Origin of the sequence: Marinomonas foliarum (assembly GCF_016906065.1) — a bacterium.
Lineage (GTDB): Bacteria > Pseudomonadota > Gammaproteobacteria > Pseudomonadales > Marinomonadaceae > Marinomonas > Marinomonas foliarum.
Window position 1 is genome coordinate 3,542,684 of the sequence record NZ_CP070273.1, and the last position, 57,671, is coordinate 3,600,354.

The window sequence follows — 57,671 nt, forward strand, 5'->3', positions numbered from 1 at the left end:
TTGGATGCAGGTTTAGAAGTGAATGCTGGACATGACTTGGATTTGAACAATGTTCAGGCCTTATGTGAGCAAGGTCGAATCATGGAAGTGTCAATTGGCCATGCGTTAACTGTGGAAGCGTTAAATATGGGCTGGGATAGCGTTGTAAAAGCGTATCTCGCTAAGCTAGCTTAAATACTAGTAATTAGAGATCAGTCAATGCAAAGTGGAAAAAGAGCACGCTGCGATACGTGTGGTTTTTTAGCTGATCAGTGTATTTGTCAGTGGATACCAGCGCTTTCTACACGATTAAAAATCTTGGTACTACAAGACCCTAAAGAAGCGCAACATGCTAAGAACACTGTGTCATTTTTGTCTTTAGGCCTGCCGTCAGTGGAATGTATTTCGACAGCCAATCATGATGCGATGATTCAGGTCTTTAGGCAAATAGATCCGGCCAAATGGCGTTTAGTGTTTCCATCGGATTCTGCTGAGTCTATTGAATCTATAAGCGCTGACACGGCTTCTGAAATTGAGGGTTTGATTTTACTTGATGCCACTTGGCGTAAAGCGAAGAGGCTATATTTTACAGAGCCCTTATTGCATGCTTTTGGTGCTGTCTGTTTTTCGCAGCCGCCAGAAGGGCAGTACAGTATTCGCAAATCACCCAGTGCAGAATCGTTATCGACTCTTGAAGCCTGTGCTTATGCGATAGAGCAAGTCACTGGTGAAAATATGCAACCACTAAGAGAGTTTATGGTGGCCGCTCAAGAATGGCAGTGGCGCAGGCAGCCTTTGAGTCACCGGCACCTTGATTAGTGGTTATTCCGTTATTAGAAAAAAGAGATTTGAAATTATTATGAGCAAACAAACTGAAATTGAAGCAGCGGTATTGCGTCGTCTTTTGAAGCACCTTGATGACAATAAATCTGTGCAAAATATTGATTTAATGAACTTGGCAGGATTTTGTCGCAACTGTCTGAGTAAATGGTATATGGCTGAAGCAGAACAGCAAGGAGTCGATGTTAACTATGATGAAGCTCGCGAATTCGTCTATGGCGAACCATATGATACTTGGAAAGCTAGGTATCAGCCAGAAGCGACTGCAGAGCAGCTAGCTGCATTTAATGCAAAGTCAAAGTCTGAGAAGTAATTTACCATTGAAAAAACGATTCCAATCGTTTTTTTTACTTTCGGGGCACGGCAGAAGATGTTTGTGTGTGCTCCTGATCGTGTGTTTTGTGCCGCATTTGTGGCTATACGCTGACGTATCGGATAAATATCGTAAGCTGGCTAAGCAAGCTGCGACTGTTTATGGTGCAGATGCAGAAAAACGCATACTAGCATGGCGCAAGTTGATAGATGAGTCTCAATCATTACCCATAGTAGAACAGCTAGCGGTGGTGAATAATTTTTTTAATCAAATGGATTTTGTTGATGATATGACTCTATGGGGCAAGGAAGACTATTGGGCTACGCCAATTGAGTTTTTAGGGATGCAAGCAGGGGACTGCGAAGATTTTACTATTGCTAAATATTTCACCTTAAGAGAGCTTGGTGTGCCTGATGATAAACTACGACTTGTGTATGTAAAAGCATTGAAGCTAAACCAACATCATATGGTATTGGCGTATTATCATAAGCCAACATCTGTTCCAGTCTTGCTTGATAATCTAGATAAAGAATTAAAACCCGCGACAAAGCGCAATGACCTCTTGCCTATTTATTCATTTAATGCAGAGAACATGTGGCTATCGAAAGAAAAAGGACGCGGTGTATTGGTCGGAGGCTCATCTAGGTTGAGCTTGTGGACAGAATTAAATAATCGTTTTAATACGATGACAAATTAGGAGAACGTGGATGACCCTGTTCCGTCAATTAATGATAACAATAATCGTCATTTTTTCGTTGATGCTTGCTGTCGTAATGGGTATCAATTTTAACACCACGAAAGGCTATTTGATCGGACAGCTGACATCGACTACGCAAGATTCGGCTACCTCTCTGAGTATGTCAGTCTCAGACTTTATGGCCTTGGAAGATTATGCATCTGTTGGAAGTAGTATCAACGCAGTATTTGATAGCGGTTATTTTTCTGAAGTGCGTATCCATGTTTATGCTACAGAGCAAGACATCGTCCGCTCGAATGAAACAAAAATTGATGGTGTTCCAAGTTGGTTTATTCAACTGATTGATTTTAAAGTGCCGGTTGCTAAAGCCGTTATTTCAAACGGTTGGAATGAGCTTGGGCAGGTATACATTACGGGCAGTGCAGGTTATGGCTATCATCAGCTTTGGTTGGCATCTCGAGATTTACTAATCTCATTTTTTGTCATTGGGGCAATAACGTTAATTGTTGGTAGTTTTGCTTTGCGTTACTTGTTCCGCCCTTTGGTTGAGCTTGAAAAGCAAGCTGAAGCGATACAGCAACGTCGTTTTTTGAAAATGACGAATGTCCCCAAAACTCGCGAACTAAAATCAGTTGTTTTATCAATGAACCGTATGGCAGAAAAATTAGAGAAAGAATTTGCCTCTGAGGTGGAAACGGCTCAATGGCTGCAAGCGAAAGCGTTTAAAGATCCGGTAAGTGGACTGGGAAACCGTAACTTCTTTGAAAGTCAGATTAAATCTCACTTTGTTGGAAGAGAGCGTGGAGTCGATGGACTGATATTTGTGAGTTTGGCCGACTTGGCAAAATTGAATAACGAGAGAGGCTATGAATCTGCGGATATGTTTATTCAATCAGCAGCGGATGTGCTTTCTAAAAAAGTGGCGACAATTTCGTCATTTAGTACGCTTGCCCGTTTGTCTGGTGCAGATTTTGTTTTGTTAATCCCTAATATTGACCATAGCCAGCTAAAGCAAATTGTCGAAGATATTATGACGGACTTGCTGGAATTAAATGTCGCTAGTATTAGTTATTCAAGCTATGTCGCAAATATTGGTGCTATCTCTGTTGATGGGCAAGTAGATCGTGCAGGAGCTATGTCGCAAGCGGACAGTGCCCTACGCGAAGCGAAGCGAGCTGGTGCAAACATGACTAAGGTATTGGATTCCAATATTGGTCAGAGATTGTCATTGAGTAGGGCAGATTGGAAAGACGTTTTAGAATTAACCATTAAACGCGAATCATTTAAGCTGCAAAAGCAAAAAGTGGTGATGTTGGATTCTTCATCAGACGATGTTTTAACTACTTCTCATGAAGAAGTGTTTATGGGGCTGGAGCATGCTGGTAAGGAATACCATGCAGGTTATTTCATTGGTTTAGCTGAGCAATTTGATCTAGGTGAAAAAATAGACACAGTTATTGTTTCACAAGTTATTCACTACATTCAATCAAGAAACTTAACTGTGCCTCTAACTGTGAATCTATCAATGTCATCGTTCTCTAAAGCATCATTTATTGATTGGCTAGATCGAACGCTAGGCTTACTGAGTGCTGATGTGAAGAATAAGTTGATGTTTGAAATATCTGAGCAGAGTGTGTTGCTAGAGGAATCTCAAGCCAATGTGTTGGCTCAAATACTAAAAAAACATCATGTATCGTTCGGTATTGATAATGTAGGCAAGCAATTTTCCGCTTTCCAATATCTACAAACGTTAATGCCCGATTACGTGAAAGTGGATTCTTCTTATACACGTATGGCGGCGGGCAAGGAGTCTGAGTCTTTCTTTATGCATACCCTGTGTAAGATGTTCAATAGTTTAAATATTGAAGTGATAGCTACTGGTGTAGAGAGTGAAAGACAGCTAATGGCATTGAAGCGATTTGATGTGGTTGGTGCTCAAGGCTTCTATATTGGGCGCTCTCAAGATATGTAAAATAGCTTGTTTGTGTTGTGGCCTAGTTGAAGGTTGCCAGTTAGATTAGCGAGTCATCTTCTCTTCCGCCAATGTGTTCATTGTCTGCCATTAAACCTTCATCATGTCCGCTATGAACACCACGGACCCATTTCCTACCAAGTAATTTTTTCTGTGCGGCTAAGGGTAGCTCGGTAAATTGTATTAGGCGCTTTTCGGTAAGAAGGTCAACTAAATCTTCTAAAATTCGCATCATCTCTCCATCAGAGCTAGAGAGTATTTCTTGGGTACTGGTACTTGCTGATGTGAACTTTTTTTCTAGTATGCTGGCTACAGTTGGATCATTAGGGGCGACTAATAGTTTGTAATCATCTGACTGTGATGTGGCAACATCTACAATCACTCCATCTGCATTGAGTTTTGCGTATAGCATATTTATTTCCTTCTAATATCTCAATTTATGGCAAGGCGGTTTGTTCTCTTCCCATATTACTTAATAAACACTATTCTAGACCATAGTTCTGATCATTTTATTATTGGTTTTCAAGCCATGTTTTGGTTTTTAAAGGAGAATATAGAGTATGTCTGACACTGGTCGTTCAGAGCAGGACTCTTCGCCACCTGATTCTTATGAGGAAAATGCAATCATTAATGATGGTGATGAAGGGGTGACAGAAGCAACGAATCAAGCTACTCCTGAAGAAACTGCGGACCAATGGCGCGTTAAAAGTGCTTCGTTAGAATACCCGAATCCGTTATTAGACTGCTTGGTTCTTCTTAGTAAGTATTTTTATAACCCTTATACCGCTGACGGTATTGCTGCTGGACTCCCAATAACTGAAAACGCAATGACGCCAGAGCTTTTTCAACGTGCGGCGCAGCGGATTGGTCTGAGCTCTCGTTTTGTTAAACGCTCACTACTAAAAATTCCTGAAATGGTGCTTCCTGTTGTCCTTTTATTGAAGGACAAGCAAGCCTGCGTTCTATTGGAATTGGATAAAGAGGCAGGCACCGCTAAAATATTTCGACCTGAGTCAGGTGAAGGGGAAGTAACCTTACCAATTGAACAGCTTGCTGAGTCTTTTTCTGGTTACTGCTTTTTTGTACGTCCTTTGTATCAATTTGATAAGCGTTCAGAGAAAAGGGATGACGAGGAAAACAAAAAAGGTCATTGGTTCTGGGGGACTGTAACTGGCTCGTGGCGCATTTATCGAGACGTTTTTATCGCCTCCTTGTTGATTAATATCTTTGCTGTCGCCAGTCCTCTTTTCGTGATGAACGTATACGATCGTGTTGTACCTAACAACGCATTCGATACACTTTGGGTCTTAGCTATTGGTGCAGCGGTTGTCTATTTATTTGATTTCTTATTGCGTATGTTGCGCGCTTATTTTATCGATATTGCTGGGAAAAAATCAGACATATTGATTTCAGCTTCTATTTTTTCCAAGGTTAATAACATCACAATGGCGTCTCGCCCTAAATCGGTAGGGGCGTTTGCAAAAAACCTCCAAGAATTTGAGAGTATTCGAGATTTCATTACATCAGCATCAATCACTACCTTGGTTGATATTCCCTTTATGTTTCTTATTATTGGTGTGATATGGCTGATTGGCGGTCCTGTTGGCTATATCCCCATTGTGACCATTGCCTTGATTGTGCTGTATAGCGTGATTATCCAAGTTCCTCTGCGTCGCTCGATTGAAGAAAGTCAAAAAACAGCATCTCAGAAAAATGCGGTATTGATCGAAAGTCTTTATAACGCCGAGAGCGTAAAGCTTAATAACGCAGAAGGTGTAATGCAAAAGCAATGGGAGAGCGCTGTTGGTAATATTGCTGATTGGGGAGTGAAAACTCGTCAATTATCACAGTCCTCTTCTTCTTTTGCCATGGTCGCACAGCAGTTAACAACCGTTATTATTGTTATTGTTGGTGTTTATCAGATAGCTGAGGGGAATATGAGCATGGGGGCTTTAGTAGCCTCTGTAATGTTGACCGGAAGGGCACTTGGTCCCATGGCGCAAGTAGCTAGTTTAGCGACTCGATATAATCAAGCTAAGTCAGCATTTACTTCATTGAGTGAAATCATGGCCTCTCCCGTTGAAAACCCTGAAGATGTTAAGTTTGTGCATCGCCCGATTTTTAAAGGTGAATTTCAGTTTGAGGCCGTTAATTTTGGCTACCCTGATCAAGAACAGGCAGCGGTAAGTGAAATTAATATTAATATTAGACAAGGAGAAAAGGTCGCCATTATTGGGCGTATTGGGTCAGGTAAGTCGACTCTTGGTAAGTTGATGACGGGCCTTTATACGCCAAATAGTGGAGCAATAAGAATAGACGGTGTGGACCTTCGACAGGTGAATCCTACTGACTTACGCCGTAATGTTGGTGCTGTATCTCAAGACGTTAATTTGTTTTACGGCTCGATCAAGGACAATATTGTCATGGGGGTGCCATATATGGAGGACGACGCCGTTATTCGAGCCGCTGATTTGTCTGGCGTATCTGAGTTTGCTAATCGTAAACCAAGTGGCCTAGACAGTAATGTTGGTGAGCGAGGAGCTTTGCTATCTGGTGGTCAACGCCAAAGTATTGCAATAGCACGTGCGTTGCTTTTTGATCCACCAATCCTTATTTTGGACGAGCCAACTGCTTCGATGGACAACACGACAGAGTCTCGAATGAAGCGAAGACTAATGGAAGGGTTAAAAGATAAAACGCTTATATTGATTACACATAAGGCCTCTATGCTAGATATGGTTGATCGAATTATTGTTATGGATAATGGTCGCTTGATTGCTGATGGTCCAAAAGCTCAGGTGCATGAAGCGCTTCGCCAAGGTAAATTAAAGGTCAGTTAATAATGAGTAAAAAAACACCAATATCTCAGAATGATTTAGAGTATTTAACTAACCGAAATGCCGCTTTGATGCTGAGGACTCCTCGTGGAGGTCGCATTATTTTATGGGTAATATTTATATTTATAACTGTCGCATTAGTGTGGGCAAACTATACCGCGTTGGATGAAGTTACCGTTGGTGAGGGAAGAGTGATCCCCTCTAGTCAGGTTCAACAGATCCAAAACCTTGAAGGCGGTATTTTAAAAGAAATTAATGTCAAAGTAGGGCAGGTTGTCGACAACGGTCAGGTCTTAATGACAATTGAAAACACCGAGGCGCTATCTTCACTGAGAGAGCAACAAGCTGAATCGGTTAATTTACGAGTGCGTGCAACTCGCCTTCAAGCAGAGTCTTACGGCGTTAAGCCTGAATTTGATCCTGACATCATGAAAGAAAACCCACAAGTGGTTAATCGAGAGCTTGATTTATACAATAATCGCCTTGAATCGCTCCGTACTAATCAGTCTAGTTTTCAGCAACAGATTGAGCAACGCAGACAAGAAATTGTTGAATTACAGGCGAAACTGGGAAACTTGAAGCAAAGTTATGCTTTTTCCAAAGAAGAGCTGGCTTTAACTCGTCCTGCTTTTGAGCAAGGGGCTGTGTCTAGAGTTGAGTTACTGCAACTTGAGCGACAAGTGAATCAGTTACAAGGTGATTTAGAAGCTACGCAATTAGCCATTCCAAGAGCAGGTTCAGCCTTAAAAGAAGCACAAAGTAAATTAGATGAAGCTGAAGCGAAATTCCGAGCGGATGCACAAGAAGATCTAACGGGCGTAAGAAGTAAGTTGGACCAGTTGCGTGAAAGTAACGTATCACTTGCAGACAAAGTGTCTAGAACGCAAGTTAGGTCACCAGTAAAAGGCATAGTAAAACAAATTCAAATTAATACGGTAGGCGGTGTTGTAAAGCCTGGGATGAGTTTGCTCGAAATCGTCCCTATAGAAGATTCGCTATTAATTGAAGCCAAAGTGCGACCTGAAAACATTGGTTTTATCCAGCCTGATCTAAATGCGATTGTTAAGCTTTCAGCCTATGATTTTGCTATTTTTGGTGGCTTGCCTGGAGTTGTTGAGAATATCAGTGCCGATACAATTTTGGATGAAGAGGGCAACAGTTTTTATCTGGTTAGGGTGAGAACAGACAAGAGCTATCTAGGTACTCAGCAGGCTCAACTGCCAATTATTCCTGGTATGCAAGCGACGGTGGATATTATTACGGGTAAGAAAACACTACTTGATTATTTGTTGAAACCAATTCTAAAAGCTAAACAGAACGCACTTCGTGAGCGCTAATTACAAAAATAACAGCAAGCGTTATATTCGGTAACAAATGTTAACAGACTGTCATTGTTAGCTGGTTAGAATAGCAAGATCGTACTCGATAGGATGAGATTTATTTTGAAAATTTTGTGTTGGAATACAGATGACGCAGTATGGATGCATTGGAGTCAAGTAGTCACAGTCGGAATTTCATTATTTCGAGTTGAGACACTAGAAGAGATGAGTCAAGCGTTAACTGCAACACCCTCTGAATACGAGTATTGCTTTATGTATTTAGGAAATGAATCTTTTTCCAAAGATGTCGAAGATGTTGCAAAATTTTGTTTAAAATTTCCCAATCAAAAAAAAGTGGTTTTCCCTAACCAACTTAGCCAAAGTGCGGCGCTGAGATTATTTTCAGTAGGCGTAAATGGGCAATGTGCGCCTTATATTGGTAAGGAGCAATTATCACTGGTGTTGTCTGTCATTGACTCTGGTGAAATTTGGGGGGGGAGGGCCTTTATACAGCAATTAATTCAACAATCCGCGCTGCCTGAAATAACCTCTAATAATGCGTTAGAGCATTTATCTGATCGGGAGTTGAGTGTGGCTATATGTATTTCGAGAGGCCTTTCAAACAAGCAGATTGCTTTAGAGTTAGAAATTACCGAGCGTACAGTGAAAGCACACCTTACTTCAACATTTAAGAAAACCAATACAAAAGACCGCTTAGCTTTGGCGCTTTTGATACAAACACAAAACTTGGTGCATTGAACTGTTTTTAAATGTTTTTTGCGCCAATTTGGTTCGTTTATAACTTTTTTATTTCTTCAAGCACAGAGTTTAAGGGTGTTTTCCCGCTCTTGTAGTGTTTTCCCGCTATTTTCTCTCTTTATTTATCTACTTTTTGTGTGTCGTAATGGCGCATATATTGCAGTTTTTAAACGTAACCTTACGTTTTTAAAGAGAATGCACCATGTCCGCTCCCCCCGAAAAAGAGTTGACCGTAATGTTGGTTGATAATGAGCCTGCAAGAGCCGCTATTGTAGAGCAAGCTATGATTGACAGTGGCTATCGTGTCATTAGACGGTTAGAGAATGCTAAAAACCTGACGGAAGCAGTGGCAGAATTCCAACCAGATATGGTTATTATAGATATTGAATCGCCGGACCGAGACATGTTGGAAAATATGTCTCGCCTTACTCAAGATAATCCTCGTCCTATTGTTATGTTTGCTGAAGAAGGTGACTCTAGGCACGTCGAAGCGGCTATTCGAGCAGGAGTGAGCGCTTATGTTGTAGACGGTGTTAACAGCGGTAGTGTAAAAGCCTTGCTACAAGTTGCCATTGCAAGGTTTCGAGAATTTCAGGCATTACGGTCAGAATTAGAATCCGTAAAAAGCCAGCTTGAAGACCGGAAGCTTATCGATAAAGCAAAAGGACTGATAATGAAACATCAGCAATGTGATGAGCCTGCTGCTTATAAAGCGTTAAGAAAACTCGCGATGGATCGTAGTCAGCGTATGACTGATGTAGCTCGAAATATCATATCTGTGATGGAATTAATGGGAGGTTCTAAATGAACCTGATACAGCCAAATAATGTTATTCAAAATAGCGAGCCTGTTCGTATCGGTTTTATCCCACTTATCGATTGTGCGCCTTTTGTTGTCGCTCAAGAGAAGGGCTTTTTTACCAGTGAGGGTGTTAATGCTGTGCTTTCGAAAGAAGCATCTTGGGCGAGCATTCGCGATAAAGTGGCGTTCAATTTGTTAGATGGTGCGCACATGCTGTCATCTATGCCGATCGCCGCTAGCTTAGGAATAGGCAGTATAAAAACGGCCATGCAAACCAGTTTTACTGTAAGTCATAATGGTAACGGCATCACTATTGGAAATGCCCTGTACGACCAGCTTCAACATTTTTCTGACTCTTCTTTAGATATTCGAACAGGCATTGCCTTAAAAAGGCTAATAGATAGTCGAGGTGATAATGTCGCGCCACTGCGTTTTGCGATGGTCTATCCCTATTCATCTCATAATTATCAGTTACGGGATTGGTTTAGCCGTGCTGGTATCAATCCAGATAAAGACGTTCAGATAGTGGTCATTCCTCCGGTGAAAATGGTTGATAATCTAAGGCGCGGCGACATAGATGGTTATTGTGTTGGTGAGCCATGGAACAGCCTAGCGGTTGAGCAAAGTGTTGGCCATATGTTGGTTACTGGGTATGAAATATGGGGTAGCACTCCAGAGAAAGTGTTTGGAGTGAACACTATTTGGGCTGAACAGAATCAAGCGCAACATCTTGCAATTATTCGAGCTTTAGAAAAAGCATGCTTATGGGTAGATGAAGCTGAAAACCAAGCAGAACTACTTAGAATCTTGAGTCATCCAGATTATTTAAACTGTACTGTACAGCAGTTGGTATATGGGTTTGGCTCTATTAAGCCAAAGAGTCAGTTTGATTGGCCAATGGAAGCGTTTCAACGCTTTTCTGGTAGCGACATTAATAAGCCGCTACCGAGTTATGCTCTATGGATCATGGCTCAGATGCATCGTTGGCAACAGTTAGGCAATAATGTTTCCAAGCTTAACCAGTTAGCTGAGCAGATTTATCGTAAAGATCTTTATTATAACGCGCTTGGCTTGGTCGAAGACAAAAACACTGTAGAGTGGCGGCTGCCAGAGGCTGAAGAAGCTGCTTGGCTTTCTTTGGTGGAACATGGAAAGGTCCGTTTACATCCAGAGGGGATCTTAAAGGGGTTTGAGACATTTGCGTAAATCGCATCTGATGGTGTGATGTTTTAGTGCGCTGTGCAAGATAATTGGGCATAAATAAAGGTTCTCAATGTGTCGATATTAAAAAAGCTGGGTTATAAAATTCAAAAAATCATATAAATCAGTCGTTTGTTTTACTTGGCACATTGCGTGCTTTATAAATCACATAGAGATAAAGTATTTTGAAAAAATGGTGAAATTGGCAACGATCGTTAATTGTCACCCACATTACTGAATGTCCAAAGTCGGACTTTCTTTGAATGGCAAAGGCGCCTGCAAACACATTTTTATTGTGATTTGCATGCGCCTTTTTTTGTTTTTCTACTTTTTTAAATGTATTTAGATGCGGAGTATGACAATGAACCTAAGATTTTTGAAAGCCTTAGTTCCCCTTCCTAAAATGGGGTTTTCTGTACTGATGGGGTCTGCGCTTTTATCTGGCGTTGCCCATGCAGAGCTAGATTACGCCGAAAAAGAAGAGCTCAAATTTGGTTTTATAAAACTAACGGATATGGCGCCATTAGCGATTGCTTATGAGAAGGGCTATTTCGAAGACGAAGGTTTGTACGTCACTTTGGAAGCACAAGCAAATTGGAAAGTTTTGTTAGACCGAGTGATTGATGGCCAGTTGGATGGTGCTCATATGTTAGCAGGTCAGCCACTTGGTGCCACCATTGGGTACGGAACGAAAGCTCATATAGTGACGGCTTTGAGTATGGATTTGAATGGTAACGGTATTACGGTTTCCAATGATGTTTGGGATGAAATGAAGAAAAACATTCCAAATGGCGCAGACGGGAAGCCAGTTCATCCGATCAGCGCCAGTGCATTAAAACCTGTGATTGATGGTTACAAAGCACAAGGTAAGCCATTCAAGATGGGCATGGTGTTCCCTGTTTCCACTCATAATTATGAGCTGCGTTATTGGCTTGCTGCTGGTGGCATTCATCCGGGGTATTACGCACCAGCGCGAGGTGATACCAGTGGCCAAATTAACGCTGAGGCTTTGTTGTCTGTGACACCGCCACCACAAATGCCAGCCACCATGGAAGCGGGAACGATTTCCGGCTATTGCGTTGGCGAACCTTGGAACCAACAGGCCGTGTTTAAAGGAATCGGTGTGCCAGTCATCACTGATTATGAAATCTGGAAGAATAACCCTGAGAAAGTATTTGGTGTCAGCAGTGACTGGGCAGAAGAATATCCGAATACTCATATTCGTGTTGTTAAAGCCATGATTCGCGCAGCGAAATGGTTAGATGAAAACAACAACGCTAATCGTCCTGAAGCCGTAAAAATACTCTCTCGTAGCCAATATGTTGGTGCCGATTACGATGTTATTGCTAACAGTATGACTGGCACATTTGAGTATGAAAAAGGCGACAAGCGTGAAATTCCCGATTTCAACGTCTTTTTCCGTCATCACGCCACTTACCCCTATTACAGTGATGCTATTTGGTATCTCACTCAAATGCGTCGTTGGGGGCAGATCGCTGAGCCTAAATCTGACGAATGGTTCATGAAGATCGCCAAAGATGTCTATCGTCCTGATATTTATGCGCAAGCGGCACAATCTTTAATTGAGGATGGTGTTATGTCTGCTGATGAGTTTCCAGATTTTGATAAAGAAGACGGCTTTAAACCACCTCAAAGCGACTTTATCGACGGCGTCATGTACGACGGTAAGCACCCAAACGATTATCTGAAGCGATTTAAGATTGGTCTAAAAGGCGATGATCAGGTCTAAACCAAACAAGATTAAGTGAGAAAAAGATGATGATATCAAACATAACTATGGCTTCTTTAAAGGAAAAGATCAGCGCTTTTTCTGTTAAGGGAATCCTGCTGCCCGTCTTTGGCATTCTTGTGTTTATCTTGTTATGGCAAGTTGGAGCAAGTCGAGTTCATACCTCTTTGGGAGAGTTTCCTGGTCCAGTTGTGGTGTATGAGCAATGGAATAGTCTCGTTGCAGAACACCAGAATGAACGTGTTAAGGCGGATAAGTTTTACGTCCGTCAAGAAGAGCGTATTGCAGAGCGTCAGGCTAAAGATCCTAGTTATGCTGGCATTATCCGGGATTACACTGGTAAGCCGACTTTCTTTGATCAAATATTTACCAGCTTGTACACCGTTCTAGCAGGGTTTGGTCTGGCCAGCCTTATTGCTATTCCTGTAGGGATTTTGATTGGCTTGAATCGTTCTGTTTACAGTGCACTAAACCCAGTTATTCAGGTATTTAAACCGGTTTCTCCGTTAGCTTGGTTGCCCTTGGTCACCATGGTAGTGAGTGCGAGTTACGTGTCCGATGATCCTATGTTCTCGAAATCTTTTCTGACGTCTATGTTCACGGTCACCTTGTGTTGCATGTGGCCAACCCTGATTAACACCGCGGTGGGTGTTGCGGCAGTCGAGAAGGACCTGCTTAACGTATCGAAAGTCTTGCGCCTTGGTTGGGTGACGCATGTGATGAAGATCGTCATCCCTTCAGCCATCCCTTTGATGTTCACCGGCCTGCGTTTGTCATTGGGTATCGCTTGGATGGTGTTGATTGCAGCGGAAATGTTGGCGCAAAACCCAGGGTTAGGGAAGTTTGTTTGGGATGAGTTCCAAAATGGCAGCTCGAACTCGTTGGGTCGAATTATGGTGGCGGTTCTGATGATTGGCTTTATTGGATATTTGTTGGACCGAGTGATGTTGGCATTCCAGCGCTTCGCATCTTGGGATAAGACACAGGTGCTTCGCTAAGAAGCGATAGTTCGAAAATAGATTAACTTAGAATGCGCTAATAGGAGAATACGATGACAACACATTTAGACATCAGCCATGTTTCTATTGAGTTTCCTACACCAAAAGGGCCTTTTAAAGCCCTTGATAATGTCAGCCTGAAAATACAGAAAGGCGAGTTTGTTTCTCTTATTGGACATTCTGGCTGTGGTAAATCGACTGTCCTTAATATCGTTGCTGGTTTGTATGACGCAACAGAAGGCGGCATTTTATTGGATGGTCGTGAAGTAAAAGGGCCGGGTCCAGAACGTGCGGTGGTTTTTCAAAACCATTCTTTACTGCCTTGGTTAACCTCTTATCAGAATGTCGAATTGGCAGTGAAACAGGTTTTTCGCAAAACTAAATCGAAGAAAGAAATGCATGACTGGATCATGCATAACTTAGAGTTAGTACACATGACGCACGCAGCGGACAAACGCCCAGATGAAATCTCTGGCGGTATGAAACAGCGTGTTGGTATTGCCAGAGCCTTGGCGATGGAGCCTAGTGTTTTACTGATGGATGAGCCTTTCGGAGCATTAGATGCTTTGACTCGGGCACACCTTCAAGATTCGTTGATGGAGATTCAAAAAGATCTCAACAACACTGTGATTATGATCACTCACGATGTAGACGAAGCTGTGTTGCTGTCGGATCGTATTGTGATGATGACTAATGGCCCAGCAGCAACAGTAGGGGAAATTCTGCATGTTGATCTTGAGCGTCCTCGTGAACGTCTGGCTTTAGCGAATGACCCAAGGTACGTGGATTATCGGACCCAAGTGTTGACCTTCTTATATGAAAAACAACGCAAAGTTGAACCTATTCAGCCTGCTGTGAAAACTAAAAAAACGGCCATTAACGCCAAGGTTGCTAATGCCTAGTCTTATTTCTCAGTCGGAGAAACGCCGTCTCGTCATTGTTGGTGCAGGGATGGCTGGCAGCAAGCTTGCGCACGATTTCGAAAAGGCGCATGGCGATGAGTACCAAATAGTTTTGATTGGTGAGGAATCCAGAGTTGGCTACAACAGAATCATGCTGTCTTCTTTGTTGGCGAATGATATTTCTGATACCGAAATGCCATTAGTCGATACACAGAAGATGCAAGAAAATGGCGTTGATATTGTGTCCAATGATCCCGCTATTAAGGTGGACTCGAAAAATAAAACGATCTTATTAGCCAGTGGAAAAAGCATTATATACGACCAATTAGTGCTAGCGACAGGCTCTCGGGCAAGTGTGTTGCCAATCCATGGTTCGTCTGCCCCCAATGTTATGGGTTTTCGTACTTGGAGTGATGTGGATGTCATGACCCAATTAGATGATCGTCGATCTGTTTGTATTATAGGTGGTGGCTTGTTAGGCCTAGAAGCCGCAGTGGGTTTGGTGAAACGTGGTCACAAGGTTGTGGTGTTTCATCGTTCTAGTTGGTTGTTAAATCGCCAGCTAGACGAAGAATCAGCTGAGCTTTTGCTTAATAGACTTGAGCAAATGGGTATTGAGTTTCGTCTTGGTGAGTCACCAGAGTCCTTTTTGCAAACGGATGACGGTCGAGTGTCCCATGTGGTTTGTAAGAAGGGTGAGAAGTTAAGTGTCGATCTAGTCGTAATGGCAGCGGGAATTTCGCCGGAAATCGCTTTAGCCAAGTCTGCTGGATTAAAAACAGATAGAGCTATTTTAGTTAATGAGCAAATGCAGACTTCCCATGTAGATGTTTTTGCATTGGGAGAATGTTGTGAATTTGATCGACAAACCTTTGGTTTAGTTGCGCCTATTTGGACACAAATTAACGTCTTGATGAAGGTATTGGTCGGGAAAGAGGCTGCGTTTGTGGTAGAGCCTACACCGACTAAGTTGAAGGTGTCTGGCGTGAACCTTTTTTCAATCGGTAAGATTCAACCCTCAGAAGAAGACAGCTGCATCCTTTTCAAAGATGTTAGTGCAAATCATTACCGCAAACTGGTAGTCAACGGTGGCTTACTGGTTGGCGCAATTCTATATGGCAACGTCGCCGATGGGAGCTGGTATTTCCAGCTTATTCAAAATAAGACCAATGTCTCTAATATGCTGGATTTACTGGTATTTGGCGAAGCGTATTGCTGTCCTCAAGTGGCCTGAATTAAGCCGTTTAGGCGTTGCTAGCCGTTAGGCATGTTACTTCAATAAGAGTTATTGCAAGGGGAATAAAATGACGTCAACAGTGTCTTTTCTTAATACTAAACCTCATCTAGTGGTAATCGGTAATGGTATGGTTGGCCACCATTTTGTCGAGCAAATGATTGACCAAGGTGGCCATGACACATTCCAAATTACGGTGTTTGGTGAAGAGTCGTACTTAGCCTATGACCGTGTGCATCTAAGTGAATATTTTACTGGCAAAGGTGCGGCTGATTTGGCCATGACAGATGGTACTTTATATAGTGAACATGGTGTGCGTTATTTTACCAACAGCTTGGTGACCGAGATCGATCGTGAGGCGAAGCAGTTAATACTGAAAGATGGTAAGTCATTGTCCTATGACAAGCTTGTACTGGCGACGGGGTCTTACCCTTTTGTTCCACCTATTCCTGGTCATAAACGTGATAACACCTTTGTTTATCGCACTCTTGATGATCTTGACGCGATTAGAGCTTGTGCGAAACAAGTAACAAGAGGCACGGTTGTCGGTGGTGGTTTATTGGGGTTGGAAGCGGCTAATGCGCTTAAAAATCTTGGTTTGGAAACCAGTGTTGTGGAATTTGCGCCACGCTTAATGCCGGTTCAATTAGATGAAAAGGGCGGCGCGGTTCTTAAAGAAATGATCGAAGGCTTAGATGTGAAGGTGTACACCGACACAGCGACTAAAGAGATTATTGAAGGAGAATCTGCTTTTCACCGGATGAACTTTGCTGATGGCTCTCACCTTGAAACCGATCTGATTTTGTTCTCTGCAGGTATTCGTCCGCAGGATGCGTTAGCGCATCAATCCGGTTTAAGCGTGGGTGAGCGTGGCGGCATTAGTGTGAACAATCATTGCCAAACCAGTGATGAGGATATTTATGCCATTGGCGAATGTGCGCTGTGGAATAATCGTATTTTTGGTTTGGTCGCACCGGGTTATGCAATGGCAAAATCTGCAGCAGGGCATCTTATGGGTGATGCGGGTGTGACTTTCACTGGCGCAGACATGAGTACGAAACTGAAATTACTGGGCTGCGATGTGGGTTCAGTTGGTGATGCACATGCTCAGTCTCAAGGTTGCAAAGTTTTTGTCTATCAAGATGAAATAAGTCAGAGCTATCGAAAAATGGTGGTGTCTGAGGACGGCAAAAAGCTCCTAGGAGCTGTCTTGGTGGGCGACAATAGTTATTACGATACCTTGTTGCAATATTATCTCAATGCCATTGATTTACCGGAGCAAGCACAAGCGCTTATTTTGCCCGCTATGGGTGATGTACCAGTTGGCTTAGGTGTGGATGCTTTGCCAGCGACCGCATCAATTTGTAGCTGCCATAACGTGTCCAAGCAAGATATTAACGATGCTGTTTGTAGTGGTGCTTTGTCCGTTAGTGATGTGAAAGGCACTACGAAAGCAGGAACGGGTTGTGGTGGTTGTGCGGCGTTATTGAAAAAAGTCGTCGACAATGAATTGTTAGCCTTGGGTGTTGAGGTCAGCACAGACATTTGTGAGCACTTTGCTTACACACGCCAAGATTTATACAACCTAGTCAAAATCGGCGAAATCAAAACTTTTAATGAGCTATTAAAAACGCATGGTAAAGGTCACGGCTGTGAAATTTGTAAACCCGCTGTTGGTTCTATTTTAGCGAGTGTGTGGAACGACTACGTGTTGAAAAAAGAACACATCAGCTTGCAAGACACGAATGATCGCTTCCTTGCCAATATGCAAAAAGACGGGACTTACTCCATTGTGCCGCGAATTCCCGGTGGTGAAATAACTCCTGATAGATTAATCGTATTGGGCGAAGTAGCAAAAGAGTACGGCTTATACACCAAGGTAACTGGAGGCCAACGTATCGATTTATTTGGTGCTACTCTGCCGCAATTGCCTGAGATTTGGGAAAAGTTAATTGCAGCGGGTTTTGAAACCGGTCAAGCCTATGGAAAATCCTTGCGTACTGTGAAGTCCTGCGTCGGTAGCACTTGGTGCCGTTATGGAGTGAATGACAGCATGAAGATGGCGATTGATCTGGAGAATCGTTACAAGGGGTTGCGCTCGCCTCATAAAATCAAATTTGCGGTTTCTGGTTGTACACGAGAATGCGCGGAAGCTCAGAGCAAAGACATTGGTGTGATCGCCACAGAAGGCGGTTGGAATTTATACGTTTGTGGAAATGGTGGCATGAAACCGCGTCACGGAGATTTGTTTGCCAAAGATTTGGACGATGAAACCTTGGTGAAATACATTGACCGCGTATTGATGTTTTACACCAAAACCGCTGATCGCTTGCAGCGTACTTCTGTTTGGATGGACGGTCTAGAAGGCGGATTGGACTATCTTAAAGAGGTGGTGATTAACGACAAGCTAGGGTTGTGCGGTGAGCTTGAAGCGAGTATGCAGCACGTTGTAAATACCTTCCAGTGCGAATGGAAAACCACGTTAGAAGATCCTGAAGCGCTAAAAACCTTCCGCCAATTTGTGAATTATGAAGGAAGTGATAGTAACGTAGTTTTTGTTGAAGAGCGTGATCAAATGCGCCCAGCAACCGAATCAGAAAAACAGCAATTAATTGCGAAGGTAGGCTAATACGATGACGACGCCATGGAAATTAATTTGTGAACAAGAAGATCTAATAGAAGGAGCTGGTGTTGCTGCTATGTTGAATGGTGAGCAAGTGGCTATCTTCTATATTCCTGAATCGGATAGTAAAGTATTTGTGCTTGGAAATTGGGACCCTGTTGGAAAGGCGAATGTACTATCCCGTGGTTTGATAGCGCATTTACAGGAGCAGTGGGTGGTGGCTAGCCCTTTGTACAAGCAACACTTTGCATTGGCATCGGGCGAATGCCTTGAAGAAAATGTTCAGGTGCCCCATTGGCCAGCTAAATTAGAAGGCGGTCATGTGTTTGTTGCGGCACACTAATTAAGAATTGGTGCACCAAAATGGTCTCTTTGCACTGTTTAAGCGCTTCGTAAAGTCGGTATTTTATAGTTCCTATGAAGTGAACCAATTGCCAGGCTAGTAAAGCTCGGCAATGACACAACTGAATGTGTTTTTAAAAGTTGGCTTATTAATTGCTTTATAAAGATCACTGATGCACCGTAAACCGACGATGGCTTACACATAAAGCATACAGATATTACAAAAGGCAACGAGGCCCAATCACTTTTTCCTAAAAGTGATTGGGCCTTTTTTTGTCTTTAAAAAAGTAAACGTGTGAGGAGTTTCCATGACGGCAACGATGATGACAGCAACAAGTGGTAAAACGACTTGTCCATATTGCGGTGTTGGATGTGGCGTAAATCTGACTCTTCCATATTCGGCAAATGAAGCGGTTCCACCAGTGTCTGGTGACTTGGAGCATCCGGCTAATTTTGGGCGTTTATGTGTGAAAGGCAGCAGTCTTGCGCAAACGATCCAATCGGATGATCGCTTATTAACGCCTATGGTTGGTGGTCATCCTGTTGCTTGGGAATCGGCTATTAAAACAGTAAGCGCGAAAATTGCTCAAGTCGTAAAAGATCATGGCCCTGACGCTTTTGCTTTTTATCTTTCAGGACAAATCCTGACGGAAGATTATTACGTGGCAAATAAACTGGCCAAAGGTTTTATCGGCACCGCCAACGTGGATACCAATTCTCGTCTGTGCATGGCGTCTGCCGTGGTCGGCTACAAACGCGCCTTTGGCTCAGACACTGTGCCTTGTAATTATGAAGATCTAGAGCTCTGCGATTTATTGATTATGGTTGGGTCGAATGCCGCATGGACACATCCGATTTTATATCAACGTATTGCCGCAGCGAAAAAACAGCGCCCTAACATGAAGGTGGTGGTAATTGATCCAAGAGAAACAGCGACTTGTGATATTTCAGACTTGCATTTGGCGATTAAGCCTGGAAGTGACGCGGCGATTTTTTCCTTCTTATTAAGCGATTCCGTTCAGGCTGGCATTTTGGATCAGGGCTTTGTTACGAATCATACCAATGGATTTAAGGCTGCTTTAGCGCAAGCGAATGAGTCGACACCGAGTTTATCTTTGACGGCAGATTTTTGTGGGGTCAGTGAGCAAGATTTAGCAAGTTTAGTTGACTGGTGGCGTGACACGGCAAAGACTATCACCTTTTATTCTCAAGGGGTGAATCAGTCTTCCTCTGGCGTTGATAAATGCAATGCGATTATTAATTGTCATTTGGCCACTGGGCGTATTGGCAAAGAAGGCGCTGGACCTTTTTCTATTACGGGTCAACCTAATGCGATGGGCGGGCGAGAAGTTGGCGGCTTGGCCAATCAATTGGCTGCTCATATGGACTTTGCCACACCGGGTGCACAGGATTTGGTGCAGCGTTTTTGGCAAGCGCCGAATATGGCAACAAAGGACGGTTTAAAAGCCGTCGACTTATTTCAAGCCATGGAGGAAGGCAAGGTCAAAGTTGTGTGGATTATGTCGACTAATCCCATGGTGAGTTTACCTGATACCGCTCAAGTCCGACGCGCGCTGGAAAAGTGCGAGCTGGTGATTGTCAGCGATTGCAAGGCACATACGGATACAACCGTCATGGCGGATGTTCTATTTCCTGCGACGGGCTGGAGTGAAAAAGACGGTACGGTGACGAATTCAGAGCGCCGTATTTCTCGCCAACGAGGTTTATTACCTGCACCAGGTGAAGCCAAGCATGATTGGTGGGCAATCTGTGAAGTCGCCAAAAGCCTTGGTTTTCAGTCAGCGTTTTCCTATCAAAGTATTCATGAAATCTTTGCAGAGCATGCCGCTTTGTCGGCCTTTGAAAATAATGGCAGACGTGATTTTGATATTGGTCATTTTAGCCAGATAAGTAAGGCTGAATATGACGCACTTATTCCAGTGCAATGGCCTGTGCCAGAAGGTCGACCTGAAGGCACCAAGCGCATGTTTGAAGATGGGCGTTTTTTTACCCCCGACGGTCGAGCACGATTTATTGGTATTACACCAAGTTTTCCAAAGAGCCGAGCTTCACAAGAATGGCCTTTCACCTTAAATACCGGACGAGTACGCGATCAGTGGCACACTATGACGAGGACAGGAGATGCTGCGTCTTTAGCTAAGCATACAGCGCAACCCTATGTAGAGATTCATCCCAAAGATGCGAAACGTCTTGCTATTAAAGATAAAGCCTTAGTGCGTCTTACTTCACCGTACGGAGAGGCTTTGCTAAAAGCTAAAGTGAGTCGAGCGGTTGCGCTTGGCAATGTGTTTGCTCCTATTCACTGGACGCAACAATTTGCCAATGCGTCTGTGGTATCAAACCTTATCCCGCAGGTGGTTGATCCTTTGTCAGGGCAGCCAGAATCTAAACATGCTCAGGTACGGCTAGAAGCGGTAGGTGGTATTTGCTATGGCTTGATTATCTCAGCTGTGCCGCTTGTCTTATCGGATTGTTTGTATTGGTGCCAAGTACCTTCTGAGCAAGGTTATCACTACGAAGTAGTTTGGCCTAGCGGACAAACGCAAGCTTCGCTTAAGTTAATAGATGTAGGGCAGAGTCAAGATCTAGCTGAAAAAGCAGAATGGCTGGAGTATTCAAATCCAATCACACAGCAAATTCGATTGGCCAAGTTGGTTGATCAAAAACTTACCTTGCTTATATATTCGCATCCGCAGCCAGAATCACTCGTGGCCGATTGGTTAATCTCTAAGTTGGCAATAAATACGTCGCTGTCAGCACAAGATCGTTTGGCAATTTTGGTGGGCATTCCAGCAAACCTTGAAGATAAAGGTGACATTGTTTGTTCTTGTTATCAAATCGGTAGCAAGCAAATTGAAAAGGCTGTTACGTCAGGTGTTTGTTCCGTGGATGGATTGGGAGCCAGGTTGAAATGTGGTACCAATTGCGGCTCTTGTCTCCCTGAATTAAAACGTTTTATTCCCACTGTGGCGGAGTTATCAGTATGACTGACAGAGCAAGTATTAGTACAGCCATCAGAATGGGCAGCGACTTCACGCAATACGTGAAAATCTTAGGGCGGGGAAAGAAGGGGGCACGAAGTTTAACAGTGGAAGAAGCTGAACAAGCAATGAGCTTGATGCTGTCAGGCAAGGTTGCGCCAGAACAGTCAGGTGCATTTTGGATGTTGATTCGAATTCGTGAAGAGACTGTAGAGGAAACTGTTGGTTTTACCAAGGCGACTAGAGACTATTTATCGAAAAAAGAAGCATTGGGAATTAAAGTTGATTTGGATTGGCCGGCTTACGCAGGTAAGCGCAATGAGTTGCCTTGGTTTTTACTAGCGGCGCTTGCACTCGCTAATACAGGGATCAAAATTGTGATGCATGGACATACATTTGAAGGGGAAAATCGAATGTATGTAGATCATGCTATTAATCAATTGGGATTAGCTGTTTGTCATTCCAGAACTCAGGTAACACAAGAGCTTGAAGTTAGGTGTTTTGCTTATATGCCGTTGGCTGAAGTAGATAAACTGTTAGGCGGCATGATGGATCTTAAGTACGTATTGGGTTTACGTTCGCCAGTGAATACCGTGGTGCGTATGATGAATCCTTTTTCTGCTGATCACAGTGTTCATGGAGTATTTCATCGTGGCTATGATCAGCTGCATCTTTCTGCTTGTGAGCAATTGGCCGATGCGTCAGTGTTGGTATTTCGTGGTGGTAATGGCGAAGCGGAAGTGAACCCTGAGCGAGATGTTACCTTGGGTAAGTGGCAAAATGGCGTTGCCAGTTGGTCAGATTGGCCAAAAGCTGAAAAAGAACATAAGCGCTTAAAAGACAATTTGGATTTGTCACGATTAACGGATCATTGGCGAGGAGATCAACTTGATCAATTTGGTGAGCAAGCTGTACGGCAAACCATTGCGTCAGTTGCTGGACTTCTTTATGGTGTGACTTCCCATGAAGAGTGTCTTGTTTTAGCTGATGAAATTTGGGCCAAACGAGATAAAAGGTATTTTGATACTGTTTTGTAGAAGAGAAAGTAGTATGGCGTTTATATCTTTATCAGCAGCAGTGCTTGCTGGCGGAAAAGCAGAGCGAATGTCTCGTCAAGATAAAGGTTTGTTACTTTACCAAAATGAACCTATGGCCTTGTTAGTTGGTCGGGCTTTGCAGCAGGTAGCGGAGTTTGTGTTTATTAATGCAAATCGAAATGTCGAACAATACGCTGAACTTGGTTATGAGGTGATAGTTGATAATCAAAATTATCAAGGAAAAGGGCCTTTATCGGGTTTAATGTCTTGTTTAGCCATTGCTACAACATCGCATTTATTGGTTTCTCCTTGCGATACACCACGTATTAGTGGAGCGGCATTTGCAAGGTTAAAAGAGGCGAGTGTATCTGTACCTGATCGTATTCATTATTTATATGGCATTTCAGGAGCACATCCTTTGCATGCGATTTTACCTGTTGCAGAAACACGGGTGTCGTTGAAGGCATTTCTTAATACTAAAAACCGCTACAGTGTGATGGCTTTTTATGACTATTTTGGTTGTGATACCGTCATGTGGGATAGGCCCGAGCAACTCTTAAATGTGAACACACCTCAGGATCTAGCGTGACTATTTAAGTGACTCAATGTCCAAGTGGTAGGACTCGCCATCCTCTTGGTGTTCTAGTTTTACAAGTAGGTAATCCAATGAAGGGGCAAACCAGAACGAGGTTTTTTTACCTTTTTCAAGATTATCGGTGCGGATGATCTTAATGGCTGAAAGGCGGCCAAGGTTAGTATTAACAGTCTCCATTTTATCGCGTTTGAAACTCCAGCTTTTTATGTAGCCGCCATCCGCTATTTGATAGTCAAAGTCGCTCTTGCCAAGTTTTAGGTCTTGTCGAACTTGTAACTGTATCGACAGCTTGTCGAGTGTGCCTGGGCTAATTGAAAGATTCCATGGCTTGTTTTTAACGTCATTGCGAACAAGGTTGTTTTCCCAGTCGAAAGTAAGAGTTGCGCTTCTTTTTTTTCCTAAGGCTGAGCTTTTATATTGGTATTTAGTTGGAACAATTTGCTGGTCTTTAACCTTAAAAACAGACGATTCATTTAGAGATGCGATTAGGCTATCAGCCGTAAAAGTGAATTTCCAAGAATTATTGTCTTGTTTTATTAAAGTCTGTTTGCCTTCTACTTTTAGGCTGATGCCTTTTTTCCATACAGTGCTATAGACGGCAGAGTAGGGCTTTAGAAAGGTTTCTATGGGGGGAGGTGTAATTTCTGTTGTCGAAGAAAAAGAAAGCATGGGAATACTCATAAAAATAGCCATCAACAACATTGGAATTTTACGAGCTCTCATACTTTCTCCTACATCATGTTAGTGCTTTGTGATAAAGAATACCGCTTTCAGGCAGTCGATTCTTATCAAAAAAAGCCTTTCCGTCTTGGAATGTTAGTCTTTCTTCACTGAACCATTTAACAGCCAGCGGGTAAATAATGTGTTCCAAGGCGTGGACTTTATTCGCTAAGGTCTCAGCTGTCTCTGCTTTGGTAATTTCTGTGCGTGCTTGTAATACAACGGCACCAGCATCCAATTCTGGGCTAACAAAGTGAACTGATACACCGTGTTCTTTTTCATTTGCATCAATTGCACGTTGGTGTGTATCTAATCCTTTGAACTTCGGTAGTAATGATGGGTGAATGTTTAACATTCTACCGTCATAATGTTTCGCAAATGCTTCAGTTAAAATACGCATAAAGCCAGCAAGAACAACCAGTTTTGGCTGATATTGATCAATTAGAGCTTGCAACTCTGTATCGAACTCTTCTCTACTGCTGAATGATTTATGGCTAAGAGTATGAGTGGGAATGCCTGCATTCTTAGCTCGTTCTAGGCCATAAGCATCGGCTTTATTACTAATAACAGCGCAGATTTTGGTATTAAGTTGCCCTTGCAAGCTTTGATCAATCAAAGCTTGCAAGTTGCTGCCGCTGCCAGAAATTAAGACAACGATTGGAAAACTCATGCCTGCGACTCTAGATCAGAGATCAAGACATCTTTACCACCGTTGCGTGGACAAATCTCACCGATAATCCAAGCGTTTTCGCCTTCAGCTTTTAGAATGGCAAGTGCTTCGTCTGCTTTTTCTTCGTCAATAGACAATATCATGCCGACGCCGCAGTTTAGAACACGGTACATTTCTTCTTGCTCAACATTTCCTTGTTCTTGTAACCAATCGAACACGGCAGGGCGTTTCCAGCTTGCTGCATTGATACGAGCCGCTGCATCTTCAGGAAGAACGCGAGGAATGTTTTCAAGTAAGCCACCCCCGGTGATGTGAGCTAGCGCATTTACAGAGATAGATTCCATCAACTTAAGGATAGACTTCACATAAATGCGAGTCGGTACCATAAGCGCATCTTTTAAAGCAACACCATCGATGTCTTGGTGTAGGTCTGCTTTGCTGACTTCAAGAATCTTACGAATAAGTGAGTAGCCATTAGAGTGTGGACCAGATGAACCTAAAGCAATGAGCTTGTCGCCAGCTTTTACATTGCTGCCGTCAATGATGCTTTCTTCTTCAACTACGCCAACACAGAATCCAGCTAGATCGTAATCGCCATCGTGGTACATGCCTGGCATTTCAGCTGTTTCGCCGCCAACAAGTGCACAGCCTGCTTGTAGGCAGCCTTCGCCAATACCAGTCACAACGTTTGCAGCAACATCAACGTCTAGCTTGCCTGTAGCGTAGTAATCTAGGAATAATAGCGGCTCAGCACCGGCTACTACTAGATCGTTAACACACATTGCAACTAGGTCTATGCCGATTGTATCGTGCTGATTAAGGTCCATTGCTAGACGAAGCTTAGTGCCAACACCATCGGTGCCAGAAACAAGAATGGGATTTTTGTATTTCGTTGGGAGGCGAGTCAAGGCGCCAAATCCACCCAAGCCACCCATTACTTCAGGGCGACGAGTTTTTTTGCTTACGCCTTTGATGCGTTCAACAAGTTGATTTCCGGCGTTGATATCTACGCCTGCGTCTTTATAACTAATGGATGGTTTATCCGACTTGGTCATTGCCTATGCCTTATCATGGTACGAGGAAAAAAATGCATTTTAGCATAGTGGCGCATTAGGGCTATGGTTCTTTGCAATTAAGACAGTAGAATAGGCAAATAAACGAAGGAAGGGTTATGAATTCTCGTATATTTTTACTACTTATTAGTGTTTTTTGTATTTCGTCAGCTAATGCGGTTCCTGTACAGGGGCTTTATAGTGCTGAAATTAATTTACCAGTGACACAATCTGAGTCTCAAATGCTCAATGAAGCGTTTAGTTTGGCTGCTGAGAGTGTGTTGATTAAAGTGTCGGGAGATAAAGACGCTATATCTGGTGATTTGCTTGCGCAGGCTAAAAAACAAGCCTCAACTTGGGTGGCACAGCATTCTATTGCTTCCTTAAGTGAACTCTTGCCATTTGATGGTGGCTTTGTTCCAGGCAAAAAAATTAAGGTGGCTTTTTACCAAGAGTCTATTGATGGTTTTTTATCTCAGAATAATCTACCTGTATGGGGAGATAATCGACCTTCGGTATTGGTATGGTTGGTGACAGAGAAAAATGGTGTAAGAGCCCTTTCTGGGTCAAGAGCGCCATCAGAGGCTTTGAGTCAATTCGCTCAGTCAGCCAGCGCGATAGGGGTTCCTATCTATGCACCTTTATTTGATGATGTGGATCAGAAAAATCTATCTGTGTCTGATGTGTGGGGCTTTTTTGAAGATAGCATACAAGCAGCAAGTAGGCGTTATCAGACAGACTCAGTTGTGGCGTTAAAAGTAAGTGACTTTGCAGGACAGATTGAAGGTAACGCTTTGGTGCTGTTGAAAAATGGTGAGGCTGAGCGATTTTCATTACAGGGTGAAACACTAAATGATGTTGTCGATCAGGCCGGTACGCGACTAGCTAAAGTTTTTTCATCTCGTTATGCCTCTGTTCGTAATGGTGGGTCTGCAAGCAAATTGAATATTCAGGTCGTTGGTGTGACAAACTACGACATCATGAATAAAGTGCAATCCTATTTGGAAAGTATTGGTTTGGTGCGTGATATAAGCTTGGTTCAGGTAGAGGGTGAAAAAGTCGAGTTTTCTGTAGTCATAGATGGCGATAAGCAGAAACTATTCAATAGTATTTCGTTGAGTCGATTACTTATAAATGCCCCGTTAAATGCGTTAGATCCTGATGCGAACAGAGTTGTGTCTTATCAATATGGTGGAGTGAATTAAATGATAGATCCATTGGATGAAGGTGTTACAGCGCGGGATTTCTCAGCGCGACCCGTGGAAGAGCAAAATGATTTTTTGTCTCAAACGTGGTGTAACCACTGTATGGAAGTTGACTTGGGGATGGTCAACCCTAAGGAATTTGAGTCGAAAGATCGAGTTTGGATCGAAGGTGAATGTATTAAGTGCGGTCAATCAACGATTACTGAAATTGTTGAGGATGACGAAGAGTAGAACTGACGTTATCGGAGAGTTGGCCCATAAAAAAACCGCGTTATATAGAATATAGCGCGGTTTTTTTGTATCGACCTAATGAATTATTTTTCAGCAGGGTAATCGCGTTCAGGTTGGCCAACATACAACTGACGAGGGCGGCCAATTTTGTATGGACCACTGATCATCTCGTTCCAATGAGAGATCCAGCCGATAGTACGGGACATAGCAAAAATCACAGTAAACATACTGGTTGGGATACCAATTGCTTTCATGATGATGCCTGAGTAGAAGTCAACGTTAGGGTAAAGTTTACGCTCAACGAAGTAAGGGTCCTCTAGGGCAATTTGTTCAAGGCGTTTTGCAATTTTCAGTAATGGGTCATTAGACTGGCCTAATTCTTCCAATACCTGGTCGCAAGTTTCACGCATTACTTTGGCGCGTGGATCAAAGTTTTTATAGACACGATGACCAAAGCCCATTAGTCGGAACGGGTCGTTTTTATCTTTTGCTTTTGCGATGTATTCATCAATGTTTTCAACATCACCAATTTCTTCAAGCATAGTCAGTACAGCTTCGTTGGCACCACCATGAGCAGGTCCCCAAAGTGTTGCAATGCCAGCGGCAATGCAAGCGAATGGGTTTGCGCCTGATGAGCCCGCTAAGCGCACTGTTGATGTGGACGCGTTTTGTTCGTGGTCTGCATGAAGAATAAAGATTCTATCCATTGCTTTAGCAAAAACTGGGTTAACAACATAATCTTCACAAGGATTTGCAAACATCATGTATAAGAAATTTTCTGCATAAGATAGATCGTTACGTGGGTACATAACTGGTTGATCTTTAGAGTACTTGTAGCAGATAGACGCCAACGTAGGCATTTTAGATATAAGGCGGAATGCCGCAATTTCACGATGCTTCGGATTGTTGATATCCATGTGGTCTTGGTAGAAAGCTGACAAAGCACCAACTAGGCCACACATAATAGCCATAGGGTGAGCGTCATTTCTAAAGCCTTCGATGAACTTGTGCATTGATTGGTTCACCATAGTGTGTTTGCCAACCGTTTTTTCAAATTCTGCTTTTTGGGCTTTATCAGGAAGTTCTCCATAAAGTAACAAATAGCATGTTTCTAGATAGTCTGAATGCTCTGCAAGTTGGGCAATTGGGTAGCCGCGATGCAAAAGTATTCCTGCGTCTCCGTCTATATAGGTAATAGAGGATTCACATGAGCCGGTAGACATAAAGCCTGGATCGTAGGTGAATACACCGTTAGCACCTAAGCTGCGAACGTCTACAACGTCTGTGCCTAAAGTACCTGAAAGAACAGGAAGTTCGATAGCTTTATCGATCCCATCCACTTTGAGTAGCGCTTTTTTATCAGCCATTTATGGTCTCCTTCGTATTCCGGTTCTGAGCTAAAAGGTCGTATATTGACACCGTCTAGTCCAGAAGGTGCGGAAAAAATACTGTTTCTAGGCTATAAAAGTCAATCTTGTTCACTTGCACTCTATTTACATACTGGTGTGTTATTTTGTAATTATCTGACATAACGGTGAGGTTTGTTAAGAAGTGAATTATATGTAATTCGATTTAAGTTATTGAATAATATGGAAAATAAATTATTTTTCATGTGTGATTTTTATGTAATTTTATACCATTATTGTTTGGAGTTATGTCTACATTCATTTGCTGAATGGTGACCATTGAAAACCTCTTGTTCAGTCTATTTGTCTTAGTATTTTTCGCTGGTCTATAATTGCGCCTCAGACGATTTCATTGATTTGCTGATGCTAATGGATAAAAGAAAGTCGCTTTTAAACATTTGTTGGCAAATCGATGAGATTTTCAAAGTAGGCCTATGACGTGTCAATGTTACTCTGATTAAGATGTAAAAGAAGGCGCGTATAGACATTGGGTCGTGATTGACCATTCAATCGATAAAAATGGTGTAAATAGTCGTGAATAAAAAAAGACCAGTCAACCTTGATATTTCAACAATATCAATGCCCGTCACTGCAATTGTGTCTATTCTTCATCGTATAACAGGAATTATCCTTTTTGTGGGGTTAGCTTTCTTGTTTTATGCGTTCGATCTTTCTCTAGAATCTCAGGAAGGTTTTGATCAGGTAGTCAACGCTTTGCAAACTAACTTCTTGGTGAAGTTTGTTATCTGGGGTGTTGTTTCTGCATTGATGTACCATTTCGTAGCAGGTGTTAAGCACTTGTTTATGGATATGGGTTGCTTTGAAGAATTAGAAAGTGGACGTAGTGCTGCTATCGCAAACATTGTGATTGCTGTGGTTCTTATTGTGTTAGCAGGAGTTTGGATATGGTAACTCAAATCACAAGTTTTGGTCGTTCAGGCCTATATGACTGGATGATGCAGCGTGTATCTGCCGTTGTATTGTCATTGTACACCGTTTTCATTATCGGTTATTTGCTGCTTAATCCTGATCTTACATACGATCAGTGGAGTGCTCTGTTTGAAGCAACATGGATGCGCATCTTTAGTTTGATGGTGCTTCTATCTATTGGTATGCATTCTTGGATTGGTTTATGGTCTATTTCAACTGACTATATTAAAGCAACCGGTGCTCGTTTCTTTTTTCAATCTCTATGCGGTCTTGTAATGTTTATTTACATCGTATGGGGTGTTCAGGTTCTTTGGGGGCTATAAGTAATGGCAAATATTCGTACTATTTCTTTTGATGCCATTGTTATCGGTGGCGGTGGCGCAGGTATGCGTGCTGCGCTTCAGTTAACTGAGTCTGGTTTAAATACGGCATGTGTTACTAAAGTATTCCCAACTCGCTCACACACTGTATCTGCTCAAGGCGGTATCACGTGTGCAATTGCAAGTGATGACCCAAATGATGATTGGCGCTGGCACATGTATGACACCGTAAAAGGGTCAGATTACATCGGTGACCAAGACGCTATTGAATACATGTGCTCTGTGGGGCCGCAGGCTGTTTTTGAACTTGAGCACATGGGGTTACCATTCTCTCGTACTGAGCAAGGTCGTATTTATCAGCGTCCATTTGGTGGCCAGTCTAAAGATTTTGGTAAAGGCGGGCAGGCCGCTCGTACCTGTGCTGCAGCTGACCGTACGGGTCACGCTTTGCTTCACACTCTTTATCAGGGCAACCTTAAAGGTGGTACTACTTTCCTTAATGAGTGGTATGCAACTGATTTAGTTAAAAATAACGAAGATGCTGTTGTTGGTGTTATCGCTATCTGTATTGAAACAGGCGAAACTGTTTACCTAAAAGCGAAGGCGACTGTTATTGCAACAGGTGGTGCTGGTCGTATCTTCCAGTCAACGACTAATGCACACATCAATACTGGTGATGGTGTTGGTATGGCATTGCGTGCTGGTTTCCCTATGCAAGATATGGAAATGTGGCAGTTCCACCCAACAGGCATTTACGGTGCAGGTACGCTTGTAACGGAAGGTTGCCGTGGTGAAGGTGGTTACCTAATTAATAAAGACGGCGAGCGTTTCATGGAGCGTTATGCGCCAAACGCGAAAGACCTTGCAGGTCGTGACGTGGTGGCTCGTTCAATGGTTCTTGAGATTCTTGAAGGCCGTGGTTGTGGTCCTGATGGTGATCACGTATTACTTAAACTTGATCACTTGGGTGAAGAGACTCTAAACAAGCGTTTGCCAGGCATCCTTGAGCTTTCTCGTACCTTTGCTCACGTCGATCCAGTGAAAGAACCTATTCCTGTTATCCCTACTTGTCACTACATGATGGGTGGTATTCCAACAAACATCGGTGGTCAGGCGCTTAAGCAAAATGATGCCGGCGAAGACATCATTATTGATGGTCTTTATGCATGTGGCGAAGCGGCTTGTGTATCTGTTCACGGTGCTAACCGTCTTGGCGGTAACTCGTTGTTAGACCTTGTTGTTTTTGGTCGTGCAGTTGGTTTGCATGTTAAAAAATCTCTAGATGAAGGTTTTGAGTCACAGGATGCTGATGACACAAATGTAGAGAAGGCAATGTCTCGCTTGAATCGTTTGAATGGTTCAAATGGCGGTGAAAGTGTTGCTGCGGTGCGTGCTGATCTACAGCGTGTTATGCAACTTTACTTTGGTGTCTTCCGTGATGGTGAGGCTATGCAGACAGGCTTGGCTCAGCTTAAAGAAATTCGTACACGTGTTGAGAATCTACATCTTGAAGATAAGAGTCAGGCATTTAATACCGCACGTATTGAAGCGCTTGAACTTGAGAACCTTTTGGAAGTAGCTGAAGCAACAGCTATTCCAGCGGAATTCCGTAAAGAGAGTCGAGGTGCTCATGCGCGTAATGACTTTACCGAACGTGATGATGAAAACTGGTTGAAACACTCTTTATTTCATCCAGTAGGTAAGAACGTGACTAAGCGTGAAGTAAACTTCGCTCCAAAAACCATGGAAGCTTTTCCACCTAAGATCCGTTCATACTAAGGAGTTATATCAATGTTGGTTAGTATTTATCGTTATAATCCTGAAGTGGATGATGCTCCTTACATGCAGGACTATCAAATCGAGTTGCCAGAAGGCAAAGACCTAATGGTGCTCGATGTGCTGAACTTGTTGAAAGCGCAAGATCCTAGCATCTCTTACCGTCGGTCATGCCGTGAAGGTGTGTGTGGTTCTGATGGTATGAATATGTCTGGTAAGAATGGCTTGGCTTGTATTACGCCAGTATCCGAAGCTGTTAAGAAAGGTAAGCTTGTGCTTCGTCCTTTGCCTGGCTTGCCTGTTGTTCGCGATCTTGTTGTGGATATGGGACAATTCTATAAACAGTATGAAAAGATTCGTCCTTTCTTGATTAATGATGAGCCTGCACCTGCAATAGAGCGCTTGCAAAGCCCTGAAGAGCGTGAAAAGCTTGATGGCCTTTACGAATGTATTTTATGTGCTTGTTGTTCAACAGCATGTCCATCTTTCTGGTGGAATCCAGATAAGTTTGTTGGTCCGTCTGGTTTGCTACAAGCGTACCGCTTCTTGGCTGATAGCCGAGATACAGCGACGCAGGAGCGTCTTAGTGATCTAGATGACCCATTTAGTGTCTTCCGTTGCCACGGTATCATGAACTGTGTAAACGTTTGTCCTAAAGGGTTAAATCCTACTAAGGCAATTGGTAATATTCGTTCTATGCTGTTACAAAGAGCGACCTGATAGTTATTAGTGTGGTTATCCAGTGTTATTTGGACTGACTGCGCGCAATCGGCGGCTTGAAGGTTTGTTCAATGCCGCCATTTTTGCATATTCTAATGTAGAGAATGCAACGAAAAGAATTTAAAATTCGACCTTTGCGAACATGGATGTACTAAGAAAAACCGCTAACTTAGTAATTATGGAATTAGGATGTGGCATTTTTTTGAATGTGATGTTCTTAGTGGTTTAGTATTGAACGTAGAAGGGCGAAAGTAGCTGGAAATAAACAAAAAATCGAGGCTTTAATAGCCTTACGGGCCTGATAAAATGATCGATCTTATTATAGATTGAGACCGGGACCCCGGTAGCTGGCTCGAACATAAGGGTGATCGAGAATGCACGAAAGTTTAATGGAGTTGCTGTGGAGCACCTCTCATTTTTCAGGTGGAAACTTGGAATATGTTGAAGGGTTGTTTGAAAGCTACCTCGTCGATCCGAACTCAGTGTCGGAGGAATGGCGTAAATGTTTTGATCAATTGCCTCGTGTAAGCGAAGCACAATCAACTGATCTTCCTCATTCCGTGATTCAAGAGCAGTTTCTACAGATTGGTAAGAACAAATTTCGCTCAATGCCTGCTTCTACAGGTCAGGTAGCAAGTTCTGATCATGAACAGAAACAAATCAATGTTCTGCAGTTGATTAACGCTTACCGCGTTCGTGGACATCAACACGCAACACTTGATCCACTTGGATTGCAAAAACGTGAGAAAGTCGCTGACCTAGATATTGGTTATCACCAACTAACTGGTGCAGATCTAGATACCACATTTAATGTAGGTTCTTTATTCTTTAATAAAGATGCACTTAAGTTAAGTGAGATCGTATCTGAGCTTGAAAAAACCTATTGCGGAAGCATTGGTTATGAATTTATGCACATTGTTGATACGCAAGAAAAGGCGTGGCTTCAACAACGTGTCGAATCTGTCCGTTCACATCCTGAATACTCTCAAGAGACCCGCGAAAACTTACTCGAGCGTTTGACTGCCGCTGAAGGTTTAGAGAAGTATCTTGCTAGCCGTTACCCAGGTGCAAAACGTTTTGGCCTTGAGGGTGGCGAAAGTTTGATCCCTATGGTGAATGAGCTGATCCAACGTTCTGGCGCACTTGGTGCGAAAGAAGTGGTGATCGGTATGGCTCACCGTGGTCGTCTCAACGTATTGGTGAACACACTAGGTAAAAACCCGAAAGACTTGTTTGACGAGTTTGAAGGTAAGAAATTGGTTAATACGTCTGGTGACGTTAAGTACCACCAAGGTTTCTCTTCTAATGTGATGACGGCTGGTGGGGAAGTTCATATTGCCTTGTCATTTAACCCATCACACTTAGAAATCGTTTCTCCTGTTGTTGAAGGCTCTGTTCGCGCTCGCCAAGATCGCCGTAAAGATACAACGGGTAAGACAGTTGTTCCTATCTCTATTCATGGTGATGCAGCATTTGCAGGCCAAGGCGTGGTTATGGAGACATTCCAGATGTCTCAAACTCGCGCTTACCGAACAGGTGGTACGGTACATATTGTTATTAATAATCAGGTTGGTTTTACCACTAACCGTCAGGAAGACTCGCGTTCTACTGAATATGCGACTGATGTTGCTAAAATCATTCAGGCGCCAATTTTCCATGTTAATGGCGATGACCCAGAAGCTGTATTGTTTGTTACTCAGCTAGCGTTAGATTACCGCTACGAGTTTGGTCGTGATGTTGTGATCGACATGGTTTGTTACCGTCGTCGTGGTCATAATGAAACAGATGAGCCGTCTGGTACTCAGCCATTGATGTACAGTATTATTAGTAATTTGAAAACAACGCGTACCCTTTACTCTGAGCGTTTGATCGCTGAGTCTGTTGTGACACAAGAAAAGTCAGATCAGATGGTAAGTGAAAATCGTGAAGATTTAGACAACGCTCGTCATGTTGCTAAGAGTCTTGTTCTTGAATCTCAGACTGGTTCATTTGTTGATTGGAAGCCTTATCTTGGCGTCGAATGGACGGATGCGGGCGATACAACTTATCCATTGGCTAAATTGCAGGAAGTCGCTAAGAAACTAACGACGGTTCCAGATGGTGTTGTGATTCAGCGTCAAGTTCAGAAGATTTACCAAGACCGCGATAAAATGACAGCAGGTGCTCTTCCTCTGAACTGGGGTTACGCAGAAACATTAGCGTTTGCAACCTTGCTTGAGCAGGATTATCCGATCCGTATTACTGGTCAAGATTCTGGTCGTGGTACTTTCTCGCATCGTCATGCGGTAATACATAGTCAAAAAGATGGCAGCACTTATATTCCACTGAAACATTTGTCAGAAGATCAGCCTACATTGGATCTTTATGACTCTTATCTTTCAGAAGAAGCAGTATTGGCGTTTGAATACGGTTATGCCAGCACATCTCCTAAAGGCTTGGTTATTTGGGAGGCACAATTTGGTGACTTCGCAAACGGTGCGCAGGTTGTAATTGACCAGTTTATTACCAGTGGTGAGCACAAATGGGGCCGCCTATGTGGTTTGACCATGTTGTTGCCGCACGGTTATGAAGGTCAGGGTCCTGAGCACTCATCTGCAAGGCTAGAGCGTTTCTTACAGCTTTGTGCTGAATATAATATTCAGGTTTGTGTGCCAACGACACCGTCTCAGATCTTCCATATTATCCGTCGTCAAGCGATTCGTCCTATGCGTCGTCCGCTGATCATAATGTCACCGAAAAGCTTGTTGCGTCATAAACAAGCAATTTCAACATTAGAAGATCTATCGGAAGGAAGTTTCAAAACGGTATTACCAGAATCATCTGAAACTGTTACTGCGGATAGCGTGAAGCGTATTGTCCTTTGTAGCGGTAAGGTATATTACGACTTGATTAATCGTCGTGAAGAGCTAGAAAAAGATGATGTTGCTGTGATTCGTTTAGAGCAATTGTACCCGTTCCCATACGCTGACCTTGAGTCTGTGTTAGAGCAGTACAAAAATGTTGAGAGCTTGGTTTGGTGTCAAGAAGAGCCGAAGAACCAAGGTGCTTGGCATGCCAATCGTCACCGTATGAATCGAGTATTGGAAAAACTGTATCCAGAATTGAAGATCCGCTTTGCTGGTCGAATTTCGTCAGCTGCACCAGCGGCTGGTTACATGTCAATCCATGTTGAAGAACAAGAAGCACTGGTCAACGACGCACTAGTTGGTTAGTACCATAGCCTGTCAAAGAGATAAGGGTATAAAATGAGCATTGAAATTAAAGCACCTACTTTTCCAGAATCTGTAGCCGACGGTACCGTTGCTACTTGGTACAAGCAGCCAGGTGAAGCCTGTGCACGTGATGAGCACATTGTAGACATCGAGACAGATAAAGTTGTCTTGGAAGTTGTTGCACCTGCTGATGGTGTGTTGAAAGAAATTTTGAAAGGCGAAGGCGACACTGTATTGAGTGATGAAGTGTTAGCTGTTTTTGAATCTGGTGCAGCAGCTTCTGCAGCACCAGCTGAAAAAACTGACGCGCCAGCTGAAAAATCTGCAGCACCAGCGGCTGCGACTTCTTCAAAAGAGACCGTTCAGATTAAAACGCCAAGTTTCCCTGAGTCTGTTGCTGATGGTACGGTTGCTACTTGGTATAAACAACCAGGTGAAGCTTGTACTCGTGATGACCATATTGTTGATATTGAAACCGATAAGGTTGTTCTTGAGGTAGTTGCACCTGCTGACGGTGTGATTGGCGAAATCTTGAAAAACGAAGGCGATACCGTTCTTAGTGATGAGGTTCTAGCTAACTTCTTGGTTGGGGCTTCTGGTTCAGAAGCAGCACCTTCACAAGCTGAATCTACTTCTACTGCAGAAGGCGATGAAGATGGCGTTGCGGGCCCTGCTGCTCGTAAAGCACTTTCTGAAGCTGGCCTAACTGTTTCTCAAGTTAAGGGTACAGGCAAAGGCGGTCGTATTACTAAAGAAGACGTTGAGGCTGCTGTTAAATCAAAATCAGCACCTGCTGCTGCCACTCCAGCTAAAGCTGCTCCAGCTGCAAAAGCTGCTTCTGCAGCGCCAACATCTACAGCGTTAGGTGCTGAAGGTCGTGTTGAGAAACGTGTTCCTATGACGCGTCTTCGTGCAACTATTGCTAAGCGTTTAGTTGAAGCTCAACAAACAGCAGCGTTGTTGACGACTTATAACGAAGTGAACATGGGTCCAATCATGGAACTTCGTAAAAAATACAAAGATGAGTTTATTAAGGCTCATAACGGCACCAAGCTTGGCTTCATGTCTTTCTTTGTAAAAGCAGCAACAGAAGCGCTTAAACGATTCCCAGCAGTAAACGCTTCTATTGACGGTAACGACATGGTTTACCATGGTTACCAAGATATCGGTGTTGCTGTTTCTACTGATCGTGGTCTAATGGTTCCTGTTCTTCGCAACACTGAAGCTATGGGTCTTGCAGACATTGAGTCTTCAATCATGGACTTCGCTCTACGTGGTCGTGATGGCAAGCTGGGTATGGACGATATGCAAGGTGGTACTTTCACCATTACCAACGGTGGTACTTTCGGTTCCTTGCTATCTACGCCAATCATTAATCCACCTCAAACAGGTATCTTGGGTATGCACAAAATCCAAGAGCGCCCAATGGCTGTGAATGGTCAAGTGGTAATTCAGCCAATGATGTATTTGGCCTTGTCTTATGACCACCGTATGATTGATGGAAAAGAAGCCGTGCAATTCTTGGTAACGATCAAAGACTTACTTGAAGACCCTGCACGTCTTTTACTTGAAATCTAAGTATTCGTACCAACTATTTTGTATGAATTGAATGCTAAGTGGCACTGTATGTGCTGCTTAGCTTGACTGAAAAATGGGACCTCTTATGTCTGATAAATTTGATGTTGTTGTAATTGGTGGCGGCCCTGGTGGTTATGTAGCCGCTATACGAGCTGCTCAGTTAGGTTTGAAAACAGCCTGTATCGAAAAATGGTTAGACAAAGACAATAAACCGCGCCTTGGCGGAACTTGTTTGAACGTTGGCTGTATTCCTTCTAAAGCATTGTTAGACTCTTCTCATAAATTCCATGACGCAAAAGAAGCTTATGGTGTCCATGGTATTAGCATGGGTGAAGTGTCTATGGATGTGAATGCCATGGTTGATCGTAAAGACAAAGTCGTTGATCAGCTAACTGGTGGTATTTCTGGCCTTTTCAAAGCAAACGGCGTTACTAGCTTTGAAGGTTTTGGTAAAGTTCTTGCGAACAAAAAAGTAGAATTCACCGCGCACGATGGCACAGTAACTGTTATCGAAGCTGATAATGTTATTTTGGCAACAGGTTCTGTTCCAGTAAACATTCCACCTGCTCCACGTACTGGCGATATTATCGTCGATAACGAGGGTGCACTTGATTTCCGCGCGGTGCCAAAACGTCTTGGTGTTATTGGTGCAGGCGTTATCGGTCTAGAGCTTGGTTCTGTTTGGGCGCGTTTGGGCTCTGAAGTTGTTGTTCTTGAAGCACAAGATTCGTTTTTGAGTGTATGTGACCAAGACCTTGCTAAAGAAGCTGCTAAAATCTTCAAGAAACAGCATTTAGACATTCGTCTTGGTGCTCGTGTTACTGGTAGCGAAATCAAGGGTGAAGAAGTTGAAGTGACTTACCTTGATGCAAAAGGTGAAGAGCAGAAGCAAACGTTCGATAAATTAATCGTTGCTGTTGGCCGTAAGCCATTTACTCAAGGTTGTTTCTCTGAAGATTCAGGCGTGAAGCTAGATGAGCGTGGTTTTGTCTTCGTTGACGAGCAGTGCCGTACTTCTGTGCCAGGCGTTTTCGCCATTGGTGATATCGTTCGTGGTCCAATGTTGGCTCATAAAGCGTCAGAAGAAGGTGTGATGGTTGCAGATATAATTGCTGGCCATAAAGCACAAATGAATTATGACTGCATTCCTTCCGTTATTTATACTCACCCAGAACTAGCTTGGGTTGGTAAAAATGAGCAAGAGCTAAAAGCAGAGGGTGTGAAGTTTAAAGTGGGTAAATTCCCATTTGCAGCATCTGGTCGCGCTATGGCGGCTAACGATACTGATGGTTTCGTTAAAATAATTGCTTGTGAAGAAACGGATCGCATTCTAGGTTGCCATATTATTGGTGGTCATGCGGCTGATTTGATCGCTCAAGCTGTTATTGCAATGGAATTCGGTTCTACAGCAGAAGATATCGCATTGACTGTATTTGCTCACCCAACAGTAAGTGAAGCAGTACATGAAGCAGCGTTAGCAGTAGATAACCATGCGATCCATATCGCGAACCGTAAAAAGCGTTAATAAAAATTAGATTTGCCGGCCAATGAGCCGGCAATTTCTGTCTTAACGGGCAGAGCTTATGTCAACCATTCAGATGAGCGGAAGAATCAAATGAACTTACATGAATATCAGGCTAAACAGCTTTTTGCTGAATACGGCCTGCCAGTATCTACAGGGTACGCAGTAGACACGCCAGAAGCGGCGGTTGAAGCAGCGAAGAAAATTGGTGGTGACAAGTGGGTTGTTAAAGCTCAGGTTCATGCTGGTGGTCGCGGTAAAGCAGGCGGTGTAAAACTTGTTGATTCTTATGAAGAAGTTGCTGCGTTTACAAAACATTGGTTAGGTAAAAACTTAGTTACTTACCAAACTGACGAAAACGGTCAGCCAGTTGCTAAGATTCTAGTAGAGTCTTGCACAGACATTGCAAACGAATTGTACCTAGGTGCGGTTGTTGACCGTTCTACACGCAAAGTTGTTTTCATGGCGTCTACTGAAGGCGGCGTTGAAATTGAAAAAGTAGCAGAAGAAACACCTGAGCTTATTCATAAAGCGATCATCGATCCTCTAGTGGGTGCTCAACCTTACCAAGCGCGCGAAATGGCGTTCAAAATGGGTCTTAATGCTGCACAGATTAAGCAGTTCACTAAGATCTTCCTTGGTTTGTCTCAGATGTTCCATGACTACGATTTCGCACTTCTAGAAATCAACCCTCTTGTTATTACAGATGAAGGTAACCTTCACTGTCTAGACGGCAAAATCAACATTGATAGCAATGCTGTTTACCGCCAGAAGAAAATGCAAGAGTTCCACGATCCATCTCAAGAAGATGAGCGTGAAGCACATGCAGCACAGTGGGAACTTAATTACGTTGCACTAGATGGAAACGTTGGTTGTATGGTAAACGGTGCCGGCCTAGCAATGGGTACAATGGACATTGTTAACCTACACGGCGGCAAGCCAGCTAACTTCCTAGACGTTGGTGGCGGCGCGACGAAAGAGCGTGTTGCTGAAGCGTTCAAAATCATCCTTTCTGATGACAATGTTAAAGCCGTATTGGTTAACATCTTTGGTGGTATCGTTCGTTGCGATATGATCGCTGAAGGTATTATCGGTGCTGTTGAGCAAGTAGGCGTAAACGTGCCTGTTGTTGTTCGTCTTGAAGGTACAAATGCTGAACTAGGTCGTGAAGTTCTTGCGAACTCTGGTCTAGATATCATTGCTGCAGCAAGTTTGAAAGACGCGGCAGAGCAAGTAGTTAAAGCTGCGGAGGGCAAATAATAATGTCTGTTTTAATCAACAAAGATACTAAAGTAATCTGTCAAGGTTTCACTGGCGGCCAAGGTACTTTCCACTCTGAGCAAGCAATTGCTTACGGAACGAAAATGGTTGGTGGTGTAACTCCTGGTAAAGGTGGTCAAACTCACCTTGGCCTTCCTGTATTTAACACAGTTAAAGAAGCAGTAGAGCAAACTGGTGCTGAAGCATCTGTGATCTACGTTCCAGCTCCTTTCGTTAAAGACTCTATCCTTGAAGCTGCTAACTCAGGCATCAAACTGATTGTTTGTATTACTGAGGGCGTTCCAACTCTAGATATGCTTGACTGTAAAGTGGCTTGTGACAACCTAGGCGTACGTTTAATCGGCCCTAACTGTCCAGGTGTTATCACACCGGGCGAATGTAAGATCGGCATCATGCCTGGTCATATTCACATGCCAGGTAAAGTCGGTATCGTATCTCGTTCTGGTACCTTGACTTATGAAGCTGTTAAACAAACGACTGATGCTGGTTTCGGCCAATCTACTTGCGTAGGTATCGGTGGTGACCCAATCCCAGGTACTAACTTCATCGACGTATTGGAAATGTTCCAAAACGATCCACAGACTGAAGCGATTGTAATGATCGGTGAAATCGGTGGTACTGCTGAAGAAGAAGCGGCTGCTTACATCAAAGCAAACGTTACTAAGCCTGTTGTTTCTTACATTGCTGGTGTAACTGCACCTGCAGGTAAGCGTATGGGCCACGCTGGCGCAATCATCTCTGGTGGTAAAGGCACAGCTGATGAAAAATTCGCTGCTCTAGAAGACGCTGGTGTTAAAACTGTTCGTTCTTTGGCAGACATTGGTGCAGGACTTAAAGAAATCACTGGCTGGTAAGCTGGTACTTTAAGTACGACTGATGATAAAAATCCCTGCTTCGGCAGGGATTTTTTTTGGCTATAGGTGTTCAGATGAAGTGCCCTTTTTGTTTAAAAAATAATGGCTGCGTGCTTGATGAAAATCAGAATTGTTGGTGTTTCAGTGTTAGGGTGCCTAAGGACTTATTGGCGTATATTCCGCTAGGGCAAAAGGGAAGTGTTTGCGTGTGCCAAGAGTGTATTGAATTCTATCGTACCGATAAACTTGGTTTTTTAAAAGTATTCGACTTTGAGTCAAGATAGCTTTATTTTTTAATAGAGCATGTGGTTCGTTCTTTGAACGTGTTTTGACAACAATAAAAGGAATAAGGCAATGAGTGAGGCGTCAGGCGGCAGTGCTGTTTACGATATTACAGTGATAGGAGCGGGTATTGTTGGCCTATCAACCGCATGGCAGTTACAGCAGCGCTATCCTAAATACCGCATACTATTGATTGAAAAAGAAGTAGAAGTTGGCTCACATCAAACGGGTCATAACTCAGGTGTGATTCATGCTGGGGTTTATTATGCACCTGGCAGTCTTAAAGCAGATTTTTGTCAGCGAGGTGCGACAGCCACAAAAGCCTTCTGCCTTCAGTACAATATCAAGTTCGATGAATGTGGCAAGCTACTGGTCGCAACAAATATCGCTGAGCAAGAGCGTATGGAAGCTCTGTACTTACGCTGTCAAGAAAATAACTTAGAAGTATATAAGCTAGGTCAAGCAGAGCTTAAAGAGCGTGAGCCGAATGTAAAAGGCCTTGCTGCACTTTACGTACCTTCTACTGGAATCGTAAGCTACCGAGAGATTTGTCAGAAGCTTGCTGACCTTTTTGTAGGGAAGGGCGGTGAACTGCGTCTAGGTACAGAGGTGGTTGGTCTTGATGAAAGCCACGAACGTGTGGCGATCACATTGAACAATGATGTAGTGAATACCTCTTATTTGGTCAGCTGCAGTGGCCTGATGGCAGATCGGTTGACTAAGATGCTAAATATACCAACTGACTTTCAAATTATTCCATTTCGTGGCGAATATTACCGCTTGCCAACAAAGCATAATCAGATTGTAAATCACCTTATTTATCCTATACCTGATCCTGACTTACCATTTTTAGGGGTTCATTTGACTCGTATGATTGATGGTTCTGTAACGGTAGGTCCAAATGCCGTACAAGGTTGGAAACGAGAAGGTTATGGTCGAATTAACATCAACCTTCGTGACGTATTTGATATGGTGCGCTTCCCAGGGTTTTGGAAGTTACTGATGAATCATTGGAAAACAGGGCTAATGGAGACTAAAAACTCTTGGTATAAACCGGGCTATTTAGCGCAAGTACAGAAATACTGTGACCTTGTTTCATTAGATGATTTACAGGAATATCCAGCTGGAATACGAGCTCAGGCAGTGATGAAAGATGGCAGCTTGGTGCATGATTTTTTGTTCGCTCAAAGTGCTCGAACCTTACATGTATGCAATGCACCTTCCCCAGCAGCCACCAGTGCATTTCCGATAGGAGAATACATTATTAATAAGCTAGACGACCAAATTACGTCAGTTTAGCAGAGCGAAAGTATTGTGAAATAAAGATGGCTTAGTTTGTATTGTGTAAGTGATTCAAGCTAAAGTGATTAATGTATAAATCACTGATAAGGAATAAGTATGACTGGTTTAAAGAAAAATCTAGGCTTTACTCATTTGGCGCGAGGCATTGCAGCAGCGCTGCTTATTACTCAAGTGACGGCATGCGGCACATTACTTTATCCTGAGCGTCGCGGTCAAACAAATGGTCAAATCGATATCGGTGTCGCTGCATTAGATGCCATTGGCTTATTGTTTTTCTTTGTTCCTGGTGTTGTTGCATTTGGTGTGGATTTTGTAACTGGGGCAATATATTTGCCTGGCGGCGGAATGGCCAGCTTAACAGAAGGTGAATTGAATAAGATTAAGAATGGCTCAGATTCAATTGACGTTGAAAAATTTAAAACTGTGATGGCGCAACGTAAAGATCTTGAGTTACCTAAAGATATTTATACGGATCAACTGAATATTGTCGCTATGTCATCGACTCAGTCACTTGAAACTGCAATGAGCTTGAATGGTCAGCGTGTCGCGTTTTCATCCGCTTACTAATCGACTTCGATACTACCAGTAGGGAAAGTGGGAAATATAGCGTTTAAAAATAGGGCCAAGGAGATATTTTCCTTTGTCCTATTTTTTTATGCTCTCGTAGGCTTGGTAGACGATACTGTGCATTTTTTTGAGGTCCTGATGCTTTTCTAATGTAACTATTGATACTTTGGTTTTGATGATATCGTCCCAAATATTGTCTGCAATGTTGATTGATTCACCTGCTACCTGAATGATCATATCCACACCATGTTTGCGTATTAGGGCAGATACTTCACTGGGTGAAAATACCGTTACGCCATGGACGAGTGTTCTGTTATTCCAAGGTTCATCGTCTATAAAAGCGGTAATGCTAAGAGGTTGTTTAGACGTTTTGTTATTGTCGAGTAAGGATTTGGATAAAGCAAAGCAGAGATAGTCAATGCCAATAAAAATGACCTTTATTGGCATTGGTTTACGGGCAAAGCATTGAGGTAGTAGGCTCGTTAGCTGGTTTATCATCATGTTTTAAGCCGTCTTGGTGTAGCGTTGCTTTGGTCTACCGCCGGTTTTGTAATCTAACGTCATGCAAACATGCCCTTGATCTTCTAAATACTCAAGGTAACGTCTTGCCGTAATTCGGCTTAGATTGATCGCGTCACCCACCTCTTCTGCTGTGAAAGAGTGATCTTCTATGGTTTCAAGGTATTGATTGAGTTTTTCTAAGGTGTTCTCATCAATGCCTTTTGGGGTTTTTCGGCTACTATCTTGGGAAGAGCTTTTTCGGAACAGTGCGTCTATGTCTTGTTGATCGATTTTATTGTTTTTCGTTAGGCGTTTTTTAAAGTCTAAATAATCATCCAATGCCTGCAATACCCGAGACATGCGGATTGGCTTAACTAAATAATCGATTACCCCAAGCTGAATGGCTGTTTCGATAGTGGTGGTTTCTCTTTCCGCTGTTGTCATGATGAAAGCAGCATTGAAACCGCGTTGTTTTAGCGACTTCACCAGGTCAATACCATTTCCATCAGTAAGCGTAATATCCACCATGATCAGTTCTGGTTCGAATGCTTCTGCTTTTAATTCTGCTTCAAGAATACCTTCGCAGGCTGCGACAACATGAAAATTATTGTGTTGGTTTACGGTGCTTTCTAATACATAGCTAGCACGCAGGTCATCTTCCACAATCATTACAGGGATACGACTCATTTTATTAGTGCTCGCTTATCTAAATAAATGCTAAACACAGTGGTGTTTACCTCACTTCGTTCCCAATCCAGACTTCCATGATATTGGTCGACGACTTTTTTAACCAAATATAAGCCAATGCCATTTTGTTCTGTATTGTGCTTGCTGCTGACGCCAAAATCCAATATTCGGTTCTCTAGTTTTTCATCGACACCGGCACCACTGTCTTCTATTTGAATCATGATGTGAGCATTACGGTCACTAATATACAGCTTAACAAAAGGTGACGTAAGTAATCTGTTGGACCAAGCGGCCAATAAGGCGTTGTCGATTAGATTTCCTACTAATGTGACCAATGCTTCGTTGGTTTTAGATGGATATCTACCAAGCTGGCAGTCGCTTTCGATCAGCATGTCGACTTTTAGGTCTTTAGCTTTATTGTGTTTGGCGAAAATTAGCCCTGCAACAGCGCTGTTCTCAATAGTTTTGATGATGCGTCCTAATGCGACTTGATCGCCGTCGCTTTCCTGCTGAAGAAACTCAATTGCATCATCATAGTGTTCCGCCTGCAACATGCCGGATAACACGTTTAAGTGATTGGCATATTCATGGGTTTTAGCGCGCAACAAGTCGGCGTAGTTTTTTGTGGCGGTTAGCTCTTGTTCTAAGGATTTTTCACCGTGGTCTGGAAAAAATACAATGACATAGCCAATATCGCCTTTTTGAATTTTTATCGGATATAAAGTCGCAATGAACTCTAATTTTCCTAAATTAAAACGGTTTTGTGTAATTTGCCCTTGAGCTTCTAGGGCGAAGTGAGAAAGACTTTGTGATTGTTCACTCAATGGTTTACCTACAACCTGAGGGGCGTTCAGCACATTCATGGTTAGCCACTCAATTGCCATGCTGTTTATTGCCGTGATATTTTGTTCATGATCGATCGCTACAATGCCATCGCGAATACTGTCTAAAATTAATTCATGTTCTTTGAATTTTTGAACGATTTCTTCTGGTTCTAGGCTCAAAAAAGTTCGTTTGAGTTTTAGAATTAAAAACCCCGCAATGATAATACCGAGAAAATAAACAAAACCGACCAGTAGTCCTGCTTCTTGCAAATGTTTAAAAATTAATTCGCTGGTGGGTTGGGATAAATAGCCAATGCTAATAGCCCCAATAATTTGATCATCATTGCGTATGGTGACTGAATTTCGAATCGCTTGTCCTAGCGTACCGACGGCAACTTTTGTGTAATCTTTTCCTTGGTTTAGCGCTTGGTAAATATCATCACCTACAAAGCGCTTACCGACTTTTTCTGGCTCCGGATGGCTCAAACGAATCGAATTTTTATTAACAACAACAATGTAAGAGGCATCTGTTTGGGCGCGAAGCATTTCTATGTAATCTTGAATGTCATTAGGCTTGCCTTGGTTACTTAACTCGACTGCCTGAATGATTTTTTCATTGTGAGCTATTACTCGGCCGAGTTCTAGGCCCCGTTGGCTAATGCTATCTAAGTAGGATTTTTGTAGGGAATAACCCAGCACTACACCGACTGCCAGTACAATAAGAGTGATGGTGGAGAGCGTAATTAAGGCAAGATAAGACTTTAAAGTCATTCGCGTTTCTAGATCAATAAAATATGAAACGCGATTATACAGCATGCAGAAGTGCTACTAAACAAAAGGGAAAAGTCATAACGAGCTTTTACTGAATAAATTCATTTTAGACAGATTTATTTTACTATTTGTCCTTTTAAGGCGACATATCTAATACGAATGATGCTCCAGGCGATGAGTTTTTCGCGGTGACTTTCCAGCCATGAAATGTGGCGATTTCCATACAAATAGCTAGGCCTAAACCAGCACCATGGATTTTTTGTTTTGGGGCGCGCCAAAAACGTTTAAAGATTAAGTTTAGATGTTCTTCATTAATTCCTTGTCCATAATCCCGAACGCTCACGGTGTTTTTTGTCATAGTGATATCGATAGTGGTTCCGGATGGAGAGTGGTAAATGGCATTTTCAATAAGGTTTTTCAGAAGGATGAAAAGGGTACTTGCGTCAGCATTTAGGTGAATGTCTTTGTTGATCTGGATTAATCGTATTGACGTGCCATGTTTTTTGGAAAGGCGTGATAAGTATTTGATGGTGTCATTTACGGTATTAACGAGAGTAATATCTTGAAAAGTATAGTTGTGGGACTCACGAACTTCGGCGAGGTGAAGTAGCTGGTTAATTTGGCGTGAAATATGGTCAACATCTTCTAATATCAGATTTTTCGAGTTTGTTTTTTCTAGCATTTCAATTTCCCCTCGAATAAGTGCCAAAGGGGTTTTAAGCTCGTGTGCAGCTGTCGCTAAAAACTCTTGTTGAACTTTAAAGCCTTGCTCTAACCTTTCAAGTGCTTCATTAAAGGCGCTAATCAGGGGTATTAACTCGCTTGGCATTTCTGCCATGGATAAGCGGCCTTGAATATTTTGAGGTGTTATCTTGGAGGCAATGTCGGAAGCCTTTCTTAACGGTCGTAACATGAAATGTATGGTAATAATGACAGCAAAGCTGACAATAAATAACGACAGTATAGAGACGAGTAAAACGGTTTTTGAAATAGGAGATCTTTTTGTTATCTGGAATACTTCTAGAAGCCTTAAGCTTGTTGCTACTTGTATGTTATAGCCAGTATACGCTGCTTTCAAAGGCTCGCTAAGGCCATAGAAAAGTTTGTTATTACGAGTGAACGTAAAATTACTTGTGTGTTTATTGTATGAAGTATTATCTGGAGCGAATGCTTTTGTTTGCCTCGTTGATGCTGATACAACCTCTCCTTGTGGGTCGACAATCTGGAAAAAAAGGTCTTCGTTTAATGTCTCATATATCCATACCCAGTGGGCATCTTGATTGCTTTTTTGTATAGAGAGTTCTGGTTCTCCCATGCTATTTGTGTAAATTTCATCGATTAAAAATTCTGCTTGTTCATTTAAAATATGACCAATAAGCAGATTAGGGTTCATGACAAATAAATAGCTGTAAATACCGCTGATTAATAGTGTTAGTGCGACAAAAAAAGTAATAATTAATCGATACTTTAGGCTGTGTTTAAAGCGATTTTTTAGAGATAGCATAACCAAGTCCTCGAGTGTTTGAGATGACTACTTGTGAACCTAAGGTGCTTAATTTTTTGCGTATTCTGTGTAGTGCGACATCTAATGCATTGGGAGTGACAGCTTGATTTAAGCCCCATGCTCCTTGTTCAAGTTTAGTGCGACTTATTGTGGTGTCAGCAGATCGCATCAAAATATACAGAATTTGAACTTCTGCTGGTGCGAGAGTGACGGATTGAGTACCACATTGAAGCTGAGCATTGTGTAGGTCTAGGGTAATATCTTCAAAAATGGGAGATAAGGGTTTTATATCGGAAGGCCTGCGTAGTAGAGCTCGAACTCTGGCGACTAATTCATCCATAGCAAAAGGTTTTACAAGATAGTCATCAGCTCCTGTTTCCAAACCTTCTATTCGATCATGTACAGCATTTCTGGCGGTTAATACGAGGCACGGGATTGTTACGCTTCTTTGACGTAAGGTTTTAAGTAAGCTTAATCCTTCCCCATCAGGAAGTCCTCTATCAAGTATAATTAAGCCATACTCTTGTGCCTCTAGGGCATGTTTCGCCATTGCTAAGTTTGCGAAAATATCCAACTCAATACCGACCTTTTGCAATGCTGTTGATACCATTTTGGATAGGCGATCATTGTCTTCAACCAGAATAATTCGATTCATAAAAATTCATTTGTTAAGTTAAATAGAGCAGAGTTTGCTTCAGAGTTAGTTTCATCTAAAGCAAACAGGCTATTTTTCAGTGATTATTTGAAACGGTATATATAGCCAAGATAGGCTGCTGCAGTTGTTTTTTTATCAACTAATGGGCTGTGTGACATTTCACTTCCAAAATGTTTGATACTGAAATCGAATGCCACTGATTGTTTTTTATTAATAATATAATTAAAACGCAGGCCTGCATTGATTACCGTTGCTGAGTTAGCGTCATATTGCTCTCTATTCACTTTTATTTCAGAGGGGTTAACGCCATAGTAATAGTTAACATATTTGTCGTTATACCATGTAGCACCGAGACTTGGCTCTAAATTTAAGTGCTGGTTGACTTGGATTTTTTTTGATATTGAGACAGAGGCTTGTTGACCTTCGCTGTTGTTCATTGTGTCGAGAAGGGTGTCAAGTTTTAGATCAAACATCGTTGTGCTCCATGTCATTGCTGGACCAACCCAGAAGCTGGAATCGCGATTGTCCATGCCGTCAAAAATATAGGAATCTGAACGATCATAACCATCACCGAATCCATATTTTCCGCGTATAGAAAAAGCGAGGCTATTGGTTTGGGCGACTTTTAAATCTATCGTCGTCCCCAGAAGAGATATCCAAGAGTTATCAACAAACACTATCGGTATAGCTGTGAGGTCACTGTCTACGCCACGATATTCTGACTGACTAACACCAGCAGCCACTCCTAACGCAACTGATGTTGTTCCATCGGCGAACGCTTTCCCTGTTGTCAAAAATATCGTGACAAGAGGTACAATACTGTAGCGTAAAACCAATTTTTTTTGGATTAATCGAGCGTTTTCAATGATTATTGTGTTTTTTTCTTTTGTTTCAATTTTGTTTTTCATGTTTTTCCTAATTCTATGAAAGACGAATTTTTACTGTAAGTTGTAGAGTATTACGGGACACTTACGAGCTTATTTTTTAGTGTTATAACCCTAAATACATTCACAAGCTTTCAGTCTTAGTCTTTCCATTATTCTTATTGTCTATAGAGGTCCTGCCTTTGAAGAGGGCTGTGCATTTTTGTCCCAACCCATGCATGTAGGTAAATACCACAGGGACTACAATGAGGCTCAAGAGAGTAGAAGTGATTAATCCGCCAATAACCGCAATTGCCATGGGTTGTCGAAAGCTTGCATCGGCACCTAAACCCATCGCAATAGGTAACATACCTGCAATCATTGCGGCAGTAGTCATAATGATAGGTCGTGCTCTTTTGTTACAGGCATTTAGCAAAGCGTCATGCATATTTAGCCCATGCTTTTTCATGGACATTACAGCATATTCCACAAGCAAAATAGAGTTCTTCGTGACAATGCCCAATAGCATAATGAGGCCAATCATGGAGGGGATATCTAATTCGCTACCTGTTAACAATAAGGCGACAAAAGCACCGCTTAAAGATAAAGGTATGGCAGATAAGATGGTTATTGGTTGAATCAAATCTTTAAACAACAGAATAAGTACGCATAACACGCATAGTAAACCGGTCAAAATGGCGGTACTAAAACCTGAGCTGAGTTCGTTCATTAGCTCAGCATCACCTGCTTCTATTAATTCTACGTTACTCGGTAAAGCTATCATGGAGGGAAGCTGGTGGGCTTCGTTGATAATATCGCCCAATGCGCGTCCATTGAGTTTGGCGCTAATCGTTATAAAGCGTTTACGATCATACCTGTCAATTTGCGATGGGCCACTTTCGAAAGAGATAGAGGCCACACTTGATAGAGGGATTAGCTGCCCGTTCCGTGCGGGTACTCGTAAACTTCTCAGCGTTTCTATATTCAATCTATGGCTATCCTCTAGCAGAACTCGAATATAAATTTGTCGAGTATCTAAATTTAATTTAGCAAGCTGTGAATTATGGTCACCGCTAGTGGCTACTCTGATAGTGTCGCCAATTGCTGAGGTAGAAACGCCAAGTTCAGAAGCACGCTGTAGATTAGGACGGACAATAATTTCTGGTCTTTCTAGGCTGGCCGTAGATTGAATATTTGAAATACCATCTATCCCCCGCAACTCTGTTAAAACGTTATTTGCGCTTGCTTTGAGCGCAGTACTATCGTTACTCGCAAGAATAAAAGATAGCTCCTGTCCAATGCCTCCACCAACCGAAAATCGTGCGCCAGGTACTGTGACTAAAACGTCACGCAATACTTTTTCAATATCACTTTGTGTGGCTCTATTACTTCTTTCTTTTAGGATCAAAATCAATTGGCTTTTGCGTACATCGCCTCCCGCTGAGTCAGCGTTTTCACCACTGGCAACGCCTATAGTAGAAAAAATATGATCAATACCTGCGATATCAAGAAGTGTTTTTCGAGTTTCTTCTGCTTTAGCTAGAGTGGTGTTAAATGCACTACCAGGAGGAAGCTCAATTGATACGGTGGTGTAATTGCTATTAGAGGCGGGCATGAGGCCAGTATTTAATAGCGGAACTAAAGAAGCAGTGACAGCAAAAACAATCAAAGTGGCCATTAATGTTTTAAAGCGATTGTTTAACGTCCATTGCACAATAGATAAGTATAAAACCAGTAATTTGCCTTGTTTTTTTTCTGTTATGTGCGTCTTTGGTTTAAGCATGTAGGCTGCCATCATTGGTGTTAGTAGACGAGCTACTAACAAAGAAGACAGCACAGCAACAACAGCAGTCCAGCCAAATTGCTTGAAAAACAATCCTGTTATACCACTCATCATAGCTGTTGGAGCAAATACCATAACAAGGGTCATGGTTGTTGCCATTACCGCTAGAGCTATTTCTGTCACCGCATCACCGGCGGCTTTTTTAATACCTTTACCCATACGGACATGGCGCTCGATGTTTTCTATTTCAACAATGGCATCATCTACTAGGATGCCAACAATGACGGCAAGAGCAAGTAAGGTTAAGGTGTTTAATGAGTAATCGAGAAAGTACATAGCGGCAAAAGTGGGGAGGATTGATAAGGGCAATGCGGTAGCGGCAATGAGTGTTGAGCGCCAGTCACGCAAAAACCACCAGACAATTAATATTGCCAGAAAGGCCCCTTCGAAAAGCATATTGATTGAACCTTTGTACTGCTCCTGCGTTCCAGACACTTTGTCATAGACGAGAGTGAAATCAACGCCATCTTTTACTTTTAGGTCTTCAAGGACTTGTTTTATACCCGCAGCAATCTTAGTTTCATCAAAACCAGTTGCCCTATAAACTTGGAATCCGACAACGTCCTTACCATTTAAAAGTGCTATCTGGCTGCGTTCTGCGGTAGTGTCTTGTACTGTAGCAACTTGATCAAGCCGTAAGGTTCGACCATCTGTTAAAACTAATGGGAAAGCGTTCAATTCATCTGCTTGCTTTGCTGTTGTGATTGTTCGCACGGATTGAGCTGCATTCCCTAGCTGCATTCTGCCACCGGAAGACTCAATGAGTGTAATACGCAAAGCTTGTGATACATCACTTGCTGTAACATTAAGTCCTGCTAATTTAGTTGGATCCAGTTCGATGTGTACTTCACGCTGTACACCCCCCACTCGTTCAAAACGACCAAGTCCCGGAACACTTAAAACTCTTTTGCTAATCGTATTGTCAACATACCAAGAGAGTGCCTCTTCATTCATGCGTGGCGCACTGATCGCATAGGTGAGTAATGTATCGGCATCTACTGTTTCAGCGCTGACGGATGGTTCAAGTACGTCATCGGGTAAGTCAGAACGGATTCTATCCAATGCATTACGAGATTCTATTAATGCGTCAGAAAGTGATTTCTTTAACATAAATTCTACGCGAATACTGACGACTCCATCGGAGATAGAGGTTTGTATGTGGCGCAGACTCGATAGTGTCGCTAAAGCATCTTCAGCTTTTCTAGCTACTTCAGTTTCAAGCTGGGCTGGCGCTGCGCCGGGCTGTGATAATGTCACTAGAATAGTGGGTAATCGAACATCTGGTAATTCAGCGATAGGCAGTTCTTGAAAACTTTTTATACCAGCAATAGAGAGTAAGACAAATAATAAAATAGTTGGGATAGGGTTTCGAATAGACCAAGTGGCGAAGTTATATGCAGGCTTACTCATAGCGCCTCCTGCTCTAGGTGTGCGCCTGAAAAGGTAATGGGTTCTTGTTCTTCAACTACTTTTACTATGTCACCTTCATTGAGAAAACCAGCGCCTTGCTTGATAATGCTTGCGCCTGCTTTAATGTTGCCTGTGATTTCAACATAATCACCTTGGCGTCGCGCTACTTTGATAGGTCTTTGTATTACTTGCTGGGTTTCATTGATCAACTCAAAAACGTAACTGCGCCCATCTCTGATAACGACACTGATGGAGGGAACAACAAGCGCAGGTGTTTTATTAAGTTGAATTTTTCCTAGGGCGAACATGCCTGCACGCGCACGATTGTTTGGCTCTAGACTGGCATAAACAGTGAGCATTCTAGTTTGCGGGTTTATAATTGGAGAAATTTGACGAATATAAGCTATGGCTTCACTGTTATTTGTAAGGTCCAGGGTGATTTTTTGGCCTAGGCTGAGATGAGAAGCTTGCTGCGCTGTGAGCTGCCCATACCATTCAAGCTTATTGCCTCGAATCAAACGAAACAGTTCTTCTCCAATCGTACCTATTCCCCCTAAAGTAGCCGTACGAGAGCTAATAACGCCTTCATCTGGCGATGTTACATTTACATAGCTTAATTGTAGTGCATTGGAGGCTAACTGAGCTGTAACTGCGGACTCTTCTGCCGTGGTTGTTTGCTTTTGTGTTTCTGCTTGCAAAAGGTTCTGCTTACTTATACCGTCGCTTTTACTTAGTGCAAACGCTCTTTGATAGTCAATGTTGGCCTGCTTAACTAGAGCTGAAGCTTGGTTAAGGTTTGCTTCTAGTAAGGCTTTGTCATTTAGTAAACTTGCATTATCAAAGCGAGCTATGAGTTGTCCTTTTTTTACATAGTCACCTACATCGACCAACACCTCGGTTAGCCTTAAGCCGTTTAGTTGGGCTCCAATAATTGCTTCTTGCCAAGCCACGATATCACCAGAGGCTTCAATGTTGTTATTCCAATCTAAAGACAGAACGGAGGTGGTTGTGACGGTTAACGCTGCATGCTTTATCTCATTTTCGGTTGCGTGAGCCGATATCGAAATAAAGCGTGAAGCAACCATAATGGTGATGATCGCTAGAAATATGAGACAGGATGATTGTGTCGTTAAACGCTTCCCCTCCCAGAGATTAGTAACACTCATGATTTGTTATCCCTATAGGCAGATAGTATTGAAGATTTATAGATCTTCTAGATTACTACCTTAACTATTACTCAAGACTTACTTGAGAGAGGTTGTGTTGCTGAGTTCTGTTGATTTGAGGCTGGATGGCTTTTCATTACGGTGAGAATCTATAGGGGGTATCTAGCATAGCTAATAACTGGGGAGGAAATTATGTTGATATACGCAGCTAGCAATGTTTTAAGCACAATGGTTACAGAGGTAACCTTGAAAGTAGCTGAGTAGGGGAAGTATTTTTTAACTAGGAAGGAGAGATAAGAGTGAAGCCAATGCTTTAGTGCACTTGGCTCCACTTTAGTACCGTTTTAAGCGATGGCTTGCACTACAATCGTTGCAAGAATCAGCATGAAAGCGCCGCCAATTCGAGATGATATTTGTGCGAAAGGCATTAGTTCCATACGTTTACTTGCCGCAAGAACCGCTACATCACCAGTACCGCCCATGTTAGCCATGCAAAGACCGCCAGTGATGGCTGCTTCGATAGGGTAGAAGCCCATTAACCAACCGATTAAGCCAGCACCAAACACAGCACCAAGTACGGTAATTAGAACCAACAAGAAGTATATTGGAGATAACGCGTTTAGGATTTGGTTTAGATCTGTGTAAGCCACACCAATACCGACTAGTAATGCTGGTGTTAGATTGCCAACAACAAACTTATACCAAGAGAAGGCCGCTTGTTCTAATGCTTTTGGCATGATGCCAGACACTTTGATGATCGCAATAGATAGAATCATTAGAGCGTAGGTATGCATACTGATGTAGTTTGATAGCAAAGTACCAATGAAGTACATACTGACAGCCAATAAAGCGCCAATGCCAAGCGTTGTGACATTCAACCCTGTTATTGTTTGATCTTCTTCCTCTATTGGTTTTTGACCGCGAATTAGCTGACCATTACCCGTTAGGCTCGGAGCCATCTGGCCGAGTTTATTGAGTAATCCCGCAATAACAATAGCGATCGCATTACCAATAGCCAATGCCGGAACCATTTGTGACATTAGCGTTTCTGCATTCATGCCTGTCTTTCCAGACATGATTTCAACAAGAGGCACTGCACCAGCACCCATGCCACCACCCATAATAGGAAGCGCTATTAACATAACGGAGTCGTAAAAGTCTTTGCTCACCAGCATGCCCACTAAGCCTGTGAAGATACAAGCGAAGAAAGCGGATCCTAAAATAACTGGAATGTATTTTAACGCAGCTTGTTTTAGCGTTTGTGTGTCCATACCGAAAATGGAGCCAGTTACTAGGCTAGCCACATAAAATGCTAAGAAACCGCCACTTTTCATGAAGGTGGTTACGTTGCTTTCAGCACTAGAAGGGAATAAACCGCTGTGGAATAAATAAGCAGAGCCAAAAATGACGACAATAGCGCCACCGCCGAAGAACTGATTGATAATGGGGGTTCTGTCCCCAATGTAATTAAGTATGAAACCGATAATAACCATAATGCCTAAGGCACCGATCATTCCACTGGGCATTTTGCCCGCAAAAGTGGCCAACAAAATAGTAATCGCGGCAATAGCCAATATGATTTTGCTAGTGCGTTGATCGCGCACCGTCATAGCATCATTAGTGATCATGGTAGACTCTCTTTTTTTTTGCTTGTTTTGATATGCGCCGCAGTCTACCAACCTTCGTTATAAGCGGAAGTTCCTTTTCTTCTAATGAAACTAAAAAGAGGTTTTGAAACTTTTGTAATGCAGATTATCGTCACGATTTACACAATGACGTAAATTTTGCCTTAATCATGAGCCTCTATCCATAACGTCATTTTTTCTGCTGGCATTGGCCTAGCAATAAAATACCCTTGCCCAAATTGGCAGCCTATTTCTAATAAGGCTTGTTCAATTTCTTGTGACTCCACGCCTTCCGCAATCAGCTTATAATTAAATGCTTGGCTTAATGCCACGATACAAATCACAATGGATCGATCCTCAGGGTTCGTTAACAGGTTTTGTACAAAGCTCTTATCGATTTTTAGCGTGTTCAAAGGTAATTGTTTTAAGTAGCTTAGAGACGCATAACCAGTTCCAAAATCGTCTAGCGCCACATGTACGCCTAACTTGCTACAGGCTTTTACAACTTCAACTGCATTTTGAATATCAGATATAGATACCGTTTCGAGGATCTCGATTTCTAAGGCTTGAGGCTTTACAGTGGGGGCTTGCTCTAGTAATAGAGCAAGGCGTTGGACAAAGTTATTGCTTAGTAAGTGAGCCGGAGCAATATTGACGCTAATTACAAGGTCTGGCAGGTTCCAGGTTGAATGTTGCTTTAGGGCCTCTTTTAGAACCCATTCACCAATCAAAATACCTGTGTTTGGGTGTTCTAATGCTTCTGTAAACGTCTGTGGGTACAACAAGCCTAGGGTTGGATGATTCCAACGAATTAGGGCTTCAACACCGATGAGTGAGTGTTCTACCATGTCAATTTGGGGTTGGTAATAGAGTTCAAATTCGTTTAATTCGACCCCTCGCTCAGCGGCCTGCAGCATGGTTCTGCGATCATACTGGCGTTTCTCTTCATGAGGATCGAAAAACAAAATTTTGTTGTTGCCGGAGTTTTTGGCTTGATACATGGTTTGATCGGCGCGACGTAATATGGTGTCAGCATCTAGACTATCGTCTGTCACCAAAGCCACACCAATGCTGGCAGACACCTGTACTTGGCATTCAAATTCTGTCAGCTCAATAGGAGTATTGATTAGGCTGATTAACCTATTCAGGAAGAGGTTACATTCTTTCTTACTAGCAATGCCTTTGAGCAGTAAGACAAATTCATCACCACCAATTCTAGACAGGGTGTCCTCTTTGCGGAGTAATTTTTTGAGTCTATCCGCAATGGTAACTAAAACATAGTCACCTGTGTCATGGCCGTAGTTATCGTTGACGGGTTTAAAATTATCCAAATCCAAAAAAGCCACCGCAGCAGGTTCATTATTTTTAACGACCTGTTGCAAGTTTTCTAATAGAAGTGGTCGGCTGGCTAACCCAGTTAGATTGTCATAATGGGCCATATCGTGAAGCTTTTTCTCTAGCTCTGCACGATGCACTGAATTGATAATGGCGTGAATGAGTTTGTTGCTCTGTAGCTGACTCTTTAATAAGTAATCACTTGCTCCGAGTCGCATTGCCTCAGCAGCCACTTCTTCATCGCCTAACCCTGTGACTATGATGACGGCACAATGATTATGCATAGACGTGCGAATATTATCTAAAAGAGTAAGGCCAGAAGTTAATCCCAAACGGTAGTCAATAATGACGCAATCAAATTCATTATTGCTTAAATACGCTAAAGATTCTTCGACAGAAACTGCTTCAGACACATGAGTTTTTATATCGGATTTTGACAGCATTCTACGCAGACGCTCGCGATCTACATCATCATCATCAACAATAAGTAGTCTTAACGCGGGCCCTTCGTAGGCTTCTAATAAATCCGTAGCGAATTGTGCTTCCATAGTGACTCCAAGTTCAACGGTTAGGCTCAACAGCATTTCTATAAGCGTCCATTAGCATGGCCAACTTAGCGAATTGTGGTCCAACAGAAGATTTCACCATATAGCCTGCCACATTATTGTCATAAGCTCGTGAGCGGTCGTTATCATCATTTGAAGTGGTGAGTATAAAAACAACGCTGTCTTGAAGAACTGGGTCTTCACGTACGTACTCTAAAAATTCAAAGCCATTCATGACGGGCATATTCAAATCTAGCAACACCAAATAGGGGGCTTTTAATGTTCTACTTGGGTGACGGTTTTCTAATATTTCTATCGCTGTCTTACCGTGTTCCGCGTAAACAAGGCTAATGTCTGGAGCGACTTTTTTAAGGCTGCGAGTGATGGATTCAGCCGCAACATCGTCGTCTTCAACAATAAGTACGTTTAGACTTTTAATCATGGGTATCCTTCCTTAAAAACCGTGGCCACCATACATGAAACGTGACGCCTCTTTGTGTTGTATTTGCTTCAACACTAATGCGCCCACCATGTGTTTCAACTAGGCGCCGACTAACAGATAGTCCTATGCCTGTGCCACTGCGTTCGTTAGACGTTACCGTTTGGAATAAGCGAAAAATGCGTGAAAAAGCCGCTTCTGGAATACCTGGCCCATCATCAGAGACTGAGAAATGACAAAGGTTATTCTCAGCAACACAGCGGATGGATATATTGCCAGTGTCTTGATCATGGTGTTTGATGGCATTGCTGATTAGGTTGCGAATAACGGTTTCGAGAGGTGTCCAAGTAGATGTGAAATGCTCTAGATGGATGTCTCTAGTAACGGATATCCCTTCTGGAATAGGGAGTAGTTCAAATATATTGTCTAGCAGTGTATTTACATCGATTTCTTGTGTATTCGACTCTATCTTTCCTGCCCTCGCATAAGTTAGTAGATTGTCAATTAACTGTTCCATGCGTTCAATTCGAACCTCTATTCTGTTGAGGTTTCGCGTAACATCTGGAATAGCATCAGGCCCTAAATCTTCTTTTACCCACTCCAATAAGTCCGCAATACCTCGAAGTGGTGATCGCAAATCATGGGACGCAACATAGGTAAATTCTTCTAAATTGG

At 42.6% G+C, this 57,671-nt stretch carries 50 protein-coding genes (2 of these 50 running past the window's edge); 33 read left to right on the forward strand and 17 right to left on the reverse strand.

Annotated features, from left to right (window positions below; translation table 11 throughout):
- The 5 genes from JSY38_RS16385 to JSY38_RS16405 form a co-directional block, all read left to right on the forward strand.
- Positions 1 to 174, forward strand: partial view of a pyridoxine 5'-phosphate synthase gene (locus JSY38_RS16385; protein ID WP_114412262.1) — the final stretch only. Its footprint begins 552 nt before the window's first position; the window shows 174 of its 726 coding nt (coding positions 553–726); its start codon lies off the left edge, out of view; the stop codon is at positions 172 to 174.
- A 24-nt stretch (positions 175 to 198) separates the two neighbouring features.
- Positions 199 to 798 (forward strand): tRNA-uridine aminocarboxypropyltransferase, encoded by a 600-nt coding sequence (locus JSY38_RS16390; protein ID WP_205114209.1) that lies wholly within the window; start codon positions 199 to 201, stop codon positions 796 to 798.
- Between the two features lie 40 nt (positions 799 to 838).
- On the forward strand, positions 839 to 1,132 hold the full coding sequence (locus tag JSY38_RS16395) for a DUF1244 domain-containing protein (RefSeq protein ID WP_205114211.1): 294 nt from the start codon (positions 839 to 841) through the stop codon (positions 1,130 to 1,132).
- A 67-nt stretch (positions 1,133 to 1,199) separates the two neighbouring features.
- Positions 1,200 to 1,829: a transglutaminase-like cysteine peptidase gene (locus JSY38_RS16400; protein ID WP_239544015.1), complete on the forward strand. Its 630-nt coding sequence runs from the start codon at positions 1,200 to 1,202 to the stop codon at positions 1,827 to 1,829.
- A 10-nt stretch (positions 1,830 to 1,839) separates the two neighbouring features.
- Positions 1,840 to 3,801, forward strand: coding sequence for an EAL domain-containing protein (locus tag JSY38_RS16405; protein WP_114412264.1), 1,962 nt, complete (start codon positions 1,840 to 1,842; stop codon positions 3,799 to 3,801).
- Positions 3,802 to 3,841: 40 nt separating this feature from the next.
- Here JSY38_RS16405 and JSY38_RS16410 read toward each other — a convergent pair whose 3' ends face one another.
- Entirely contained in the window at positions 3,842 to 4,213 is a 372-nt protein-coding gene (locus JSY38_RS16410) for a hypothetical protein (protein ID WP_114412265.1), read from the reverse strand.
- 148 nt (positions 4,214 to 4,361) lie between these two features.
- On the opposite strand from JSY38_RS16410, the gene JSY38_RS16415 reads away from it, so the two are divergent.
- The 14 genes from JSY38_RS16415 (at position 4,362) to mobA (ending at position 23,194) form a co-directional block, all read left to right on the forward strand.
- Positions 4,362 to 6,641, forward strand: a complete 2,280-nt coding sequence (locus JSY38_RS16415) for a type I secretion system permease/ATPase (RefSeq protein WP_205114213.1) — start codon at positions 4,362 to 4,364, stop codon at positions 6,639 to 6,641.
- Positions 6,642 to 6,643: 2 nt separating this feature from the next.
- A complete protein-coding gene (locus JSY38_RS16420) occupies positions 6,644 to 7,975 on the forward strand; it encodes an HlyD family type I secretion periplasmic adaptor subunit (RefSeq protein ID WP_114412267.1) in 1,332 nt (443 codons plus the stop codon).
- A 105-nt stretch (positions 7,976 to 8,080) separates the two neighbouring features.
- Positions 8,081 to 8,716, forward strand: a complete 636-nt coding sequence (locus JSY38_RS16425) for a response regulator transcription factor (RefSeq protein WP_205114215.1) — start codon at positions 8,081 to 8,083, stop codon at positions 8,714 to 8,716.
- Between the two features lie 202 nt (positions 8,717 to 8,918).
- The gene (locus JSY38_RS16430; RefSeq protein WP_114412269.1) at positions 8,919 to 9,524 is read left to right on the forward strand and encodes an ANTAR domain-containing response regulator; all 606 of its coding nucleotides are present in this window, start codon (positions 8,919 to 8,921) and stop codon (positions 9,522 to 9,524) included.
- Entirely contained in the window at positions 9,521 to 10,723 is a 1,203-nt protein-coding gene (locus JSY38_RS16435) for a CmpA/NrtA family ABC transporter substrate-binding protein (protein WP_114412270.1), read from the forward strand. The genes JSY38_RS16430 and JSY38_RS16435 overlap by 4 nt, the downstream gene beginning before the upstream one ends.
- A 415-nt stretch (positions 10,724 to 11,138) precedes the next feature.
- Positions 11,139 to 12,467 (forward strand): CmpA/NrtA family ABC transporter substrate-binding protein, encoded by a 1,329-nt coding sequence (locus JSY38_RS16440; RefSeq protein ID WP_239544633.1) that lies wholly within the window; start codon positions 11,139 to 11,141, stop codon positions 12,465 to 12,467.
- Positions 12,468 to 12,493: 26 nt separating this feature from the next.
- Positions 12,494 to 13,465 carry an ABC transporter permease gene (locus JSY38_RS16445; protein ID WP_205114219.1) on the forward strand — a complete coding sequence of 324 codons (972 nt, stop codon included), beginning with the start codon at positions 12,494 to 12,496 and terminating at the stop codon, positions 13,463 to 13,465.
- A 53-nt stretch (positions 13,466 to 13,518) separates the two neighbouring features.
- Entirely contained in the window at positions 13,519 to 14,367 is an 849-nt protein-coding gene (locus tag JSY38_RS16450; protein WP_114412273.1) for an ABC transporter ATP-binding protein, read from the forward strand.
- Positions 14,360 to 15,601 carry an NAD(P)/FAD-dependent oxidoreductase gene (locus JSY38_RS16455; protein ID WP_205114220.1) on the forward strand — a complete coding sequence of 414 codons (1,242 nt, stop codon included), beginning with the start codon at positions 14,360 to 14,362 and terminating at the stop codon, positions 15,599 to 15,601. The genes JSY38_RS16450 and JSY38_RS16455 overlap by 8 nt, the downstream gene beginning before the upstream one ends.
- A 70-nt stretch (positions 15,602 to 15,671) precedes the next feature.
- Entirely contained in the window at positions 15,672 to 18,230 is a 2,559-nt protein-coding gene (nirB, locus tag JSY38_RS16460; RefSeq protein WP_205114222.1) for a nitrite reductase large subunit NirB, read from the forward strand.
- A 4-nt stretch (positions 18,231 to 18,234) separates the two neighbouring features.
- Positions 18,235 to 18,567, forward strand: coding sequence for a nitrite reductase small subunit NirD (gene nirD / locus JSY38_RS16465; protein ID WP_205114224.1), 333 nt, complete (start codon positions 18,235 to 18,237; stop codon positions 18,565 to 18,567).
- 307 nt (positions 18,568 to 18,874) lie between these two features.
- Positions 18,875 to 21,574: a nitrate reductase gene (locus JSY38_RS16470; protein WP_205114226.1), complete on the forward strand. Its 2,700-nt coding sequence runs from the start codon at positions 18,875 to 18,877 to the stop codon at positions 21,572 to 21,574.
- A complete protein-coding gene (locus JSY38_RS16475; RefSeq protein ID WP_239544016.1) occupies positions 21,571 to 22,605 on the forward strand; it encodes a glycosyl transferase family protein in 1,035 nt (344 codons plus the stop codon). Before JSY38_RS16470 ends, JSY38_RS16475 begins: the two co-directional genes overlap by 4 nt.
- Positions 22,606 to 22,618: 13 nt before the next feature.
- Positions 22,619 to 23,194 (forward strand): molybdenum cofactor guanylyltransferase, encoded by a 576-nt coding sequence (gene mobA / locus JSY38_RS16480; RefSeq protein ID WP_114412278.1) that lies wholly within the window; start codon positions 22,619 to 22,621, stop codon positions 23,192 to 23,194.
- On the opposite strand, the gene JSY38_RS16485 is transcribed toward mobA, so the two are convergent.
- From JSY38_RS16485 to purM, 3 genes are read right to left on the reverse strand one after another with little or no spacing between them, the layout of a single operon-like run.
- Positions 23,195 to 23,923, reverse strand: coding sequence for a DUF3108 domain-containing protein (locus JSY38_RS16485; RefSeq protein ID WP_114412279.1), 729 nt, complete (start codon positions 23,921 to 23,923; stop codon positions 23,195 to 23,197).
- Positions 23,924 to 23,936: 13 nt separating this feature from the next.
- Complete coding sequence (gene purN / locus JSY38_RS16490) at positions 23,937 to 24,590, reverse strand: phosphoribosylglycinamide formyltransferase (protein WP_114412280.1); 654 nt, start codon at positions 24,588 to 24,590, stop codon at positions 23,937 to 23,939.
- On the reverse strand, positions 24,587 to 25,645 hold the full coding sequence (purM, locus tag JSY38_RS16495; protein ID WP_205114228.1) for a phosphoribosylformylglycinamidine cyclo-ligase: 1,059 nt from the start codon (positions 25,643 to 25,645) through the stop codon (positions 24,587 to 24,589). The genes purN and purM overlap by 4 nt, the downstream gene beginning before the upstream one ends.
- Positions 25,646 to 25,761: 116 nt before the next feature.
- On the opposite strand from purM, the gene JSY38_RS16500 reads away from it, so the two are divergent.
- Positions 25,762 to 26,847: a DUF2066 domain-containing protein gene (locus tag JSY38_RS16500; protein ID WP_114412282.1), complete on the forward strand. Its 1,086-nt coding sequence runs from the start codon at positions 25,762 to 25,764 to the stop codon at positions 26,845 to 26,847.
- Positions 26,848 to 27,078: a hypothetical protein gene (locus JSY38_RS16505; RefSeq protein WP_114412283.1), complete on the forward strand. Its 231-nt coding sequence runs from the start codon at positions 26,848 to 26,850 to the stop codon at positions 27,076 to 27,078. It begins immediately after the preceding gene.
- An 83-nt stretch (positions 27,079 to 27,161) separates the two neighbouring features.
- Here JSY38_RS16505 and gltA read toward each other — a convergent pair whose 3' ends face one another.
- Positions 27,162 to 28,445 carry a citrate synthase gene (gene gltA / locus JSY38_RS16510; protein WP_205114230.1) on the reverse strand — a complete coding sequence of 428 codons (1,284 nt, stop codon included), beginning with the start codon at positions 28,443 to 28,445 and terminating at the stop codon, positions 27,162 to 27,164.
- A gap of 573 nt (positions 28,446 to 29,018) precedes the next feature.
- Here gltA and sdhC point away from each other — a divergent pair.
- The 12 genes from sdhC (at position 29,019) to JSY38_RS16570 (ending at position 42,828) form a co-directional block, all read left to right on the forward strand.
- On the forward strand, positions 29,019 to 29,396 hold the full coding sequence (sdhC, locus tag JSY38_RS16515; RefSeq protein WP_114412285.1) for a succinate dehydrogenase, cytochrome b556 subunit: 378 nt from the start codon (positions 29,019 to 29,021) through the stop codon (positions 29,394 to 29,396).
- Positions 29,390 to 29,737 carry a succinate dehydrogenase, hydrophobic membrane anchor protein gene (gene sdhD, locus JSY38_RS16520; protein WP_111606188.1) on the forward strand — a complete coding sequence of 116 codons (348 nt, stop codon included), beginning with the start codon at positions 29,390 to 29,392 and terminating at the stop codon, positions 29,735 to 29,737. The genes sdhC and sdhD overlap by 7 nt, the downstream gene beginning before the upstream one ends.
- Before the next feature lie 3 nt (positions 29,738 to 29,740).
- A complete protein-coding gene (gene sdhA / locus JSY38_RS16525) occupies positions 29,741 to 31,513 on the forward strand; it encodes a succinate dehydrogenase flavoprotein subunit (protein ID WP_114412286.1) in 1,773 nt (590 codons plus the stop codon).
- Between the two features lie 12 nt (positions 31,514 to 31,525).
- The gene (locus JSY38_RS16530) at positions 31,526 to 32,230 is read left to right on the forward strand and encodes a succinate dehydrogenase iron-sulfur subunit (protein WP_114412287.1); all 705 of its coding nucleotides are present in this window, start codon (positions 31,526 to 31,528) and stop codon (positions 32,228 to 32,230) included.
- A gap of 374 nt (positions 32,231 to 32,604) precedes the next feature.
- Entirely contained in the window at positions 32,605 to 35,442 is a 2,838-nt protein-coding gene (locus tag JSY38_RS16535; RefSeq protein ID WP_205114232.1) for a 2-oxoglutarate dehydrogenase E1 component, read from the forward strand.
- Positions 35,443 to 35,475: 33 nt separating this feature from the next.
- A complete protein-coding gene (odhB, locus tag JSY38_RS16540) occupies positions 35,476 to 37,020 on the forward strand; it encodes a 2-oxoglutarate dehydrogenase complex dihydrolipoyllysine-residue succinyltransferase (protein WP_114412289.1) in 1,545 nt (514 codons plus the stop codon).
- A gap of 85 nt (positions 37,021 to 37,105) precedes the next feature.
- Positions 37,106 to 38,545, forward strand: coding sequence for a dihydrolipoyl dehydrogenase (lpdA, locus tag JSY38_RS16545; RefSeq protein WP_114412290.1), 1,440 nt, complete (start codon positions 37,106 to 37,108; stop codon positions 38,543 to 38,545).
- Between the two features lie 90 nt (positions 38,546 to 38,635).
- Positions 38,636 to 39,802 (forward strand): ADP-forming succinate--CoA ligase subunit beta, encoded by a 1,167-nt coding sequence (gene sucC / locus JSY38_RS16550; RefSeq protein WP_114412291.1) that lies wholly within the window; start codon positions 38,636 to 38,638, stop codon positions 39,800 to 39,802.
- A gap of 2 nt (positions 39,803 to 39,804) precedes the next feature.
- Positions 39,805 to 40,677 (forward strand): succinate--CoA ligase subunit alpha, encoded by an 873-nt coding sequence (sucD, locus tag JSY38_RS16555; RefSeq protein ID WP_114412292.1) that lies wholly within the window; start codon positions 39,805 to 39,807, stop codon positions 40,675 to 40,677.
- A 74-nt stretch (positions 40,678 to 40,751) separates the two neighbouring features.
- Complete coding sequence (locus JSY38_RS18670; RefSeq protein ID WP_205114233.1) at positions 40,752 to 40,961, forward strand: cysteine-rich CWC family protein; 210 nt, start codon at positions 40,752 to 40,754, stop codon at positions 40,959 to 40,961.
- 70 nt (positions 40,962 to 41,031) lie between these two features.
- The gene (gene lhgO / locus JSY38_RS16565) at positions 41,032 to 42,258 is read left to right on the forward strand and encodes an L-2-hydroxyglutarate oxidase (protein WP_114412294.1); all 1,227 of its coding nucleotides are present in this window, start codon (positions 41,032 to 41,034) and stop codon (positions 42,256 to 42,258) included.
- A gap of 99 nt (positions 42,259 to 42,357) precedes the next feature.
- On the forward strand, positions 42,358 to 42,828 hold the full coding sequence (locus JSY38_RS16570) for a polyribonucleotide nucleotidyltransferase (RefSeq protein ID WP_205114235.1): 471 nt from the start codon (positions 42,358 to 42,360) through the stop codon (positions 42,826 to 42,828).
- A gap of 78 nt (positions 42,829 to 42,906) precedes the next feature.
- Here JSY38_RS16570 and JSY38_RS16575 read toward each other — a convergent pair whose 3' ends face one another.
- From JSY38_RS16575 to JSY38_RS16630, 12 genes are all read right to left on the reverse strand, one after another.
- Positions 42,907 to 43,329 carry a nucleoside-diphosphate sugar epimerase/dehydratase gene (locus JSY38_RS16575; RefSeq protein WP_239544017.1) on the reverse strand — a complete coding sequence of 141 codons (423 nt, stop codon included), beginning with the start codon at positions 43,327 to 43,329 and terminating at the stop codon, positions 42,907 to 42,909.
- Between the two features lie 3 nt (positions 43,330 to 43,332).
- Positions 43,333 to 44,016: a response regulator gene (locus JSY38_RS16580; RefSeq protein WP_205114237.1), complete on the reverse strand. Its 684-nt coding sequence runs from the start codon at positions 44,014 to 44,016 to the stop codon at positions 43,333 to 43,335.
- Positions 44,013 to 45,611, reverse strand: coding sequence for an ATP-binding protein (locus JSY38_RS16585; RefSeq protein ID WP_239544019.1), 1,599 nt, complete (start codon positions 45,609 to 45,611; stop codon positions 44,013 to 44,015). The genes JSY38_RS16580 and JSY38_RS16585 overlap by 4 nt, the downstream gene beginning before the upstream one ends.
- Positions 45,612 to 45,747: 136 nt before the next feature.
- Complete coding sequence (locus tag JSY38_RS16590) at positions 45,748 to 47,004, reverse strand: sensor histidine kinase (protein ID WP_181858534.1); 1,257 nt, start codon at positions 47,002 to 47,004, stop codon at positions 45,748 to 45,750.
- An 85-nt stretch (positions 47,005 to 47,089) separates the two neighbouring features.
- Positions 47,090 to 47,770: a response regulator transcription factor gene (locus tag JSY38_RS16595; RefSeq protein WP_205114241.1), complete on the reverse strand. Its 681-nt coding sequence runs from the start codon at positions 47,768 to 47,770 to the stop codon at positions 47,090 to 47,092.
- An 83-nt stretch (positions 47,771 to 47,853) separates the two neighbouring features.
- Positions 47,854 to 48,678 carry a MipA/OmpV family protein gene (locus tag JSY38_RS16600; protein WP_205114243.1) on the reverse strand — a complete coding sequence of 275 codons (825 nt, stop codon included), beginning with the start codon at positions 48,676 to 48,678 and terminating at the stop codon, positions 47,854 to 47,856.
- A 100-nt stretch (positions 48,679 to 48,778) separates the two neighbouring features.
- On the reverse strand, positions 48,779 to 51,886 hold the full coding sequence (locus tag JSY38_RS16605; protein ID WP_205114245.1) for an efflux RND transporter permease subunit: 3,108 nt from the start codon (positions 51,884 to 51,886) through the stop codon (positions 48,779 to 48,781).
- Positions 51,883 to 53,052 (reverse strand): efflux RND transporter periplasmic adaptor subunit, encoded by a 1,170-nt coding sequence (locus tag JSY38_RS16610; protein WP_205114247.1) that lies wholly within the window; start codon positions 53,050 to 53,052, stop codon positions 51,883 to 51,885. Before JSY38_RS16610 ends, JSY38_RS16605 begins: the two co-directional genes overlap by 4 nt.
- Before the next feature lie 344 nt (positions 53,053 to 53,396).
- The gene (locus JSY38_RS16615; RefSeq protein WP_114412301.1) at positions 53,397 to 54,680 is read right to left on the reverse strand and encodes a 2-hydroxycarboxylate transporter family protein; all 1,284 of its coding nucleotides are present in this window, start codon (positions 54,678 to 54,680) and stop codon (positions 53,397 to 53,399) included.
- Positions 54,681 to 54,841: 161 nt separating this feature from the next.
- The gene (locus JSY38_RS16620) at positions 54,842 to 56,560 is read right to left on the reverse strand and encodes a GGDEF domain-containing response regulator (RefSeq protein ID WP_205114249.1); all 1,719 of its coding nucleotides are present in this window, start codon (positions 56,558 to 56,560) and stop codon (positions 54,842 to 54,844) included.
- 13 nt (positions 56,561 to 56,573) lie between these two features.
- Complete coding sequence (locus tag JSY38_RS16625; protein WP_205114251.1) at positions 56,574 to 56,999, reverse strand: response regulator; 426 nt, start codon at positions 56,997 to 56,999, stop codon at positions 56,574 to 56,576.
- On the reverse strand, positions 56,992 to 57,671 hold the end of the coding sequence (locus JSY38_RS16630; protein WP_205114253.1) for a sensor histidine kinase. Its footprint extends 814 nt past the window's final position; 680 of the gene's 1,494 nt are visible here — the last part of the coding sequence; its start codon lies beyond the right edge, outside the window; the stop codon is at positions 56,992 to 56,994. Before JSY38_RS16630 ends, JSY38_RS16625 begins: the two co-directional genes overlap by 8 nt.

Bases quoted from the DNA above. Each gene is read 5' to 3' on its own strand.
- JSY38_RS16390 (WP_205114209.1), top strand. From the start codon at position 199: ATGCAAAGTGGAAAAAGAGCACGCTGCGATACGTGTGGTTTTTTAGCT.
- JSY38_RS16395 (WP_205114211.1), top strand. From the start codon at position 839: ATGAGCAAACAAACTGAAATTGAAGCAGCGGTATTGCGTCGTCTTTTG.
- JSY38_RS16405 (WP_114412264.1), top strand. From the start codon at position 1,840: ATGACCCTGTTCCGTCAATTAATGATAACAATAATCGTCATTTTTTCG.
- JSY38_RS16410 (WP_114412265.1), bottom strand. From the start codon at position 4,213: ATGCTATACGCAAAACTCAATGCAGATGGAGTGATTGTAGATGTTGCC.
- JSY38_RS16415 (WP_205114213.1), top strand. From the start codon at position 4,362: ATGTCTGACACTGGTCGTTCAGAGCAGGACTCTTCGCCACCTGATTCT.
- JSY38_RS16420 (WP_114412267.1), top strand. From the start codon at position 6,644: ATGAGTAAAAAAACACCAATATCTCAGAATGATTTAGAGTATTTAACT.
- JSY38_RS16430 (WP_114412269.1), top strand. From the start codon at position 8,919: ATGTCCGCTCCCCCCGAAAAAGAGTTGACCGTAATGTTGGTTGATAAT.
- JSY38_RS16435 (WP_114412270.1), top strand. From the start codon at position 9,521: ATGAACCTGATACAGCCAAATAATGTTATTCAAAATAGCGAGCCTGTT.
- JSY38_RS16440 (WP_239544633.1), top strand. From the start codon at position 11,139: ATGGGGTCTGCGCTTTTATCTGGCGTTGCCCATGCAGAGCTAGATTAC.
- JSY38_RS16445 (WP_205114219.1), top strand. From the start codon at position 12,494: ATGATGATATCAAACATAACTATGGCTTCTTTAAAGGAAAAGATCAGC.
- JSY38_RS16450 (WP_114412273.1), top strand. From the start codon at position 13,519: ATGACAACACATTTAGACATCAGCCATGTTTCTATTGAGTTTCCTACA.
- JSY38_RS16455 (WP_205114220.1), top strand. From the start codon at position 14,360: ATGCCTAGTCTTATTTCTCAGTCGGAGAAACGCCGTCTCGTCATTGTT.
- nirB (WP_205114222.1), top strand. From the start codon at position 15,672: ATGACGTCAACAGTGTCTTTTCTTAATACTAAACCTCATCTAGTGGTA.
- nirD (WP_205114224.1), top strand. From the start codon at position 18,235: ATGACGACGCCATGGAAATTAATTTGTGAACAAGAAGATCTAATAGAA.
- JSY38_RS16470 (WP_205114226.1), top strand. From the start codon at position 18,875: ATGACGGCAACGATGATGACAGCAACAAGTGGTAAAACGACTTGTCCA.
- JSY38_RS16475 (WP_239544016.1), top strand. From the start codon at position 21,571: ATGACTGACAGAGCAAGTATTAGTACAGCCATCAGAATGGGCAGCGAC.
- mobA (WP_114412278.1), top strand. From the start codon at position 22,619: ATGGCGTTTATATCTTTATCAGCAGCAGTGCTTGCTGGCGGAAAAGCA.
- JSY38_RS16485 (WP_114412279.1), bottom strand. From the start codon at position 23,923: ATGAGAGCTCGTAAAATTCCAATGTTGTTGATGGCTATTTTTATGAGT.
- purN (WP_114412280.1), bottom strand. From the start codon at position 24,590: ATGAGTTTTCCAATCGTTGTCTTAATTTCTGGCAGCGGCAGCAACTTG.
- purM (WP_205114228.1), bottom strand. From the start codon at position 25,645: ATGACCAAGTCGGATAAACCATCCATTAGTTATAAAGACGCAGGCGTA.
- JSY38_RS16500 (WP_114412282.1), top strand. From the start codon at position 25,762: ATGAATTCTCGTATATTTTTACTACTTATTAGTGTTTTTTGTATTTCG.
- JSY38_RS16505 (WP_114412283.1), top strand. From the start codon at position 26,848: ATGATAGATCCATTGGATGAAGGTGTTACAGCGCGGGATTTCTCAGCG.
- gltA (WP_205114230.1), bottom strand. From the start codon at position 28,445: ATGGCTGATAAAAAAGCGCTACTCAAAGTGGATGGGATCGATAAAGCT.
- sdhD (WP_111606188.1), top strand. From the start codon at position 29,390: ATGGTAACTCAAATCACAAGTTTTGGTCGTTCAGGCCTATATGACTGG.
- sdhA (WP_114412286.1), top strand. From the start codon at position 29,741: ATGGCAAATATTCGTACTATTTCTTTTGATGCCATTGTTATCGGTGGC.
- JSY38_RS16530 (WP_114412287.1), top strand. From the start codon at position 31,526: ATGTTGGTTAGTATTTATCGTTATAATCCTGAAGTGGATGATGCTCCT.
- JSY38_RS16535 (WP_205114232.1), top strand. From the start codon at position 32,605: ATGCACGAAAGTTTAATGGAGTTGCTGTGGAGCACCTCTCATTTTTCA.
- odhB (WP_114412289.1), top strand. From the start codon at position 35,476: ATGAGCATTGAAATTAAAGCACCTACTTTTCCAGAATCTGTAGCCGAC.
- lpdA (WP_114412290.1), top strand. From the start codon at position 37,106: ATGTCTGATAAATTTGATGTTGTTGTAATTGGTGGCGGCCCTGGTGGT.
- sucC (WP_114412291.1), top strand. From the start codon at position 38,636: ATGAACTTACATGAATATCAGGCTAAACAGCTTTTTGCTGAATACGGC.
- sucD (WP_114412292.1), top strand. From the start codon at position 39,805: ATGTCTGTTTTAATCAACAAAGATACTAAAGTAATCTGTCAAGGTTTC.
- JSY38_RS18670 (WP_205114233.1), top strand. From the start codon at position 40,752: ATGAAGTGCCCTTTTTGTTTAAAAAATAATGGCTGCGTGCTTGATGAA.
- lhgO (WP_114412294.1), top strand. From the start codon at position 41,032: ATGAGTGAGGCGTCAGGCGGCAGTGCTGTTTACGATATTACAGTGATA.
- JSY38_RS16570 (WP_205114235.1), top strand. From the start codon at position 42,358: ATGACTGGTTTAAAGAAAAATCTAGGCTTTACTCATTTGGCGCGAGGC.
- JSY38_RS16575 (WP_239544017.1), bottom strand. From the start codon at position 43,329: ATGATGATAAACCAGCTAACGAGCCTACTACCTCAATGCTTTGCCCGT.
- JSY38_RS16580 (WP_205114237.1), bottom strand. From the start codon at position 44,016: ATGAGTCGTATCCCTGTAATGATTGTGGAAGATGACCTGCGTGCTAGC.
- JSY38_RS16585 (WP_239544019.1), bottom strand. From the start codon at position 45,611: ATGACTTTAAAGTCTTATCTTGCCTTAATTACGCTCTCCACCATCACT.
- JSY38_RS16590 (WP_181858534.1), bottom strand. From the start codon at position 47,004: ATGAACCCTAATCTGCTTATTGGTCATATTTTAAATGAACAAGCAGAA.
- JSY38_RS16595 (WP_205114241.1), bottom strand. From the start codon at position 47,770: ATGAATCGAATTATTCTGGTTGAAGACAATGATCGCCTATCCAAAATG.
- JSY38_RS16600 (WP_205114243.1), bottom strand. From the start codon at position 48,678: ATGAAAAACAAAATTGAAACAAAAGAAAAAAACACAATAATCATTGAA.
- JSY38_RS16605 (WP_205114245.1), bottom strand. From the start codon at position 51,886: ATGAGTAAGCCTGCATATAACTTCGCCACTTGGTCTATTCGAAACCCT.
- JSY38_RS16610 (WP_205114247.1), bottom strand. From the start codon at position 53,052: ATGAGTGTTACTAATCTCTGGGAGGGGAAGCGTTTAACGACACAATCA.
- JSY38_RS16615 (WP_114412301.1), bottom strand. From the start codon at position 54,680: ATGATCACTAATGATGCTATGACGGTGCGCGATCAACGCACTAGCAAA.
- JSY38_RS16620 (WP_205114249.1), bottom strand. From the start codon at position 56,560: ATGGAAGCACAATTCGCTACGGATTTATTAGAAGCCTACGAAGGGCCC.
- JSY38_RS16625 (WP_205114251.1), bottom strand. From the start codon at position 56,999: ATGATTAAAAGTCTAAACGTACTTATTGTTGAAGACGACGATGTTGCG.